This window comes from Rhizobium sp. RM (assembly GCF_013390595.1).
GTDB lineage: Bacteria > Pseudomonadota > Alphaproteobacteria > Rhizobiales > Rhizobiaceae > Agrobacterium.
In genome coordinates, this window is the sequence record NZ_JACAWV010000008.1 from 847,062 (window position 1) to 888,757 (window position 41,696).

General features: G+C 57.7%; 36 protein-coding genes (1 of these 36 only partly in view). 23 read left to right on the top strand and 13 right to left on the bottom strand.

The features are described 5' to 3' along the window. Together HWX89_RS13105 and HWX89_RS13110 are read left to right on the top strand one after the other, a co-directional pair. Window positions 1–756, top strand: the final stretch of a protein-coding gene (locus tag HWX89_RS13105; protein ID WP_138794887.1) for a GGDEF and EAL domain-containing protein. It extends 2,427 nt beyond the left edge of the window; only the last 756 of its 3,183 coding nucleotides appear in the window; the start codon falls outside the window, past its left edge; the stop codon is at window positions 754–756. A 226-nt stretch (window positions 757–982) separates the two neighbouring features. Further along, on the top strand, window positions 983–2,443 hold the full coding sequence (locus HWX89_RS13110) for a protein adenylyltransferase SelO (protein WP_138794981.1): 1,461 nt from the start codon (window positions 983–985) through the stop codon (window positions 2,441–2,443). A gap of 117 nt (window positions 2,444–2,560) precedes the next feature. Here the strand turns inward: HWX89_RS13110 and HWX89_RS13115 are convergent, their stop codons facing one another. Then, window positions 2,561–3,661: a saccharopine dehydrogenase family protein gene (locus HWX89_RS13115; RefSeq protein WP_138794888.1), complete on the bottom strand. Its 1,101-nt coding sequence runs from the start codon at window positions 3,659–3,661 to the stop codon at window positions 2,561–2,563. A 127-nt stretch (window positions 3,662–3,788) separates the two neighbouring features. On the opposite strand from HWX89_RS13115, the gene HWX89_RS13120 reads away from it, so the two are divergent. Continuing rightward, window positions 3,789–4,220: an Lrp/AsnC family transcriptional regulator gene (locus tag HWX89_RS13120; RefSeq protein ID WP_138794889.1), complete on the top strand. Its 432-nt coding sequence runs from the start codon at window positions 3,789–3,791 to the stop codon at window positions 4,218–4,220. Here HWX89_RS13120 and HWX89_RS13125 read toward each other — a convergent pair. Then, window positions 4,212–4,589 carry a winged helix-turn-helix transcriptional regulator gene (locus tag HWX89_RS13125; RefSeq protein WP_138794890.1) on the bottom strand — a complete coding sequence of 126 codons (378 nt, stop codon included), beginning with the start codon at window positions 4,587–4,589 and terminating at the stop codon, window positions 4,212–4,214. The genes HWX89_RS13120 and HWX89_RS13125 overlap by 9 nt on opposite strands. Window positions 4,590–4,735: 146 nt before the next feature. Between HWX89_RS13125 and HWX89_RS13130 the strand changes: the two genes are divergently transcribed. After that, window positions 4,736–5,575, top strand: a complete 840-nt coding sequence (locus HWX89_RS13130) for an SDR family oxidoreductase (protein ID WP_138794891.1) — start codon at window positions 4,736–4,738, stop codon at window positions 5,573–5,575. Between the two features lie 34 nt (window positions 5,576–5,609). On the opposite strand, the gene HWX89_RS13135 is transcribed toward HWX89_RS13130, so the two are convergent. After that, window positions 5,610–7,271, bottom strand: coding sequence for an alpha/beta hydrolase (locus tag HWX89_RS13135; protein ID WP_138794892.1), 1,662 nt, complete (start codon window positions 7,269–7,271; stop codon window positions 5,610–5,612). A gap of 810 nt (window positions 7,272–8,081) precedes the next feature. On the opposite strand from HWX89_RS13135, the gene HWX89_RS13140 reads away from it, so the two are divergent. Further along, window positions 8,082–8,405 carry a Dabb family protein gene (locus HWX89_RS13140; RefSeq protein ID WP_210271353.1) on the top strand — a complete coding sequence of 108 codons (324 nt, stop codon included), beginning with the start codon at window positions 8,082–8,084 and terminating at the stop codon, window positions 8,403–8,405. 201 nt (window positions 8,406–8,606) lie between these two features. Here the strand turns inward: HWX89_RS13140 and HWX89_RS13145 are convergent, their stop codons facing one another. Further along, window positions 8,607–9,809, bottom strand: coding sequence for an MFS transporter (locus HWX89_RS13145; RefSeq protein WP_138794893.1), 1,203 nt, complete (start codon window positions 9,807–9,809; stop codon window positions 8,607–8,609). 598 nt (window positions 9,810–10,407) lie between these two features. Here HWX89_RS13145 and HWX89_RS13150 point away from each other — a divergent pair. From HWX89_RS13150 to HWX89_RS13215, 14 genes are all read left to right on the top strand, one after another. Beyond that, complete coding sequence (locus HWX89_RS13150; RefSeq protein WP_138794894.1) at window positions 10,408–10,662, top strand: hypothetical protein; 255 nt, start codon at window positions 10,408–10,410, stop codon at window positions 10,660–10,662. Between the two features lie 97 nt (window positions 10,663–10,759). Then, window positions 10,760–11,431, top strand: coding sequence for a response regulator transcription factor (locus tag HWX89_RS13155; protein ID WP_003497063.1), 672 nt, complete (start codon window positions 10,760–10,762; stop codon window positions 11,429–11,431). Next, window positions 11,421–12,821, top strand: a complete 1,401-nt coding sequence (locus HWX89_RS13160; RefSeq protein ID WP_138794895.1) for an ATP-binding protein — start codon at window positions 11,421–11,423, stop codon at window positions 12,819–12,821. The genes HWX89_RS13155 and HWX89_RS13160 overlap by 11 nt, the downstream gene beginning before the upstream one ends. A gap of 105 nt (window positions 12,822–12,926) precedes the next feature. After that, window positions 12,927–13,361 (top strand): RT0821/Lpp0805 family surface protein, encoded by a 435-nt coding sequence (locus tag HWX89_RS13165; RefSeq protein ID WP_138794983.1) that lies wholly within the window; start codon window positions 12,927–12,929, stop codon window positions 13,359–13,361. Window positions 13,362–13,497: 136 nt separating this feature from the next. Further along, complete coding sequence (gene ccmI, locus HWX89_RS13170) at window positions 13,498–14,643, top strand: c-type cytochrome biogenesis protein CcmI (RefSeq protein ID WP_138794896.1); 1,146 nt, start codon at window positions 13,498–13,500, stop codon at window positions 14,641–14,643. Further along, a complete protein-coding gene (gene ccmE / locus HWX89_RS13175; protein WP_138794897.1) occupies window positions 14,640–15,119 on the top strand; it encodes a cytochrome c maturation protein CcmE in 480 nt (159 codons plus the stop codon). Before ccmI ends, ccmE begins: the two co-directional genes overlap by 4 nt. Next, window positions 15,116–17,107 (top strand): heme lyase CcmF/NrfE family subunit, encoded by a 1,992-nt coding sequence (locus HWX89_RS13180; RefSeq protein ID WP_138794898.1) that lies wholly within the window; start codon window positions 15,116–15,118, stop codon window positions 17,105–17,107. The genes ccmE and HWX89_RS13180 overlap by 4 nt, the downstream gene beginning before the upstream one ends. Continuing rightward, complete coding sequence (locus HWX89_RS13185) at window positions 17,107–17,559, top strand: cytochrome c-type biogenesis protein (protein ID WP_138794984.1); 453 nt, start codon at window positions 17,107–17,109, stop codon at window positions 17,557–17,559. Before HWX89_RS13180 ends, HWX89_RS13185 begins: the two co-directional genes overlap by 1 nt. A gap of 154 nt (window positions 17,560–17,713) precedes the next feature. Further along, on the top strand, window positions 17,714–19,276 hold the full coding sequence (locus HWX89_RS13190) for a Do family serine endopeptidase (protein WP_138794899.1): 1,563 nt from the start codon (window positions 17,714–17,716) through the stop codon (window positions 19,274–19,276). 111 nt (window positions 19,277–19,387) lie between these two features. Next, window positions 19,388–20,146: a response regulator transcription factor gene (locus tag HWX89_RS13195; protein ID WP_138794900.1), complete on the top strand. Its 759-nt coding sequence runs from the start codon at window positions 19,388–19,390 to the stop codon at window positions 20,144–20,146. A gap of 9 nt (window positions 20,147–20,155) precedes the next feature. Next, window positions 20,156–21,565, top strand: a complete 1,410-nt coding sequence (locus HWX89_RS13200; RefSeq protein WP_138794985.1) for a sensor histidine kinase — start codon at window positions 20,156–20,158, stop codon at window positions 21,563–21,565. Window positions 21,566–21,723: 158 nt separating this feature from the next. Then, a complete protein-coding gene (locus HWX89_RS13205; protein WP_138794901.1) occupies window positions 21,724–22,149 on the top strand; it encodes a thiol-disulfide oxidoreductase DCC family protein in 426 nt (141 codons plus the stop codon). A gap of 59 nt (window positions 22,150–22,208) precedes the next feature. Further along, window positions 22,209–23,903, top strand: coding sequence for a saccharopine dehydrogenase family protein (locus tag HWX89_RS13210; RefSeq protein ID WP_138794902.1), 1,695 nt, complete (start codon window positions 22,209–22,211; stop codon window positions 23,901–23,903). Window positions 23,904–24,016: 113 nt separating this feature from the next. After that, on the top strand, window positions 24,017–26,986 hold the full coding sequence (locus HWX89_RS13215; RefSeq protein WP_138794903.1) for a bifunctional [glutamine synthetase] adenylyltransferase/[glutamine synthetase]-adenylyl-L-tyrosine phosphorylase: 2,970 nt from the start codon (window positions 24,017–24,019) through the stop codon (window positions 26,984–26,986). A 44-nt stretch (window positions 26,987–27,030) separates the two neighbouring features. Here HWX89_RS13215 and HWX89_RS13220 read toward each other — a convergent pair whose 3' ends face one another. Then, on the bottom strand, window positions 27,031–29,367 hold the full coding sequence (locus tag HWX89_RS13220) for a PAS domain-containing sensor histidine kinase (RefSeq protein WP_138794904.1): 2,337 nt from the start codon (window positions 29,365–29,367) through the stop codon (window positions 27,031–27,033). Between the two features lie 687 nt (window positions 29,368–30,054). Then, complete coding sequence (pepN, locus tag HWX89_RS13225) at window positions 30,055–32,703, bottom strand: aminopeptidase N (RefSeq protein ID WP_138794905.1); 2,649 nt, start codon at window positions 32,701–32,703, stop codon at window positions 30,055–30,057. 434 nt (window positions 32,704–33,137) lie between these two features. Between pepN and HWX89_RS13230 the strand changes: the two genes are divergently transcribed. Next, window positions 33,138–34,076 carry a DMT family transporter gene (locus HWX89_RS13230; protein WP_138794906.1) on the top strand — a complete coding sequence of 313 codons (939 nt, stop codon included), beginning with the start codon at window positions 33,138–33,140 and terminating at the stop codon, window positions 34,074–34,076. A 122-nt stretch (window positions 34,077–34,198) separates the two neighbouring features. On the opposite strand, the gene HWX89_RS13235 is transcribed toward HWX89_RS13230, so the two are convergent. The 4 genes from HWX89_RS13235 to HWX89_RS13250 all read right to left on the bottom strand — a co-directional run bounded on the left by HWX89_RS13235 (window position 34,199) and on the right by HWX89_RS13250 (window position 37,805). Further along, window positions 34,199–34,390: a hypothetical protein gene (locus tag HWX89_RS13235; protein WP_138794907.1), complete on the bottom strand. Its 192-nt coding sequence runs from the start codon at window positions 34,388–34,390 to the stop codon at window positions 34,199–34,201. Window positions 34,391–34,542: 152 nt separating this feature from the next. Next, entirely contained in the window at window positions 34,543–35,433 is an 891-nt protein-coding gene (locus tag HWX89_RS13240; protein WP_138794908.1) for a uracil-DNA glycosylase, read from the bottom strand. 43 nt (window positions 35,434–35,476) lie between these two features. Beyond that, on the bottom strand, window positions 35,477–36,769 hold the full coding sequence (locus HWX89_RS13245) for an Hsp70 family protein (RefSeq protein WP_138794909.1): 1,293 nt from the start codon (window positions 36,767–36,769) through the stop codon (window positions 35,477–35,479). Window positions 36,770–36,911: 142 nt separating this feature from the next. Further along, window positions 36,912–37,805 (bottom strand): LysR family transcriptional regulator, encoded by an 894-nt coding sequence (locus tag HWX89_RS13250; RefSeq protein ID WP_138794910.1) that lies wholly within the window; start codon window positions 37,803–37,805, stop codon window positions 36,912–36,914. A gap of 153 nt (window positions 37,806–37,958) precedes the next feature. Between HWX89_RS13250 and blaOXA the strand changes: the two genes are divergently transcribed. Beyond that, window positions 37,959–38,768, top strand: a complete 810-nt coding sequence (gene blaOXA / locus HWX89_RS13255) for a class D beta-lactamase (RefSeq protein ID WP_138794986.1) — start codon at window positions 37,959–37,961, stop codon at window positions 38,766–38,768. A gap of 1 nt (window position 38,769) precedes the next feature. Here blaOXA and HWX89_RS13260 read toward each other — a convergent pair whose 3' ends face one another. Together HWX89_RS13260 and HWX89_RS13265 are read right to left on the bottom strand one after the other, a co-directional pair. Beyond that, window positions 38,770–38,985, bottom strand: a complete 216-nt coding sequence (locus tag HWX89_RS13260) for a hypothetical protein (protein ID WP_502707596.1) — start codon at window positions 38,983–38,985, stop codon at window positions 38,770–38,772. A 71-nt stretch (window positions 38,986–39,056) separates the two neighbouring features. Then, entirely contained in the window at window positions 39,057–39,521 is a 465-nt protein-coding gene (locus HWX89_RS13265; protein WP_138794911.1) for a hypothetical protein, read from the bottom strand. Window positions 39,522–39,635: 114 nt separating this feature from the next. On the opposite strand from HWX89_RS13265, the gene HWX89_RS26455 reads away from it, so the two are divergent. Then, window positions 39,636–39,764 carry a hypothetical protein gene (locus HWX89_RS26455; protein WP_286086207.1) on the top strand — a complete coding sequence of 43 codons (129 nt, stop codon included), beginning with the start codon at window positions 39,636–39,638 and terminating at the stop codon, window positions 39,762–39,764. 219 nt (window positions 39,765–39,983) lie between these two features. Here the strand turns inward: HWX89_RS26455 and HWX89_RS13270 are convergent, their stop codons facing one another. Further along, a complete protein-coding gene (locus HWX89_RS13270) occupies window positions 39,984–40,772 on the bottom strand; it encodes an SDR family oxidoreductase (RefSeq protein WP_138794912.1) in 789 nt (262 codons plus the stop codon). Window positions 40,773–41,248: 476 nt separating this feature from the next. Between HWX89_RS13270 and HWX89_RS13275 the strand changes: the two genes are divergently transcribed. Further along, the coding region (locus HWX89_RS13275; RefSeq protein WP_178340734.1) for an NAD(P)/FAD-dependent oxidoreductase at window positions 41,249–41,696 on the top strand (448 nt) is incomplete at its 3' end.

Genomic DNA, 41,696 nt, shown 5'->3' on the forward strand with positions numbered 1-41,696 from the left:
GCCGGCGATTTTTATCTCGAGTTCCAGCCGCGTTTCGATACGCGCGAGCGTTGCGTGCGCAGTGCCGAGGCATTGGTGCGCTGGGCACATCCTGAACGTGGACGCATTCCTCCGGCCGATTTTATTCCGCTTGCGGAGCGCAACGGCATGATCGTGCCGCTGGGAGACTGGATCTTGCGCGCTGCCTGCACCACGGCGATGAGTTGGGACGGTATTGGCGTCTCGGTCAATGTCTCCCCGGCACAGTTCCGCGATCCGCAATTCGTGCAGAAGGTGAGGGATTGCCTCGCCGAAACCGCCTTGCCTGCGGATCTCCTCGAACTGGAAATTACCGAGGGCGTGTTGCTTGAAGATGCAGATCGTGCGGTAGCCGTCTTGAAGAGCCTCAAGGCTCTGGGCGTCAAACTCGCCATGGACGATTTTGGCACGGGGTATTCGTCGCTCTCCTATCTGCGCAACTTCCCGTTTGACGTCATCAAGATCGACCGCAGTTTCATCACCGATCTTGAAGCCGATGGTAGTGCTCGCTCCATTGTCCAGGCGATCCTCGGGCTCGGGCAGGCGCTTGGTCTGTCGGTCACGGCAGAGGGCGTTGAAACCAATGAACAGCTTGCGGTGCTGACGGCAGACCATTGCAGTGAGGTTCAGGGCTTCCTGATGGCAAAGCCGCTGCGCGCTGAAAAACTGCAGGCGCTGTTTTCGGAGATGCCCGAACTGAACAAGACGATCGGCGAAGGCATTCTGAAATCGGCCTGAAACAAACCGGGTGCGATTTTGATCTCGCAACCAAGAGTGCGACACGCCATATAAGGCATATCGCGCAAAAGTGTTTTGCGGTTTTGTGGTACGGACATGCGAAGGAGAAAAGCATGTCGCGCAAAATCGTCTCATGGTTTTGCAGTGATAATATGCCGGAAAAGCTGTCGCGCTAACGCGTTGAACGGTTTGGCGGTTTGAGCCGCAAAGCAGGAGCGCATCCGTGATGAAATTCGACAATTCCTACGCCCGTCTTCCAAAGCGTTTTAGCGCTGCCGTGCTGCCGACCCCGGTCAAGGCGCCGCAACTTATCGCCTTCAATCATCCCCTTGCCGATGAATTGGGGTTGGATATTTCCGGCCTTGCTGATGACAGACTCGCTGCAATCTTTTCCGGCAATACGGTACCGCAAGGCGCTGAGCCTCTGGCTATGGCCTATGCGGGGCATCAGTTTGGCGGGTTTGTTCCGCAGCTTGGCGACGGACGGGCGATCCTGCTCGGCGAGGTCATCGACAGGAACGGCAAACGGCGCGACATCCAGCTGAAAGGGTCTGGCCCCACGCCCTTCTCGCGACGCGGAGATGGGCGTGCAGCACTTGGTCCGGTCCTGCGTGAATATATCGTCTCTGAGGCCATGTATGCGCTTGGCATTCCTGCCACGCGGGCACTCGCTGCCGTGTTGAGCGGAGAGCGCGTGCAGCGTGAGATCGGGCTGCCGGGTGGCGTTTTCACTCGTGTTGCGGCCAGCCACATCCGTGTCGGTACGTTCCAGTTCTTTGCGGCGCGTGAAGACGATGATGGCATCAAGGCGCTGGCCGATTACGTCATCGATCGCCATTATCCAGACGCGACGCAGGCTGATAATCCCTATCTCGCGCTTCTGCAGGCGATCGCGGCACGACAACTCGATCTTGTGGCACGTTGGTTGATGGTGGGCTTCATCCATGGCGTGATGAATACAGACAACATGGCCGTTTCGGGCGAAACCATCGATTTCGGCCCCTGCGCCTTCCTTGATGAATACCATCCCAACAAGGTGTTTTCCTCAATCGATGCCCAAGGCCGCTATGCCTATAACAACCAGCCGGGCATCGCCCAGTGGAACATCGCCCGCTTGGCAGAATGCCTGTTGCCGCTGCTTGATCCCGAGGCGGAAAAGGCAGCGGAACTGGCCAACGCCGTTCTTGCGAAATTTGCCGGGAATTTTCCAGGACGCTGGCTTTCCGGCATGCGTCAGAAACTTGGACTGGTGACGGAAGAGGACGACGACACGTCGCTCGTTCAGGCTCTTCTGGCGATGATGCAAGCTTCGGAGGCTGACTTCACATTGACGTTCCGGCGACTGTCTCATGCAGCAGATGGCGATGCGGAAGCATTTCGCGGCATGTTCATCGATCTTGCTGCGGCGGACGCATGGTTGGCGCGTTGGCGTACCAGAGCCGAACGGGACGGCGTGTCTGCAGCCCAACGAAAGACAGCGATGCTGTCGGTCAATCCGGCAATCATTCCCCGCAACCACCGCATCGAGGAACTGATCGCAGCAGCAGTCGAAGACGGCGACTTTGAACCATTCCACGACATGCTGGCTGCAATCGCCAGACCGTTCGAGGAACGCGATGAGTTCGCAGTCTACATGCAGGCGCCGATGAACCACGAGCGTGTGTCCCGGACGTTCTGCGGGACGTGAAGCGAAACCTCCAGTCGCCGCGCGTCTGCGCGGCGAAGAGAGTTTTCGGGCTTATCGACCTAACCGTATCGCGTTCAGTGCGACGCTGAAATTGGGTCGACGACGCTGAGTATTCCCTTAGCCAGCCTTGGCAAGCGGCTCATGCGATCCGTAATAATGGCCAAAGCGGTTCGCCAGGAATTTGGGCAGAGCGATTTCCTCCTGCCGGACGAAGCCCTTCTGGGGGAGCGCGCCTTCGGCGAGAAGATCGAGAACCGTGCAGATGCCGGCGGCCGTGGTGATCTGGATTGCGCTCATCATGCGGCCGGACACTGGGCCGGCATAGACCTTGTTGGCGTAGGTCTCCTGCAGGAAGCGGCCTTTCTGCGTGCCGCAGATGGTAACGAACACGATCACAACGTCCTGCATCGTGGCGGGCAACGCGTTTTCAAACAGGTCCTTCAACACGTCGCGGCGATTGCGCAGGTTGAGATCATTGAGCAGCGCTTTCATGATTGCAACATGGCCGGGGTAACGGATGGTGCGGTAATTCATGGTGCGCACCTTGCCTTCCAGCGTGGCGCATAGCGTGCCCAGCCCACCGGAGGTGTTGAACGCCTCGTACGTCACGCCATCGAGCGAGAACTCTTCGCGCTCCTCAAGTGCCGGGACAGCGGTGAGGCGACCTTCGACAATCGCTTCGCATGGCTCGATATATTCGTTGATAAGGCCGTCCGTGCTCCAGGTCAGGTTGTAGTTCAAGGCATTGGACGGATATTGCGGAAGTGCGCCGACGCGCATGCGCACGCTGTCCAGCTTGTCGAAGCGCGACGCGATATCTGCTGCGGCGATGGAGATGAAACCGGGTGCAAGACCACACTGCGGAATGAGGGCCGTTTCGGCTGTTTCGGCCAGAGCCTTGACCTTGCGGGTGGATTCAACGTCTTCGGTCAGATCCAGATAATGTGTTCCGACTGCAACCGCGGCCTCGGCGATGCCTGCGGTTAGATGGAACGGTGCGGCAGAAAGAACGGCAAAACGGCCTTTGAGCAGCGCCTCGAGTGGAGCACGGTAGGTAATGTCGACGATTTCGGTTTCGACGTTGTCATGCGTCGGAACATTGGCGAGCTGTTCGGCAGAGCGGTCCGCCACTGTGATCTTGTAGTCGCCGGTTACGGCAAGCATCCAGGCGATGGCCGATCCGATATTGCCAGCACCGACAATGACGATATTTTTCATAGGTTTGTTCCCCGCAGTTTGAATGCATATGAGATCCAAAAATGTCGGATTTTACCGTCGATTCGTAGCTTCACTCTGCCATAATTGCAGGGTAATATTGGTCGGATTGACGATAGGATTGGTCATAATGACAATCACAGACAAGGACCGCGCGCTTCTGGCGCTTTTGTCCGAGAATGCCCGCATGCCAGTTGCCGAATTGGCGCGCAAACTTGGCCTTTCACGCACGACTGTGCAGGCCCGGATAGAGCGGTTGGAGACGGACGGCGTGATCGCCGGATATGGTCTGAGGTTTTCGGAAAGCTATCTGTCCGGACTGGTTCGCGCCCACGTGCTGATTACCATTGCACCCAAGGCCTTGCCGGCCGTCACCGCCTCGCTTTCGGCAATCCGGGAGGTCACGACACTGCATTCGGTCGGCGGAAGTTTTGACCTCATCGCCATCCTGGCCGCGCCATCCATCGCCGATCTCGATCAACTGATCGATCGGATCGGTGCCCTTGAGGGCGTGGAACGTACATTGTCGTCGATTATCCTCTCGACGCGGATTTCACGCTAACGCTCGCTCATTGGCCGCATCATAGGCTTTTTGGGCCGCCATCACAGCTTCGATATTGCCCTCTGCCCAATGCGCAAGGGCGGCGACCGTATCGGTCAGCGTGCGTCCAAGGGGCGTCAGCGAATATTCGACGGTTACCGGAACTGTTGGAAAAGCCTGCCGCACGATCAGACCGTCGCGCTCAAGCTTCTTCAAGGTTTGAGACAGGACCTTCTGGGAAATGCCTTTGATTTCACGCCGCAGCAGATTGAAGCGCACGGCCTCCACCCGCAGACGGTCGAGGATGAGAAGTGCCCATTTGTCTGCAAGCCTGTCCAGCACCATGCGTGTCGGGCAGCGGTCTTCATATACGTCATAGGGGTAGTTCATCGTGTCCCTTTCGCCCTGACAATTGTGACTGCCGGGTTTCCTGCAGGTTACCAGATAACCGAAAAGTGCTCTCTTTTAGCGATTTCCAATCCGCAGTATGTATTTTCTGGAAACATGGTTTCCATAAGATACTAAGGAGATTTGGAATGACAGGCAAGATACTCGTGCTCGGTGCGACCGGGACGGTCGGGACTCCTCTGGTGAAAGCGCTGGTGAACAAGGGCGAAAGCGTCAAGGCTGCGTCACGCAGCGGCAAGGCTGTGGAAGGGGCAGAGGGCGTTCGCTTCGATTACGCTGACACCTCAACCTTCGCGGATGCCTTTGATGGCGTTGACAGGCTTTATCTCTTGCTATCAACCGGCCATGTCGATGTTCTTGGCGCATTGTCGCCTGTCGTCGACGAGGCGATCCGCCGCAAGATCAAGATCGTTTTCATGAGTGTCTTCGGTGTCGATGCCGACGATTCCATTCCGTATCGCCAGGTAGAGCTGAAAATCATCGCCTCCGGGATTCCCCACGTCATTCTTCGTCCCAACTGGTTTGCTGACAATTTTCATACCTTCTGGAAGGCAGGCATCGATCACGGGCAGGTTGCTGTTCCTGCCGGCAATGGAAAGTCGAGCTTTATCGATGTCCGCGATATCGCCGACAGTGCCGCCGCAGCGCTGACCTCGACAGCCTTCGATGGCAAGGCATTCAATCTGACTGGCCCGGAGGCGCTGGGTTACGCCGATGCTGCAGCAATCATCGAAAAGGCAATCGGCAGGCCGGTTGCCTACAATGCCGTTTCGGATGAAGCCTTTATCGGCATCCTGACAGGTGCAGGCGTGCCGCAGGATTACGCGGCTTTCCTTGCGTCGATCTTTTACCCGGTGCGTGAAGGCTGGACGTCAGCGGTGACCGGCGACGTGCAAACGCTGACGGGCAAGGCACCGCGTTCTCTCGAAATCTATGTGGCCGATCACTTGGACGCGTTGAAAGGCTGAAGGGCGTAAAACCCGTCGCGGCCTCCACCGCCGTCTAGGTTGGATCAGTCGAGCCGCGACGGGCCTTGAAGAACATTTTCAGTCGCTGGATATCGTCCGCGTTCCACCCCGCTGGTTGCGTCACTTCCATCCAGGCGTCGATATAATGCTCCGGCGCATAGACATGTCCGTAACCCATGGGTGCCGTGGTGGCGGAGGCGACATCGAGCCCGAGTTGCAGCAGCGTCACGACAGGGAACCAACGGAAGGAAGAGGAAACATCCGGACCGTGGTGGACCATCCATTCCGGACGGCGATAGAGAGACGAAGCCTCGAAAAAGGTGATGGGGTCGCTTGCATATTGCAGGTAAACGATCCGCATCGGCCCCCACGCTGCGTCAGGCATGTGCGCATTGGTATACTGATTGGCGAAGCGGATGACGGACGAATCTCGGAACCGTGGCAGCCATTCCGGTGAGCCTGCGACCCTGCCATTGGTTGCCATGCGCCAGGTGGGACTGGAGAAGGGTGGACCACTCCAAAGCGCACCCTGGAAGGGATCTGAGAGCACATCGTAAAGATCAGAGGATTTCTGCGAATTAAGCGAACCGAGGCTCAGACCATGCAGGTAAAGCTTCGGACGCGTCTCTTTCGGTAACGTTGTCCAGTACCCATAAACGGCATGAAACAGGGCGCGGGCGGTTTCAACGCCGTAGTTGGGTTCTGTCAGAAGCGCGATCCAGCTCGACAGATAAGAGTATTGTACGGCAACGCTGGCGATGTCGCCATCGTGCAGATATTCGACAGTGTCGAGCCCTTCAGGATCGATCCACCCCGTGCCGGTCGGAATGACGATGAGCAAGACCTTTCGTTCGAAGCCGCCAACCCGTTTCAGCTCTTCCAGCGCCAATGCCGCTCTCGCCTCGGGTGTTTCTGCTGAGTTGAGGCCGGCATAAACACGTAACGGTTCCTTGGCGCCGCGCCCGGTAAAACCGGAAATATTGCCGGCATCAGGCCCACTAGCGACGAATTCACGTCCGCGTCGGCCAAGCGATTCCCATGTCATTCGCGAAGCGCTGCTGCCTGTCTTGTTCGGGTCCTCGGGGCGCGGCACGTCCGGTTCGATCAACGAATCCACTTGTTTGAGCGAGGAATCCGCGAAACGCAGGCCGATATCGAAAATCAGACCATTCAGAAGCATCCATGACAGAACCACCGCAACGGTAATGCCGATGACATTGGCGAGGCGTTGCGGCAGGAAGTGACGGCTGCGCGACGCAAAGAAGCGTCGCACCAGTTGAAAAAGCCGCCCCAGGAGGATGAGGACGGTTGCGACAGCAAGGGCAATCAGACCTGTTTTAGTGGGGTGCGCACTTGGTAGCGGATCGAGCTCCATCAGCACACGAATGGAGTTTTGCCAATTTGCCGCCTGCCACAGGAAGACGCAGGCCATGATAAGCCCCGCCAGAAACAGTAGAAAGTTTATGCAGCGTTTGTTGCCACGTGAAGGTTCCGGCAGTTCCAGATAGGCCCAGACAGCATGCAGGCATACGCCGATGAGGTAGCCGATCGCAAAGGAGAAACCGCACAACACGCCTTGCATCATCCAGCTTCGCGGCAGGAGGGAAGGGGTGAGTGATGCGCAGAACAGCACAGTGCCGATCACGATCCCGGTTGCCGACAGACCTGCAAACAACCGTGCAATCCATTGTTTCATGGACATTATTTCCCCTTGTCGCCGCACCATCGTCCGGGAGTGTAGTATGCCTCACACGCCTGTGCAAACGCCCTTGCGAGATAAAATTCACAAACAAGGAAAATAATCCTATATTGGATTTTCAGCTCTGCTTGCTTTGCTTCCACACGATTGGGCTAACACGTGGAAACAGGAAGCCACGTAACGACGGGGATCAAAAGCGTCGCTGTTTCTAACGGTGTCCTAGTCTTTTTTCGGGGGGATTGCGGTAAGCGAATAAGAAATCAGAGCCACGCGCAGCGGTATAATGAACGCGATCATTTTGATGATCTTTTCCCCGACAGGCCTGTCGGGGATGGTGTCAAAACAAGGCTTTTTCTGGAAGCCTGGACTGTCTTTATTTCTTCGGCGTCTGGGCAGGTTTTTGCTGAGAGCCGGTCTCGCGCATTTGGCGCCATTCGTTTTCAAGACGGTCGTAAACTGTCTGGGGGACTGTCGCTGTCATGGTGGCATTCCTCCTAATGGGTTAACGCTGCAGAATTGCGCGATAAATCGAGATAGCGCGCTAAGGTTCCGTTATTCAAGGAATTTTTTACCCCGAAACTTCGATCTGAGGATTAAAATCGATTAAGATTTTTTCAAATCGATTTAGTCCTGACAACGATCATGTGGAAAAACGGGGTGTTACGATACTGGCGATTTTCAGGGGTTGGAAATGGGATTCGGTTTGCCCGATTCTTCGTCAGGACCACATGCAGGCTATGCATTGAACCCGAGTGAACCAGATGATAACCCGTCTCCACGGCCCGAATGGCCGCGTTTGAATTTTGCATGACAGGTGACACCGTGATCCGCCATATCGTCTTTTTCACCGTTCCTGAGGAAAACCGCGACGCCGTGCGCAAGGGGCTGTCGGGCCTCACTGCCATACCGCATGCGCTGAAGTTGGAAATCGGTGAGAACGTCAAGAAGGACCAGTGGGGAAACTCGGTCGACTTCATCGTCTACGGGGAGTTCGAGAGCGAGGAGGCACTCGCCGCTTACAAGGCAGATCCCGCTTATGATCTTTCGACGCGGACGGTAAAGCCTTTGCGCGACACTCGCGTCGCAGCCGATTTCAACAGCGACACCGCAGTCAAGCAGCCAATCCGCTGAACGACCGGACCTGAATCGGTTTCTGAAGATGCGGAATCGTTTTGTGAGGCGTTGCCTCCAAGTGATTCCAGCGATTCAGAATTTTTTGCACTCAGTCGCTCTGGCTGGCGCGGGCTGTCCGCGCCATTGCCCAGATCATAGATCAAAACGGTTATTCAAGTCTGAACGTGCTGACCAGCTCGTGGCCGCGCGTGATTTTGCTCAACGCGACGATTTACGGACTGTCTTCCACAGAGCTGCGAGAAGCATGATCGAGACAAACAACAACGCGCTTGCCACGGTGAGTGCCAGGGTTGGTCCACCTCGCTCCAGCACAGCCGTGAAGAAAAGTGGTGCGGCGGCAATTGCCAGGTTTTGCGGTAGTGAAATCCTTGCGGCTTGAAGGCCGTATTCCTGCGGCGAAAACACCGCAAGCGGCAGCACCGCCCGGCTCACTGCGACCACTCCGCCACCAAAGCCGAAGAGAACTGTAAAGACAGTGAAAGCCGCCGTCGATGGACCGAGGGCAAGCAGTAGCAGCAGCGAGGCCAGGAACAGGATGCTGCCGGCCATCCCGGTGAAGAAGGGATTGCCGCGCTTTCCCAACAGAAAATCGAGACCGCGTGCGGAAATGGCGAAGACCCCGCGTGCCGAGGCAAGCTGCAACGCAAGCGCAGAGGATGCTCCCATTGCCAAAAGCAGCGATGGCACGAGAGGCGACAGTCCGAAGCTGGTGAAGGCGCTGATTGTCGTCATTGCGGCCAGAAGCAAAAAGGCATGCTGCCGTGCGTCGGTTGTTGCAGCGGCAGGCGTCGTCGTCTGGGATGGCGGAGAGGCCGCAGGCAGGCGTTCCCCCGGCAAGGCGAAAATGTAAAGCGGAACCATGACGAAGAGCTGCAGGCCGGCGAAGATCACCAGCGTGCCGCGCCAGCCGAAGTGGTGCTCGCCATAGGCGGTGATCGGCAGAAAGATGGTTGCGGAAAGCCCGGTGAAGATCATTAACAGCGAGATCATCCGACCGCCGTCTGCGCCGATGCGTTCGACCATCGCCGTGTTGGCCGACGTCGAAAGACCGCATGCTCCGGCAAATCCCATCACGGTCCATGCAAGGCAATAGCTAAGAAAGCCATTCGAACAGGCGAGGATGCCGAGGCCCACGGGAAACAGCAGCGATCCAGTAACAAGCACGGGGCGGGCGCCGTACCGGGTGAGCGCGCGTCCAAGTGCGGGGCCACAAAAGGCGCTGACCGCCATCATAACCGTCAAGCCGGCAAAGACGAGTTCCTTAGCAAGACCGAGATCGCGACCGATGGGTGTGCCCAGCAACGCAAGAGATTCAAAGCACGCACCCCAGCCAATGATCTGGCCGATGGCAAGCACAGCGATAAGTCGCACGCGACGCACGGGAATTGCGGGTTCTGACATGGCAGGATGCAGATGCTGATTCTGAAACGGAAATGAAGCTTTTGGTAGCAGCGCGCCCTGACATCAACAACCACAATCAGACGAGCCTGCAAGTTAAGGGTGTGCGAATGTCTCAATCGTTTGATGAGACCCAGCCAACGCACAGATTTCCGCGCTTCATGGGATCACATTTTTGTGGGCCTTCTTTCCTTTGGTCACATGAGGTGGAATCAGCTGTGACAGCGAGCGGTGGCTTGGCCGTCAAAAGCCCTGAAAACCAATGGGAAAAGGCCGGGAATCGACAATCTTGGGTCAGTTCGGTCGCGACGATGTCCATTGAGGTGGAAGATTGCGTCATTGGCCGGACACGGTTGGGCGACCTCTAAAGGCAAGCGGTGCAGAAATATGATCGAAAGCGGGATGGATCGGCGCTCTTGCAGCCTTTTTCGGCTGTCTTCCAGCCGTTGCGGCCAGATTTGCGGAGGTGTGTAACCCCTCGCTTTTTCCCCGCCTTGCCGATGGAAAAGCTGGCATTCATTTGCCATTCAGACGCTTTACGCTACATATTCAGTCACAATACGATTTGACACGCACCCTGTCTTGTTTGGAAGTTTGTGCAATGGCATCACCTCTCATCATCGCGACGCTTGCAGCCGGGCTCTCCGGTTTCACGGCGCCCGAGGCTGATCTGCAGGGCCGTTACACACTTGCTGCGAGCGATTGCAGTGCGGCCGTATCCCGCGTGGTCCGCGAAACTGGCGGACAGCTCCTTTCGGTTTACCCCTCCAATGACGGTCAGTCCTGTGTCGTGACGGTACTCGTTCAGGGCAATGGCGAACGTCCGCGCAAGGTTACGATGCGCGTTCCGATGTAGCCTTGCTCGCGGCATCAAAATATCGGAAAACAACCCTTATCAATACAAGAAGACCGAAGCACGAAAACAGGCTGCGGCGGACAGGAAAGGGCGGATCATGCGCATTCTCGTTGTCGAGGACGATGCAAACCTCAATCGCCAGTTGACCGATGCTTTGAAAGAAGCCGGTTATGTTGTCGATCAGGCATTCGATGGCGAAGAAGGCCATTATCTCGGCGACACGGAGCCTTATGATGCCATCGTGCTCGATATCGGTCTACCGCAGATGGATGGTATCACCGTTGTGGAGAAATGGCGCGCTGCCGGCAAGGCCATGCCGGTCCTGATCCTCACGGCGCGCGATCGCTGGAGCGACAAGGTGGCCGGCATTGATGCGGGTGCCGACGACTACGTGACGAAGCCGTTCCATGTGGAAGAGGTTCTGGCGCGTGTTCGTGCCCTCATTCGCCGTGCTGCCGGTCATGCGTCATCCGAACTGGTCTGTGGCCCCGTGCGGCTTGATACGAAGTCGTCAAAGGCAACAGTCAACGGAACGACGCTGAAACTGACGTCGCACGAATTCCGACTGCTCTCCTATCTCATGCATCACATGGGTGAGGTCGTGTCTCGGACGGAACTGGTCGAACACATGTACGATCAGGATTTCGATCGCGATTCCAACACGATCGAGGTCTTCGTTGGACGCCTGCGTAAAAAGCTCGGCGTCGACCTGATCGAGACGATCCGTGGTCTTGGTTATCGGATGCAAGCGCCCGCAGATGCGAAGTAACTCACTCACCGCCCGCGTCCTTCTGCTCGCCTCACTTTGGTCGGTGCTGGCGCTGGTGGTGATTGCGGTGGTGATTTCCACGCTCTATCGTCAGGGCGTGGAGCGTAGCTTCACGGATCTTTTGCGCGCCCAGCTCTACAACGTGATCAACTCGATCACGATCTCAAACGAGAATACCCTTGCGGGCAGCCCGCAGCTCGGTGATCTTAGATTTTCACAGCCCGATACCGGCTGGTACTGGGTGGTGGAGCCGCTTGGCAATTTCCAGACCGCACCGCTGGTCTCGTCCTCGCTCGGCGTTGCCTCGCTGCCAGTGCCGGGGATTCTCGATGTACCCTTCGACAATCGCTACGAGCGTTTTTATGCCGTGACCGATGAAGCTGGCAATCGCGTGCAGGTCGCCGAAACGGAAGTGGTACTGGACGGTGAAGGGCGAGCTGCGCGTTTCCGCGTTTCCGGCAACCTCAACGTCGTCGAAGACGATGTTCGGGACTTCTCCAACAGCCTCTATCTGGCGCTCGCGGTTTTCGGTGTCGGCAGTCTTGTCGTCAATGGTCTGGCCATTCTCTATTCGCTACGCCCGCTTGATCAGGCCCGTGTTGCACTTGGCAAGATTCGAGGCGGCGAAGCCGAAAGCCTCGAGGGCGAATTCCCACGGGAAATCCAGCCGCTGGCAAATGAGGTCAATGCGCTGATCGACAGCAACCGCCGTATCGTGGAGCGCGCCCGAATGCAGGTGGGTAATCTGGCGCACTCGCTGAAAACGCCGATTGCCGTGTTGTTGAACGAAGCACGGACGCTGGAGCCGCAGCATGGTGATCTCGTACGGGCACAGGCAGATGCCATGCAGGCGCAGGTGCAGTCCTATCTGTCGCGTGCCCGTATCGCGGCCCAGCGCGGTTCGATCCTGGCCCGTGCCGAGGCTGAACCGGCACTCGAGCGGCTGGTGCGCGTCATGCGCCGCCTGAACCCCGACAAGCAGTTCTCACTGGTATTCGATGTGCCGGGCAGTGTTCTGGCGATGGAGCAGCAGGACCTCGAGGAAGTCGTCGGCAACCTCCTGGAAAATGCGGCCCGTTTCGCGAAGCATCAGGTGATCGTACGGGTCGCCGCAGGTACCCATCCCTCGTCAGACCCGGAGATTGCCCGCCGAGCCTGGATCGAGCTCACGGTTGAGGATGACGGGCCGGGACTGGAGCCGGAACAGATCAGTGAAGCGATGAAGCGTGGCAGGCGCCTTGATGAAAGCCGACCGGGAACGGGTCTCGGCCTTTCCATCGTCAGCGAAGTGGTGTCGGAGTATCATGGCCGCTTCTCTTTGTCGCGCAGCACGATTGGCGGTCTGAAGGCCGATCTGATTTTGCCTGGACTGTCGAAAGAACTTGCGTGATCCAAGAAAAAAAGCAAGAAATTCAATGGCGATACAATGCGTGCAATGCGATGGTAGTGAGGACTGAGTTTGGTTGACGTTTACGATAACGGCCGTTCCGTAACGATGCGTTCTCTGGTGTCGCGCCCTGTGCTTCTGTCGGTCCTCTGCGTATCGATGTTGAGCGCCTGCACGACGACAAACACGCGAACAGCAAGCAGTGGCGGTGGGCTGTTTGGCCGCTCGTCGCAGCCTTCCACGCCGTTCCTTGCCAATCTCCAGGGCGGTATCGTTGGACGCAGCGGTGTGCAGCTTGACCGTGGTGACCAGACAAAGGCGCTTGAGGCCGAATATCGTGCACTCGAGACTGCGCCGGTTGGAACACCGGTAAGCTGGACCGGCAACGATGCCAGCGGACAGGTTATCGCCAACGCGCCATACCAGGTCGGAAACCAGAATTGCCGGCAATATTCCCATACGCTGACGGTAGACGGCAAGGAAACGCGCGTGCGCGGTGCAGCCTGTCGCAACCCTGATGGAAGCTGGTCACCATTGACGTAAATCAAGGCGCAGTGTGCTTGACTGATCCAGAAAGCGCCTGTCGCTGGAAGAGTGGCATGCGACGTGATGTCTCAAATTTACGTCATTCCCAATACGCGTGTTTTCATGCGGCGCGCATTCGAGTAATTGAGCCTCTATGTTCTGGATTGTCGTTGCAATATTGACGGCGGCTGTCGCCATCGCCCTGATGTATCCGTTGATGCGGAAGACCGAGGTAGCTGAAAGCCGCCGCGACGGAGAGGTTGCCGTTTACCGCGATCAGCTGGCAGAGCTTGAGCGCGAGCGTCAGGCGGGCTTGATCGGTGACACGCAGGCTGAATATGCGCGCGCCGAAATCGGTCGCCGCCTGCTGGCCGCAGCCGATGCCGAGGAGACCGCGAGCTCCGTTCGCCCAAGCCGTCACAATCTGGCCGTCTCCTTCATCACAGTCCTGCTTCCAGCACTCGGCCTCTGTCTTTACATTTGGCAGGGAAGTCCGGATGCCCCGGACTTGCCGCTCGAGGCACGTCTTGAAAACCCCGGCAACGACATGAACCTGTTGATTGCCAAGGTTGAGAGACATCTGGCGCAGAATCCGGCGGACGGCGGTGGATGGGATGTGCTTGCACCGATCTACTTCAAGACCCAGCGTCTGGGTGACGCCGAAATGGCTTACCGCAATGCCATCCGTCTGCTGGGAGAAAATCCCGAACGCCTGATCGGTCTCGGCGAGACGCTGGTCGCAATGAATGACGGCATTGTCATCGAGGCTGCCCGGTCGTCCTTCGAGGATGCCGAGCGTCAGAGACCCGGTAATCCGCGAGCACGTTTCTATCTGGCGCTGTCTTTGGAGCAGGCTGGCAAGATGCCGGAAGCGCAGGCGGCTTTCACCGCACTTGCCAAGGATGCACCGGCCGGTGCGCCGTGGTTGCCGCTTGTGCGTGAGCATATTGCCCGCACGGGCGGAGCCGGTACTGGTGGCGGAGCGCAGCCTGGCCCAACGGCTGAAGATGTTGCCGCGGCAAAAGACATGGCGCCCGCCGACCGGCAGGCGATGATCGAGGGGATGGTCGAAAGCCTCGAGGCCAAGATGCGGGACAATCCTGCCGACTTTGAGGGATGGATGCGCCTGGTTCGGGCCTATGCCGTTCTGAAAAACGGCAACAGGGCGAATGAGGCGCTGAAGTCAGGTCTTGCCGCGTTCCCGCCGCAGGGTGAACAGGGCAAACAGCTTCTGGCGCTCGCCAGGGAACTCGGAATTTCCACTGACGGACTTGTGCCGCAGGAGGGTGCAACACAATGACCCGCAAACAGAAACGGCTTGCAATCATCGGGGGCGGCGTGAGCTTCATCATGATGGCGGTGCTGCTCGTCATGTTCGCCTTCGGCCAGTCGATCGCCTATTTCTATATGCCGGCCGATCTGGAGAAAACACCGGTCAATCCGGGCACACGCATTCGTCTGGGTGGACTGGTTGCGGAAGGCTCGGTCAAGCGGGGTGAGGGCAGGACTGTAAGCTTTACGGTCACTGACGGATCGGCCACCGTGCCGGTGACCTATACCGGCATTCTGCCGGACCTGTTCCGCGAAGGGCAGGGTGTGGTGACGGAAGGCACATTTGACGCAGCAACACACGGTTTCGTTGCCGATAGCGTTCTGGCCAAGCACGACGAGAACTACATGCCGAAGGAAGTCGCGGACCGCCTGAAAGACAAGGGCCTGTGGCAGCACACTGAAGGCGACGGGGCTTCGACGGACAAGACCGGAGCGACGCAATGATCAACGAGATCGGCCACTATGCACTCGTTCTGGCGCTCGGCGTCGGTTTGATCGTCTCGATCCTGCCGGTCATCGGTGCCCGCCGCAACGACCGGGCGCTGATGGACATCGCATCGCTCGGCTCGGTGGTGATGTTTCTTCTGGTATCGTTGTCCTTCGCTGCCCTGACGCGCGCTTATGCTGTTTCGGATTTCTCCGTCCGAAACGTCTGGGAAAATTCCCATTCGCTGATGCCGATGCTCTACAAGCTGACAGGCGTGTGGGGAAATCACGAGGGGTCCATGCTGCTGTGGCTGCTGATCCTCGTATTCTTCAGTGCGCTCGTTTCCGTATTCGGGCGCAACCTGCCGGAGACGCTGAAAGCCAATGTCCTTTCCGTCCAGGCATGGATCGCCGTCGCGTTCCTGCTCTTTATTCTGCTGACGTCCAATCCCTTCCTGCGCCTTGATCCGGCGCCCGCCGAGGGACAGGATCTCAACCCGATCCTCCAGGATTTCGGTCTCGCCATTCATCCGCCACTGCTCTATCTCGGCTATGTCGGGTTTTCGGTCTGTTTCTCCTTTGCTGTTGCAGCGCTTATCGAAGGCCGGATTGATGCCGCATGGGCACGCTGGGTCAGGCCCTGGACGCTGGCTGCCTGGACTTTCCTGACGGCCGGTATCGCCATGGGGTCTTATTGGGCCTATTACGAGCTCGGTTGGGGTGGTTGGTGGTTCTGGGACCCGGTTGAAAACGCATCCTTCATGCCGTGGCTTGCCGGAACGGCTTTGTTGCATTCGGCTCTGGTCATGGAAAAGCGCGAGGCGCTGAAAATCTGGACAGTGCTGTTGGCGATCATGACGTTTTCGCTGTCGCTGCTCGGGACGTTCCTCGTTCGCTCCGGTGTTCTGACCTCGGTACACGCCTTCGCGACCGATCCAAGCCGTGGCATCTTCATCCTCTGTATCCTGATGATCTTCATCGGAGGTGCCTTTGCCCTGTTTGCCTGGCGGGCACCGGAGTTGAAGGCAGGCGGGTTGTTTGCGCCAATCTCGCGTGAAGCCGCGCTCGTTCTCAATAACCTGATCCTGACGGTTGCAACGGCGACCGTGCTGATCGGTACGCTCTATCCGTTGATCCTCGAAACATTGACGGGAGAGAAAATCTCTGTCGGCGCGCCGTTCTTCAATCTGACTTTCGGCCTGTTGATGGTGCCGATCCTGATCGTGACCCCGTTCGGTCCCTTGCTCGCCTGGAAACGCGGCGACCTGCTTGGAGCATTTCAGCGCCTTTATGTAGTTGCAGGGCTTGCCGCACTTGCCGGTCTGACGCTGTGGTACGTCGAAAACGGTGGCCCGGTCCTGGCAGCGCTTGGCATCGCTGCCGGTTTCTGGCTGGTATTGGGCGCATTCGCTGATCTCTGGTATCGAGCAAATTTCGGCAAACTCGCCTTCTCCATTGCTTTCCGACGTCTGAAGGGTCTACCGCGTTCGGCCTTTGGAACAGCACTTGCCCATATGGGGCTCGGCATCACGGTGCTTGGCATCGTGATCGTCACCACCTTCGAAACCGAAACTGTGCTCGAGATGAAGCAGGGCATGACTGCTGAAGCTGGTGGCTACAGCCTGACCTTCGACGGCATACGCCATGCGGTCGGTCCAAACTTCACCGAGGATCGCGGTCATTTCACCGTTCGCAAGGCGGGCGTTGAAGTCGGCGATGTCTGGTCATCGAAGCGTCTCTATACCGCAAGACGCATGCCGACCACCGAAGCGGGTATCCTAACCTTCGGTTTGAGCCAGCTTTACGTATCGCTTGGCGATCCCATGGAAGATGGCGGTATCGTCGTGCGTATCTGGTGGAAGCCCTTCATTCTCTGCATCTGGGGTGGAACGCTGTTCATGATGTTGGGCGGTTTCGTTTCGTTGTCCGACAGACGGTTGCGCGTCGGTGCGCCAAACCGCAAGGCAAAGCCGGTTAAAGCGCCGACGCTGGAGGCTGCGGAATGATGCGCAAACTGCTTGTGGCGCTGCTGCTTTCACTCCTTGCCTTGCCGGCCTTTGCTTTCAATCCCGACGAGGTCTTGAAAGACCCGGTGCTGGAAGGGCGGGCGAGAAATCTGACATCGCAGTTGCGCTGCATGGTCTGCCAGAACCAGTCCATCGATGATTCCAACGCTGAACTGGCTCGCGATCTTAGAGTTTTGGTGCGCGAACGATTGACGGAAGGTGACAGCGATCAGGCTGTGATCGATTACGTGGTGTCGCGTTACGGCGAGTTCGTGCTGCTGAAACCGCGTCTCAGCCTGCGCACCGTTCTCCTTTGGGGCGCCCCCATTCTCCTCATTCTTGCCGGATCTTTTGCCGTTTTCGTGTTCTCCCGTCGTCGGGCTGCCTTGCCGCAAGGCTCAATGTTGACGCCGGAAGAAGAAGCGAGAATACGCGACCTTATTGAAAAATAAGCGGTTTATTTCCTGCGTCTGAAGTCTTTTCCAACATTACGATTTTTTCATTCGTCAGACACTTCGCTGTAAGGTGTCGCCTCTTATATCTTCATCATCCACCGCTTCCCCGGTCAAACGGGTTCCTGTCTGAATGAAGAAAGAAGGTACGAAAATGTCTAACTCGCAAAACGGACGTCCCTCGCTGAAGAATTTTCTGAAGGCAACGACCGTTGGCGGTCTTGCCGCGCTGATGCTCTCGACCGGTGTTGCTGCGCCAATCGCACAGTCCTTCGCTGCTCCGGTTGAAGTCAACGCTCCGCAAGTTCCGAGCTTCGCCAACGTCGTCGATGCTGTTTCGCCTGCCGTTGTTTCTGTTCGCGTCCAGTCGAATGTCCAGCCTGCCTCCGATGACAGCAACAGCTTTTCCTTTAACTTCGGTGGACGCGGTCTTGACCAGCTTCCCGATGACCATCCGCTTAAGCGCTTCTTCAAGGAGTTTGGTGGCCCTAACATGGACCGTGGTGACCGCGGCGATCGTGGCCCGAACCGCCACCGTGATGGCAAGGGTCCGCTACGTCCTGTTGCACAGGGCTCCGGCTTCTTCATCTCTGAAGACGGTTACGTCGTTACCAACAACCACGTCGTCGATGACGGTTCCGCATATACGGTTGTCATGAACGACGGCACCGAACTCGATGCCAAGCTGGTTGGTCGCGATCCGCGCACCGATCTGGCTCTGCTCAAGGTCGATGTGAACCGCAAGTTCACCTATGTCCGCTTTGCCGATGACAGCAAGGTTCGCGTCGGTGACTGGGTCGTTGCAGTCGGTAACCCGTTCGGCCTCGGTGGTACTGTTACCTCGGGTATCATTTCTGCCCGTGGCCGCGACATCGGCTCCGGTCCTTACGACGATTACCTCCAGATTGATGCTGCTGTGAACCGTGGTAACTCTGGTGGTCCGGCCTTCAACCTCAACGGCGAAGTGGTTGGTATCAACACCGCGATCTTCTCTCCGTCGGGCGGTAACGTCGGTATCGCGTTTGCTATCCCGGCTTCCGTCGCCAAGGACGTGATTGCCGATCTTCAGAAGGACGGCAAGGTTGAGCGTGGTTGGCTCGGCGTGCAGATCCAGCCGGTAAGCAAGGATATTGCTGAATCGCTGGGCCTTTCTGAAGCAAGCGGTGCTCTGGTCGTTTCTCCGCAGGCAGGTTCTCCGGGCGACAAGGCCGGTATCAAGCAGGGTGACATCATCACCGCTGTCAACGGCGATCCGGTGAAGGATGCACGTGATCTCTCGCGTCGTATCGGTGGCATGGCGCCGAACAGCAAGATTGAAGTCTCGCTGTGGCGTGACGGCAAGTCTCAGTCGGTAACCGTGACGCTCGGCGATCTGGCAAGCGACGATGCTTCCAAGGCAACGCCGACCCAGAATGACGACAACGGCAGCCAGCCTTCCAGCGAAAAGGCTCTCTCCAGCCTCGGTCTGACGGTTGCGCCTTCCGATGACGGCAATGGCCTTGCCATCACCGATGTCGATCCTGATAGCGATGCCGCCGCTCGTGGTCTGAAGACGGGTGAAAAGATCACCTCGGTCAACAACCAGCAGGTTGCGTCCGCAGCCGATGTCGAGAAGATCCTCGAACAGGCCAAGAAGGACGGTCGTTCCAAGGCGCTGTTCCAGATCCAGACGGAAAATGGCAGCCGCTTCATCGCTCTCGATATCGATCAGGGCTGATGATCTGAACGGGACGGGGAGCGGCTGGTGCCGTCTCCCCGCCACCCCGATATGAAGCAGGACGCAGGCCGGCTCCCGTCGGCCTCCCGCCGTATATCCGGAGGACTTCTCGTGGAAAACAAGGTTCAGGAACTGTCTCCCGCATCTGTTTCCGGTTGTACGGAAAAGGGCGAGGGCGCTATTGTCCCGCACATGAAGATTCTAGTCATTGAAGACGACCTTGAGGCTGCTGCCTACATGACAAAGGCGTTCCGGGAAGCCGGAATTGTCGCCGATCACGCCAGCGACGGTGAGAGCGGTTTGTTCATGGGCTGCGAAAACGCCTATGATGTCATGGTCATCGACCGCATGCTGCCGCGTCGCGACGGACTGTCCGTCATCAGCGAACTGCGCCGTCGCGGTATCGAAACCCCGGTTCTGATCCTGTCCGCACTCGGACAGGTGGATGACCGTGTCACCGGGCTGCGTGCCGGTGGCGACGACTATCTGCCCAAACCCTACGCCTTTTCAGAGCTGCTCGCCCGTATCGAGGTGCTGGGCCGCCGCAAGGGCAAACCCGAACAGGACATGGTTTATCGTGTTGGCGATCTGGAACTGGATCGGCTCTCCCACGACGTGCGCCGCAACGGCAAGGAAATCCTGCTGCAGCCGCGCGAATTCCGCCTGCTGGAATATCTGATGAAAAATGCCGGACAGGTCGTGACCCGTACCATGCTCCTGGAAAATGTCTGGGACTATCATTTCGACCCCCAGACCAATGTTATCGACGTGCATGTTTCCCGTCTCCGCTCGAAAATCGAGAAGGACTTCGAGAAGCCGCTTTTGAAGACCATTCGCGGCGCGGGTTACATGATGAAGGACGAGGGCTGATTGGCGAAAATGGCCCGCCTTAGAATATTGTTCCGGTCCACAGCGGTCCGCCTGTCGGCGCTTTATATCCTGCTGTTTGCACTGTGTGCCGCTTTCCTGGTGTTTTACGTCACGGCCTTGTCGGAGCGCCTGCTGAACCAGCAGACGCGCGACGCCGTGTTGCAGGAAGTGGCCGATGTGCAGCGCATCTATGGCCGCGGCGGCATCAATCCGCTGTTGCGGATGATGGAGCGGCGGGCACGCCAGCCGGGAGCAAGCCTCTACATCATCGCTGGACCGAACGGTGAAATTCTTGCCGGTAATGTCGCCTCCGTGGAACCGGGCGTGTTCGACAAGGAGGGCTGGACCGGCTTCCCCTTTAGCTACGAGCGTTACTCGGAGAGCGGAGACAGTGTGCAGCATCTGGCAACTGCCAATGTTTTCACGCTGGACAATGGCCTGCGCATCCTGATCGGACGCGACCTTGGTGAACCAACCAAATTCCGGGCACTTGTCCGCAACGCGCTGATGGTTGCGCTGGCGATCATGAGTGCCGGTGCGCTGCTCATCTGGTTCGGCATTGGTCGCAACGCCCTGAAACGCATCGACCGCATGTCTGCCGCCACGAAAAAGATCATGGCGGGCGATCTCTCACAGCGTCTGCCGCAGGGCCGCTCCGGGGATGAGTTCGATCGTCTGTCGGGCTCGCTCAATGCCATGCTTGGTCGCATCGAGAAGCTGAATGAGGGGTTGCGGCAGGTTTCCGACAATATCGCCCATGACCTCAAGACACCGCTGACGCGATTGAGAAACAAGGCCGCCGACGCATTGAGCGATACCGATGAAACGAAACGGCGCGCTGCGCTTGAAGGGATTATCGCGGAATCCGACCAGCTCATCCGCACCTTCAATGCGCTTCTGATGATTTCTCGTGTTGAGGCAGGTTCCATTGCTGCCGAAATGACCGATGTAGATGTGTCTGCGATCGCTGCCGACAGTGCGGAACTTTACGAACCTGTTGCAGAAGACGCCGGGCTGGTTCTGACGACCGAGATCGAGGAGGGGTTGTCCGTCAAGGGTAATCGCGAACTGATCGGTCAGGCACTTTCCAACCTTATCGACAACGCGATGAAGTATGCGAGCGAAGCCGAGGGCGAGAAGAAGCTCGTTGTCCGACTGACAAAACAGCAGGATTCCATCGTGCTCTCCGTCGCCGACGACGGGCCGGGAGTTCCCGCTGACAAGCGTGAGGAAGTGCTGAAACGGTTCGTGCGACTGGATGAAAGTCGCTCCAAGCCAGGAACAGGCCTCGGTCTTTCTCTCGTGGAGGCCGTTATGGAGTTGCACGGTGGTTCATTGGTGCTATCAGACACCAATCCAGTCAATGCCGCATCTCCGGGCCTAACCGTTTCCATGGTTTTTCCAGTCGCAAAATCGTAGCCGGCAGGAAATTATCGTCGACTTCCGGGTGACTGCTGGTGCGTCAAATGGCGCCTGTTCTTTTGTGTTGAACTGAAGAATATTGATCGAAATATTGCTCTTTGGTTCATTCTGATCTCTGTGTTTTTCATAGCGATCGGCACAAGGAAGACTGACAGATGGCAAGCCCGGCCCCGGCGGATATGGAACGGCAAGGTCCGATCATTCTCTTCGATGCCGAATGCGTTCTGTGCGCCGCAAATGCGCAATTCGTCCTGAAACACGACAGGGCAGGACATTTTCGGCTGGCCTCCATGCAGGGCGTCATCGGCGCGGAAATCTACCGACATCACGGTATGGACCCGAAAAACCCGGTCAGCCTTCTGCTTGTCGATGGCGGCAGGATTCGCCAGGACAGTGACGCCGTTCTCGGCATCTACGAAGCGCTAGGCTTTCCTTGGCGGTCGCTCGGCATAGTGCGTGTCATCCCCGCCTTTCTGCGCGATCCTGTTTATCGCTATGTCGCGCGCAACCGATATCGCTGGTTCGGCAAACGGCAGGAGTGCTGGGTGGCGCCGCCCGAATACAGGAGCCGAATTCTTTGAGCGGGAAGTGCAGGCGTTTTTAAAGATAGTCATTTGAAAATCGATTGGGGTGTGCGTCGGTGAAGATATTGATCCTCGGCGGTTATGGTGTGTTTGGCGGTCGGCTTGCAGAACTGCTTGCCGATATGTCCGGTCTGGAAATTCTGGTCTGCGGTCGAACCCTGACCCGTGCCGAGGCTTTTTGTGCGGACTATAAGGGGCGGCCGAAACTTACGCCCGTCGCACTCGATCGTCGGGATATTAAAACTGCCTTGCACGTCCATGCTCCCGGTCTCGTTGTCGATGCCTCGGGCCCTTTTCAGGATTACGGGACCGAACGCTACGCAGTCATAGAAGCGTGTCTCGAGGCACATATCGATTATCTGGACTTTGCCGATGCCGCCGACTTTGTTTTCGGTGTCAGCCAGTTCGATGTCCGCGCGAAGTCCGCGGGTGTGTTCGTTCTCTCAGGCGTCAGCAGTTTTCCCGTTTTGACGGCGGCTGTTTTGCGCGAGATCGCCAAGGAGATGGATGTCGTCAGGGTCCAAGGTGGCATTGCGCCTTCTCCTTATGCCGGAATTGGTCTGAACGTGATGCGCGCCGTGGCGGGTTATGCCGGGGCGCCGGTCAAGCTCTGGCGAGACGGCAAGCACGCTCACGGCATTGGGCTGGCGGAAAGCATGCGCTACACGGTGGCTGTTCCCGGAAAGCTCCCGCTCAGGAACGTGCACTTCTCACTTGTCGATGTGCCGGACCTGCAGGTGATCCCGCCGGAACATGCGACAATGAAAGATATCTGGATGGGTGCTGGTCCCACACCTGAAATTCTGCACCGTATGCTGAACCTGCTGGCAAAAGCGCGAGTGCGTTTTGGTTTGCGGTCCTTCGAACCGCTCTCTGTCTTTTTCTATACCGTCTTGAACCTGTTGCGCTTTGGCGAACACCGGGGCGGCATGTTTGTGCACGCCCACGGTCTGGCAGGCGGCAAGCCCACTGAGATGAGCTGGCATATGTTGGCGGAGGGGGACGATGGTCCTTACATCCCCTCGATGGCAATAGAAGCGATCATTCGCAAATTGCAGGCTGGTGAGCGACCGCAAACAGGTGCCCGCTCGGGCGCCCACGCGCTTGATCTTGCCGATTACGAAAGGCTATTTCGCCGCAAGACCATTTTCACCGGTTTCCGTCGTGACGAACCAACTTTGCCCTTGTTTCGCAAGGTGCTGGGCTCGGCCTTTGACGATCTGCCGCCGCGACTGCGCGAACTGCACGAAAGTGTTGCAACCCGGAACTGGCACGGCTTTGCTGAGGTCCGGCGCGGACAAGGTATGATGGCGCGAATGATCTCCGCGATATTCGGCTTTCCCAAAGAGGCAAATCAGGTGCCCGTCAGTGTAACGCTCACTCCTGAGAAAGACGGGGAGCGCTGGACACGAGACTTCGGCGGAAGACGCTTCTCGTCTGTTCAGTCACCTGGCTCCGGCAAGGATACGTATCTGCTGCTGGAACGTTTCGGCATCGTCACGGTGGCCCTTGCACTTGTGCTGCACGATGGCCGGTTGGCGTTCGTTCCGCGTCGCTGGCGCGTGTTGGGCGTCCCGTTGCCCGGCTTCCTGCTGCCATCAGGTGCGAGCTTCGAAACACAGGAAGGCAACGATTTTTGTTTCGACATCGATATTTCGCTGCCGTTGATCGGCCCGATCGTTGCGTACAAGGGAAGGCTGCAACCAGCGCAGGCGCGGCAGGATTTGCCGGTCATTGAAGAGGTCGCCTAGCTCTAGAGGAGGTGGCTCATCTCACCCGGTGAGCGGAAATCGATTTGGATTTCCGCTCCAATGCGGTAGGGACGATATGCAGGTATGGGACCCTGCAGGCAGGGAGAGAGACAGTGCAGAAGACAAATGCCGAAGGCAAATGGCTTGGTGACGTTCAGCCGGATGTGATCCGCCCTTATACGCAGGCCGAACTGAAGTCGGTGTTGTCGACGCTGAAGGACATCGGTCGTAGCGAACCCGCTGTGGCGGATCTGCTTGCGGGAGAAAGCACGCTCAAGACCTTCATTGCCAACGCCTTTACTCTTTCGCCTTATCTGCGTGACATGGCCACGGCGGACGAAGGTTTGCTGACGCTTGCCATATCTGGCCCGGTTGAGCCACTGCTCGCAACGCTGGTGGAGGAAGCTCGCAATAGCTGGAAGCCTTTGGAAGATGCGGGAACCCCTGTCGAAAACGAAGTCATGTCGAGGCTTCGTATCGCCAAGCGTCGGCTTTCCTTCATCGCCGCACTTGCCGATCTCGCACGGATCTTCACCGCCCGCGACACAACGCGCTGGTTGAGCGATATGGCGGATGCGTCGCTCTCAGCAGCCATCGACCATCTTCTGCTTGCAGCGCATGAGGGCGGAAAACTGGTCCTCAGGGATGTGGCTGCACCGAGCGAAGGTTCGGGCCTGATCGTTCTCGGCATGGGCAAACTCGGCGCGCACGAACTGAACTATTCATCCGATATCGACGCAGTTGTCTTTTTCGAGCCGTCCGCAGGCATCATGAAAGATCCGCTCGATGCCACCGAGAATTTTGGTCGCATGATGCGCCGTCTCGTCCGCATCATGCAGGAGCGCACCGCAGACGGTTATGTGTTCCGCACCGATTTGCGACTGCGCCCGGACCCCGGCTCGACGCCGCTTGCCATTCCGGTTGAAGCAGCGCTGACCTATTACGAGGGCCGGGGTCAGAACTGGGAGCGCGCCGCCTACATCAAGGCGCGTCCGGTTGCAGGCGATCTGAAGGCAGGCGCCAACTTCCTGCGCGAACTGACGCCCTTCATCTTCCGCAAATATCTTGATTACGCGGCGATTGCCGACATCCATTCGATCAAGCGGCAAATCCATGCCCACAAGGGACATGGCGCGATTGCCGTGAAGGGGCACAACGTCAAGCTCGGACGTGGCGGTATTCGCGAAATAGAGTTCTTCGCCCAGACGCAGCAATTGATTGCCGGCGGTCGTATGCCGGCATTGCGTGTCCACTCCACCGGGCAGGCGCTGGCTGCCTTGACCGAAGCGAAATGGATCGATCCTGAAACTCGCGATAGTCTGACGGACGCTTACTGGTTTCTGCGTGAGGTGGAACACCGCATCCAGATGGTGCGGGACGAGCAGACCCACACCTTGCCGGACAGCGAGTCCGAACTGAAACGCATCGCCTTCATGCTTGGTTTTGCCGACACCAAGGCCTTTGCCGAAAAGCTCGAGGGTGTGTTGCGTCTGGTGGAGCGCAAATACTCTGCCCTGTTTGAACAGGAAGTGAAGCTGTCAGGCGATGGTGGCAATCTGGTTTTCACCGGCCAGAAAGACGACCCGGATACGCTGAAGACCTTGGCTTCGCTTGGTTTCCAACGGCCGGAAGATATTTCTCGCGTCATCCGCACCTGGCACAATGGCCGCTATCGGGCAACGCAATCGGTGGAAGCACGCGAGCGACTGACGGAATTGACGCCGGACCTGCTGAAAGCCTTTGGCGAAAGCACGCGTGCGGATGAGGCGCTACTGCGGTTCGACAATTTCCTCTCCGGCCTGCCTGCTGGTATCCAACTCTTTTCGTTGCTCGGCAACAATCCGGCACTTCTGTCGCTGCTGGTAACGATCATGTCTTCTGCGCCAAGGCTTGCCGAAATCATCGCGGCCCGTCCACATGTGTTCGATGGCATGCTTGATCCCGCTCTGATGAGCGATATTCCGACGCGCGATTATCTTGCTGCCCGCATGGACAATTTCCTGTCTTCTGCGGTTCACTACGAGGACGTTCTGGATCGGCTGCGCATCTTCGCCGCCGAACAACGCTTCCTGATCGGTGTGCGACTGCTGACTGACGCCATCCATGGCGATATTGCCGCCCGCGCTTTTACTCATCTTGCCGATCTGGTGATCGAGGCGGCACTGAAAGCGGTGCTGGCGGAAATGGAAACAGCGCATGGTCAATATCCCGGTGGCCGCGTTGCTGTCATGGGCATGGGCAAGCTTGGTTCGTTCGAACTCACAGCAGGTTCGGATGTCGATCTGATCCTGCTTTATGACTACGACGACAGCGCACATGAATCGACCGGTGCCAAACCGCTCGATGCCGTGCGCTACTTCACCCGTGTCACACAAAGGCTGATCTCGGCACTTTCCGCCCCGACGGCGGAGGGGGTGCTCTATGAAGTCGACATGCGCCTTCGCCCTTCGGGCAACAAAGGTCCGGTCGCGACACGCATCGCAGCCTTTGAGAAGTATCAGCGCACGGAGGCCTGGACTTGGGAGCATATGGCCCTGTCGCGCGCAAGGCTCATTTGCGGCGACGCCTCGTTGATCGAGGATGCCGGAAAGATCGTTGCGTCAATCCTATCCGAGAAACGGGATGTGTCGAAAGTCTCCGCAGATGTTCTTGAAATGCGCTCGCTGATTGAGCAGGAAAAACCGCCGGAAAACATCTGGGACTTCAAGCTTATCCCCGGTGGTCTGATCGATCTGGAGTTCATCGCGCAGTTTTTGGCGTTGGTCGGACCCGCCAAGGGACTGCCTGCGCACAAGCCCGGCCTGAGTACACGTGAAGCGCTTCAGGCCATGGCAGCGGGAACAATGGACCCGATGGCCTTCGACGACTGCATGAAGGCGATGGCGCTTTACACGGAAATTTCGCAGATCGTCCGTCTGTGTATCGATGGCGGCTTCAATCCGAAGGAAGCCCCGGCAGGTCTGGTCGACCTTGTCTGCCGTGCGGGAGATTGCCCCAATATTCAGACCCTGGAAGGTGAGGTGAAGCGACTGTCGAAGGCGGTACGCAAAGCCTATCAGTCAACGGTCAAGAATGGCGGCTGACGGGCCAACGTCTTGAACGGAAGCCCATTTCTGCCGTTGCGATATCAATGCTTCGTGCCGCAACGCGCCTCGGCATGGGGAATGACAATCGTGACCACCGTGCCCTTGCCCTCGCAGGAGCGGATTTTCATCGTGCCACCATGCAGCTTGACGAGTGAGCGCGAAATGGCGAGGCCGAGACCTGAACCGCCCTGGCTCTTGGCATATTGGCTTTGTACCTGCTCGAAAGGTTGGCCAATCTTGTCGAGCGCCTTGGCGGGAATGCCGATGCCTGTATCGGCAATCGTCAGCATAAGGGCGGCTTCATGAACATGGGTGCGAAGCGCGATGTGACCGCCGTCTCCCGTGAACTTCACGGCATTGGACAAAAGGTTCAGCATGATCTGCTTCATGGCTCGGCGGTCGCCGTGCATGGTCAGGCCTGAGCAGACGCGCTGGTGAACGGTAATGGCCTTCTGTTCCGCCTGAATGGCGGTAAGCCGCAACGTTTCCTCGATCAGCGGAGCAAGATCGACCGTCTCGCGGTTGATGCGCATATGTCCTGCTTCGATCTTCGACATGTCGAGAATGTCGTTGATGACGTTCAGCAGGTGTTTGCCGCTGTCGTGGATGTCACGCGCATATTCGGAATATTTTGGTGAGCCCACCGGACCGAACATTTCCGCCAGGAGGATTTCTGAAAAGCCCAGGATGGCGTTGAGCGGCGTGCGCAGTTCATGGCTCATATTGGCAAGGAACTCTGACTTCGCCTTGTTGGCAGCCTCTGCGCGTTCTTTTTCTGACAGGTAATTGGCGTTGACCGCAGATAGCTCTGTCTTCTGGCGTTCCAGCTTGTGTTGCGAGGCCGAGAGATCGCCAATCGTTGCCATCAGGCGACGCTCGGATTCGCGCAGGCGCTCCTGATGGCGCTTGAGAAGCGAGATGTCGGTACCGACAGAGACAAGTCCGCCGTCGCGGGTACGGCGTTCGTTGATCTGCAGCCAGCGATCATCGGCAAGCTGCACTTCCATGGTGCGGGAGAGGCCGGATTGATCGGGATCGGCAACGCGGCGTTCCGTAACCGGACGCGAGGCGGCAGCCAGCAGGACAGCCTTTTCGGTGCCAGCGACGAGAACGCTGTCCGGCAGGCCGTAAGCCTGCTGATAATGGGTGTTGCACATCACCAGACGGTCGTTCTTGTCCCAGAGAACAAAGGCTTCCGAGGTGGATTCGATCGCGTCGGCGAGGCGCTGATCGGCCTCTGCATAACGTTGTGCCAGACGGTGCTGCTCGGTGACATCCATGGCGATGCCGATCACACGCGGACCATTGTTCGTGCGGATGACCTGGGCACGGGCGCGCAGCCAGACGTAATGTCCCTTGGAGTGGCGCATGCGGAAGATCTGGTCGATCTGGCGAAGGTTGCCACAACCCACAGCGCGGGCGAGTTCATAGAGGTTGCCGTCCTCGGAATGCATCATGCGGGCGGCGTCGGAGAAGGACAGGGGTGCTGCCTTCGGCGGCATGCCCAGAATTTCATAGAGCGATCCCGACCAGAACATGCGCCGGGTGGACAGGTCGAAATCCCAGAGACCGCACCGGCCGCGCGACAGCGCGGTCTCAACCCGCAGGTTGGATTCCGCAAAAATATCGTCCGCATCGCGTGCGCGTCTGACCTGCATGTAGTAGGCGTAGAGGATAACGAGCAGGATGGCGGAAATGCCTGCGAACAGCGTCACGTTCATGGCAATTTCGCTGCGCCAGAAAGAGCGGATCGGCTCAAGCGACCTGGCGGCAATCACCATGCTGCCGTCGCTGCCGAACGGGATCATCGTGGCGTAGTGCTGGATGCCGTCGATCGTGGTCTCGACGGTGCCGGGTGCGCCGGGAAAGCGCTGGACGATAGCAATTTCCGGCAGCAGCGCGGGAAGGGCGGTGCCAATGTAAAGCGGTGCTTGCTTGCCTGCACCGGCAAAGATCCGGCCATTGCTGCCTGAGAGCAGAACCAGGGTTCCATCGGCAAGACTGCCAGGCGGCAGCGCGGCCAGCAGGCTTGTCTCCGCAGGCGTGCGATCCTGCATGGCGAAAACCTTGCCATTGTTGAGTAGGGCGGCCTTTGCCGTAAGCGCGGTCAAGGCCGTGCTGTGGCGGGCCGCTTCTTCCATGCGGCTGTATTCGGAAACGATACCAAGCACGCGCGATGCAGCAACGACAACGAGGAACGCCAGAATAAGAATAGGAATCAAGCGCTTGAGCAGGCTTTCAACCTGCGGAATTCGCCGCTCGTCGCCATCCATCAGACCCATCAGGTCACTGGAGAGGCGCTCTCCCCAGGCCGCAAAGTCTGAAAATTTGGCATACGGCCGCTCATCGCCCGCAGTCGCCCGCCGCACGTTCGTCATTGTCCCGCCTTGTGATTGTCCCTCATGGAATTCGAAGCGCCGCCGCCCGAATCTGCCTTAATGAATCATTTGCGATTCGCCGTGTCCAGAGGGAGAAGTTAAAAGAATTTTAACCCTTTGAACCGACTCCGCATTTTTTCACGTCGATCGGAGAGGTGATTTCACCGTCGCTGTCGTTTCCGAAAAACAGGACGCCGACGCATCGCTTTTCTGCGAACAGGACGCGTAGCCGGAAACGATTTTTCACGCTTGCGAATAGGCATAGAGAGCAGGCTCCAGCGTCTGGACAACACCATTGCCTGCGGCCGGAAGCCTCGCCACTAAGGCGCTGACGACGTCCTCGCGGTTCGCCGCGAGCACTTTGGCCTCGAGACTGTGCAAGGCAGGGGCCTCATCCAACTGAACGCTGCAAGAAGACCGATATAGATCACGCACTGCGTTTTCGGATCGAGCATCAAGGCCGCTCCAAAGATTTTGGATAGCTTCAACTCAGGCGACCTGCCGTGGGGTTCCGGCGATGAGGCGCTGGAGCAATGTGCCGATTTGGGACATGTCACATATGAATTTCGCCACCCGATCGTGCTGTCAGCGTGATCGGGCTGAAGAAACAAATCCGCCGCCTTGATTGGGATCAAGGCGGCGGAATACGTTCTCTGTCATGTCTGGGCGATGCGCTTTTGCTCGCTATCAGCCCTTCAGGATACGCTCGACGATATCGCCGACATCAGCTGACAACCCTTTGGTTTCAGCGATCTGCGAGAGAGCCGCTTTTGCCTTTTCTCCGCGATTGGCTTCGAGGGAACGCCAGGAGCGCATCGATGTCAGAAGACGTGCGGCAAGCTGCGGGTTGCGTGTGTCGATGGCGATGATCTGCTCTGCCAGGAAACGATAGGCAGCGCCATCCGGTCGGTGGAAACCGGTGGGATTGCCGAAGGCCAGTGTTCCGACCAGCGAGCGAACGCGGTTGGGGTTGGACGGGATGAAATGCTTCGACGCCATCAGTCCCTTGATCCGTTCCAGTGCGCCTTCACCCGGAATTGCGGCCTGCAGCGAGAACCACTTGTCCAGCACCAGTGCGTTATCCGCAAAGCGACCTTCGAAGTCTGCAAGAGCCTCGACGGTCTGTGGTTGCTCGGGGAAGCGTTGCGTCAAAACGCTCAGGGCATGAGCGAGGTCGGTCATGTTGCCAGCCGTTGCATAGGCCCGGGCTGCACGATCCGGCGTTTCCTCGGCAAAAGCCAGGTAGTTCAAGGCGCTGTTACGCAGCGACCGGCGACCGGCATTCTCGGCGTCGGGGCTGTAGGCGCCTTCGTTGCCATAGGTTTCAAACAGCCGGGTGAACGTGGCAATACCAGCCTTGGCTATGGCAGCGATTGTTGCGTTACGCGCCTTGTGAATGGCGTCAGGGTCCGTGTTACGACCGAGTTCACGGGCAATGTCCGTTTCACTGGGCAGCGCAAGCGCCTGCGCCCGGAAGGCGGGTTCGAGGCTCTCGTCACCGGCGACTTCGATCAGCGTGGCGATGAGGTCGGCATCCACAACAACATCACCACCGGCATGGATGGCTTTCGTGGCGGCAATCAGCGCCGGCAAGGCCAGCTCTGTCAGAGCCTGGAAGCGGGCAAACATATCCGTTTCGTGCCGGGCAATCTGCACGAGATCAGCAGGCCGCTGCACGAAGTCGATGTTCACGGGTGCAGAGAAGCTGCGATTGATTGAAACGACCGGCCGCGATGAGATGCCGGAGAAGGTGAAAGTCTGGCTACGCTCAGTCAGGTGCAGCACACCGTCACGGTAGTCACCGCCCTCAACGGACTTCGGTTCGGCGATCTGACCATTGTCGAGGATCAGCGCCAGCGACAGAGGAATATGCCGTGGCTGCTTGACCGGCTGGCCGGGTGTCGGAGAAATAGTCTGCTCCAGCGACAGTTTGAACGTGGAGGTGGCAGAATCGTAGTCCGTCGATGCGGCAACAAGCGGCGTTCCGGCCTCGGTGTACCACAGTGCAAACTGTGTCAGGTCACGGCCACTGGCATCGGCAAAGCTCTTGACGAAATCCTCGACCGTCGCTGCTTCACCATCATGGCGCTCAAAGTAGAGGTCCATGCCTTTCTTGAAATCACCTTCATCGAGGATCGTCGCGATCATGCGGGTGACTTCAGCACCCTTTTCGTAGACGGTCGTGGTGTAGAAGTTGTTGATTTCACGATAGCTGTCCGGGCGCGGCGGATGAGCCAGCGGACCGGAGTCTTCAGGGAACTGTTCGGACTTCAGGTGACGCACATCGGCAATGCGCTTGACCGGTCGCGACCGCATGTCGGATGAAAATTCCTGATCGCGATAAACGGTCAGGCCTTCCTTGAGGCAAAGCTGAAACCAGTCGCGGCAGGTAATGCGGTTGCCGGTCCAGTTATGGAAATATTCGTGCGCGATGATGCGCTCGATATTGGCGTAGTCCGCGTCGGTTGCGGTTTCGGGGTCTGCCAGCACGAACTTGTCGTTGAAGACATTGAGCCCCTTGTTTTCCATCGCGCCCATGTTGAAATCGGAAACGGCGACGATCATGAAGATATCGAGGTCGTATTCGCGACCGAAGCGCTCTTCATCCCACTTCATCGAACGCTTCAACGCGTCCATGGCATAGGTTGCGCGCGGCTCCTCGCCGTGCTCGACATAGATCTTCAGCGCGACATCGCGGCCGGTCATGGTGGTGAAGGTGTCCTCCACAACCCCGAGGTCGCCTGCAACAAGCGCGAAGAGATAGCTGGGTTTCGGGTGCGGATCGAACCAGGCAGCGAAGTGCCGGCCTTCGTCGTAGTTGCCGCCGCCGAGGAAGTTGCCGTTCGACAGCAGCAGCGGATTGCCTTCCTTCGCCGCGATGATTGTCACGGTGTATGGTGCCAGAACGTCAGGACGATCGGGGAAATAGGTAATCCGGCGGAAGCCTTCGGCTTCGCACTGGGTGCAATAAACGCCATTGGTGCGGTAAAGCCCCATGAGCTGCGTATTCACCTGCGGATTGATGTAGTTCGTCACGCAGATCTCGAACGGCGTTTCTTCCGGCAGATCGCGGATCGTCAGGTTTTCCGGCGTTGCGTCATATTGCGAAGCGGGAAGCTCGATCTGGTCCAGGAGGACACTCGACAGCTTCAGTTCGTCGCCATCCAGGATCAGAGGGGCGGTCTTTTCCGCGCCTTCTCGTCTATGGAAAATCAGACGGGCCTCGACCTTGGTATTCTTGGGGTCGAGTTCGAAAGTGAGATCCACGCGCTCAAGAACGAAATCGGTAGGGCGGTAATCTGCCAGGTGAACGACCTGGCCCGTATCTGTTCGCATGACTATTCCTGAATAATTCTGTCGATCGTCGGCCAGGCATCATGTCGTCACAAAGCCTGAATGTAAAATACGGAAGTACTCGTCACGTTCATGTGAGCGTCGTGGGACATTCTGTCCCCGGAAAGAGGATCAAACCTGCAGTGTAGTTTGTCCTCCGGCCGCTGGTTTCTGCGGACCATGGCAGCAAATGTTGAACGATTGCTGAAGTTGTTTTGATTTTTATGAAAATTTTCGAGGTTGGCGTTGGTTGCATTTCAAGGAGTGCCGTCACGCATAAGCAATCAATCGAATTCATGGATGGATAACGATTTTTGATGTGAAGCGGTCGCACATTTGTTCTAGCCTTGCGGAAATTTAATTCCCCCCTTGCGTCGTCCTTTTCGTGCGAAAAAATCTTTGATGGCGTTTTGTGCAGACGATATGAGTAACTGCCGATGAGCGCCGATGCCTATAGTCCCGTTCGCGGGATTTCCATGAAGCTGATTTCGGTCGGCTTCTTTCTGATGATGCAGACCTGCATCAAGGCGTCAGGGCCGGATGTGCCTCCGGGGCAGATAACCTTCTTCCGCTCGGCTTTCGCCATTGTCCCGATCGTCGTCTATCTCGCCTGGCTGCACGCATTGGCAAGTGCGTTACACACCAACAATCTTGCGGGCCATTTCAAGCGCGGTTTTCTCGGCATCCTGTCCATGGCCTGCGGTTTTTATGGTCTTACATTGCTGCCCTTGCCGGAGTTCATCGCCATCGGTTACGCATCGCCATTGCTCGCCGTGGTGTTTGCTTCGCTTATCCTGCGGGAAAAGGTCAGAGTCTATCGCTGGAGCGCCGTCGCTATCGGTATGGTCGGCGTCCTGGTCATTCTGTGGCCGAAAATGACGTTGCTGCGTGAAGGCGGGTTCGCTGCGGGCGAGGGGACGGCGGCGATTGCCGTTCTCGTCGGTGCTGCGCTGGGTGGCCTGGCGATGATCCAGGTACGGCAACTGGTCGAAACGGAAAAGACGCCAACCATTGTCCTGTACTTCTCGCTGACGGCAGCCTTGCTGTCCTTGGTCAGCGTGCCATTTGGCTGGCTGTGGCTCAATCCCCAGCAGGCGGCCCTGTTGATTGGCAGCGGTATCTGTGGTGGCGTGGCGCAGATCTTTTTGACGGAAAGCTACCGGCACGCCGAAGTCTCGATCATCGCGCCTTTCGAATACAGCTCCATCGTCTTTGGAATTGCCGTGTCCTACGTTCTGTTTGGCGATATTCCGACAACAACGATGCTTATCGGTACGGCGATTGTCATCATGGCCGGTATTTTCATCATCCTGCGCGAGCACCAGCTTGGTCTCGCCAGAAAAGCGGCGCGCAAAGCCTCGACGCCACAGGGATGAATTTCCTTTTGAGGTTGCCGTCACCCTGTAGGGTGTCTTGAAATGCAAAAGGCGCCTTTCCGGAGAAAGACGCCACAGCGCAGTTCTTCATGTCGCATCGGCAGATCGCCGATCAAACAATCTTAGCGTTCGCGAAAATCCGCAAAAACAGCAGAAGGACGCGTAACGCGAACCTGCTGCGCAGCAGCGCGAGCCGTCATCTGTTCATTGGCGGCAGCGCCAAAACGATGATAGCCATTGCTCGAACGGGGGCTGAGGCCCGCCAGACGAAGCGTTTCAAAGCCGGAATGCACCGGACGGAAGCGAGTGGTCATTGCCTTGGTTCCTTAAACCTTTTCCTCCCAAGACATGGCGGGATATATCGCAGCGCAGCATGGATTCGGCAAGCAAGGCAAATGCGCCGCTGTTATGCGCAAAATGCATGGCTTTTTTCACAAATCATTTACATTGAGCAGAAAGGAGGCATTTACGATTGCGTGATACGCGCCCTGAATGCCAATAAATCCTGCCAGGACAATGACTTGGAGGCGGGGGCGTTCAAAAGTTCCTGCGGATGCAAGCTGGCAAGGGCGGGCAAAACAAGGTGCCCGGCGGCGATATCCCGCCACTGTCCGCGCATGGTATGAATGGTTCCGCTGCCGCCAAAGAAGAAACGTGCGGTAAAGTTGCCAAGAAGCAACAGGTGTTTTGGCTCATAAAGCGCGATTTGACGCTCGATGAACGGGCGGCAAATGTCCATTTCCGCCTGAGTCGGCTGGCGATTGCCCGGGGGGCGCCAGGGGACGACATTGCCGAGCACGATACCGCCGCGCTCAAGCCCGATTGCCGCCAGCATGCGCTCAAGCAGCAACCCGGTTTTGCCCGCAAATGGAATGCCTTCACGATCATCATCGGCGTCGGGCATGGAGCCGATCACCATGATGCCGGAGGCAGGGTTACCTTCTGCGAAGACGGTGCTGCGCGCGCTGTTCTTCAGGTTGCAGCCGTTGAACGCTTCCACAGCAGTCTTGAGTTCTTCGATGGAGCGGGCGCTTTCGGCCGCAAAGCGAGCAGCCGCCACGACCTGCTCGTCCGGAACGGCGACATTCTGTTGAATGGCGGGAGTGGGCGGCGCAGCTCTGCCCGAAGCGGCTGCCGGCCGTCGCGATGGTTCGGCCGAGCCTGCCGGTCGATCATTGCCCTGACGGTCGCCCTGGGGAGCTTCCTGCCTCGCCGTTGATCGTGCCGGGCGGCTTGCCGCAAATTCCGCGAAACGGTCAATCGACTGGTCTTCGAGAAGCCAATCCACGCCCGCATCCGCATGGAAATGCAGAAGCGCGGCAAGTTCTGCCGGGGAGAGGTCGTGGGCCGAAATCATGAGGGAAAACTATCCCAAGTCCCGGCCCGGCGAAACCCGTAAATCACGCTGTCCAGCGTTCAATGTCTCCGCTTTCGCCGATCATGGCGAGACCGTGGGCGATGGACAGCATTTCGCCGCCGCTTTCGATCTTGTCCGTACCGAAACGACGGGTGAAAAGCTCGCGGACGGCCGGCACGAACGACGTGCCGCCAGTCAGGAACACCTTGTCGATGGCGTCAGGCGCGGTGTTGGTCTTGACCAAAACCTCGTCCAGCGCTTCCTCGATCTTGCCCAGGTCTTCGGAAATCCAGCTGTTGAAATCGCTCCGCTTGACGGTCTTGCGTCCCGCTTTGCCGAGCGGGGCAAAGTTGAACTCTGCCTCTTCCTGAGACGACAGCGCCATCTTGGTTGCGGAGATGGCCTGATAAAGGGGATAGCCCTCATCGTGCTCGACCAGATCGATGAACATCTCCAGCTTTTCCGGCTCTATCGCTGAACGGACCAGCGATTTCAGATCGGAAAACTCCTTCGAGGTCTTGAAGATCGACAACTGGTTCCAGCGGCCGAAATTGACGTAGTAACCCGAGGGGACGTCGAGAACCTTGTCGAAGCTTTTGAACTTGCTGCCTTTGCCGATTTCCGGCGAGACGAGGTTGTCGATCATGCGGAAATCGAAATGGTCACCGGCAATGCCGACACCCGAGTGGCCGATTGGCGTTGCCGAAAGCTTTCCGCCATGGCTTTCGAAGCGGATCAGCGAATAGTCGGTGGTGCCGCCGCCGAAGTCGGCCACCAGAACATTGGCGTCCTTCTTCAGGCTCTGCGCAAAGTAATAGGCGGCTGCGACAGGCTCATAGACATAATGAATTTCCGGGAAGCCGGCGCGTGTCAGCGCTTCATTGTAGCGGGTCAGCGCCAGTTCTTCATTCGGGTTCATGCCTGCGAAGCGTACCGGACGTCCGGCGATGACTGTTGAAACGTCGTTGTGCCATTCGTCTCCGGCATAGGTCTTCAGCTTGCGCAGGAACACCTCCATCAAGTCTTCGAAGCTCTGGCGCTTTGCGAAGATCAATGTGCCCTGAAACAACGAGGATGCGGCGAAGGTCTTGATCGACTGCAGGAAACGACAATCGCCGGGATTGTCGATGAATTGGCGGATAGCGGCATGGCCCGCTTCCACATGCAAGGCAGCGGCGCCAAGGGCGTTATCCTTCATGAAGGAGAGAGCGGTGCGCATGCTGTCTGCCGTTCCCGCACTGCTGGTGAAGCGCATGGAGTGGCTGGTAGTGCCAGAATCGGAAATTGCCATGACCGTGTTGGTCGTGCCGAAATCGAGGCCGAGTGCCCTTGCCATAGCGGATATCCTTATGTGTCAACAAGAGATGCGCCGGAAGCCAGTGAGCATCCGGACAGATAAAGGGACGCAAAAAAGCGCCCGCCTGTTTTGAAGAGGGCGCGTGATCGCACAGGCAATTGTGAATAGCAAGCGCGTGGCGTCAGTTTTTTGACGGGGGCATCCGCATCGCCTCTGCTCTCGCCGCAATCCAGGCCGCAAAGGTCGCCATTGCCTTCGTGACGCTGCGCGACTTCAGACGGGTCAGCCAGTAACACCCCTTGGAAACATAGACCGGGAAGGGTTGCACCAGATCGCCGGATGAAAGCTGGCGCTGGAACATCAGTGGCGGGGCAAGTGCGATGCCGATACCTTGCATGGCTGCCTCGACCATCGGCACGGAGGAGTCGAAGACGATACCTTTGATCCGTGGCGCCGCCACACCTGCCGCTTCGAACCAGCCTGGCCACTCGTCCGTGCGGTAGGAGCGCAGGAGCGTATGCTGGGCAATATCCTGTGGGCCTTCAAGCTGTTCGGCAATGGTGGGAATGCACAGCGCCGAGAGTGGCGCCGAAAAAAGCTCGTCCGCCTCCGTGTCGTGCCAGGCGCCATTGCCGAAACGAATGGCAAAATCCAGCCCCTCCGCAGCGATGTCGACACGGTTGTTATTGGTCGACAGGCGAACATCGATGAAGGGATAAAGCTCGTGAAACTCCTGCAGGCGCGGCAAAAGCCAGCCGACGGCGAAAGTTCCAACGGCGCCGACGGTCAGGACCTCCTGAAGGTGACCATCCTCGAAGCGCTGCAGCATCTCGGCCATGCGGTCAAATGAATCACGCAGGGTTGGCAGCAGCGCCAAGCCTTCGTCGGTAATCATCAAGCCACGGGGAAGACGACGGAAAAGCGTTACACCGAGGCGTTCCTCCAGCAATTTCACCTGATGGCTGATCGCAGTCTGGGTCACGCACAGTTCTATCGCCGCGCGGGTAAAGCTCAGGTGGCGCGCAGCAGCCTCAAAGGCGCGAAGAGCGTTCAGCGGCAGGTGGGGGCGGACCATGCGGCCATCTCCATTTAACGGACTATGGCATTTAAGCCCAAGTTTAATTCATGTCTTACGGCAGATATCATCATTTGTCGCTTGCCTGCAAACGCGCCTAAATCGGTACGACCAGACATAGAACGGTCGCCAATCCAAGGAGAATGAAACATGATGACAAGACGATTTACCGCTGCATTTTTTGTGGCGATATCAATCTGTTGCCTGCCATCTCGTAACGTGCTTGCCGCAGAGCCGGTGCATTGCACGGTTGTTCTTGATGCCGAAAGTGGCGCTGTGCTCCATAGCAATGGCGAATGTGAAAAAGCATTTGCACCGCAATCCACATTCAAGTTTCCTTTGGCTATCATGGGATATGACGCGGGTATCCTGAAAGATGCGACGACCCCGCGATGGAACTACAAGAGCACGTGGAACCGGCCGAAGCGCGAGCAGAAATCGGTCGACCCGACGATCTGGGAAAAAGACTCGATTGTCTGGTATTCGCAGGAAATCACCAGAAAGCTGGGGCAGAAAAAGTTCGCCGATTATGTGCGCGATTTCGGATACGGCAATGCTGATGTGAAGGGTATTCCGGGCCAGACGGATGGTTTGACGGAATCCTGGCTGATGTCTTCCCTGAAAATTTCCGGTGACCAGCAGGCTGATTTCGTACGCCGTTTCATCAATGGAAAATTGCCGGTCTCGAAAGCCGCGTTTGACAAGACGCGGGCGGTCATTCCGCAATTTGCCGCAGACGATGGTTGGCAGGTGCATGGCAAGACCGGTTCCGGCCGCATGCGCAACAAGGCTGGCAAGCCGGATGGTGATGCCTGGCTTGGATGGTTCGTCGGCTGGGCAGATAAAGGAGAGCGGCGTGTTGTGTTCGCACGGCTTAACATCGCCGATTGGAGCCGCGAAGAACCAATCAGCTTCGTGACGCGCGATTCGTTGATTGCCGATCTGCCGGCGCTGGTGAAATAAATCAGCGTACGAGGCGACGTACCAAAAAGATCAGCACCAGGCCGACGATGGCAACCATTGCTCCGCGCCAGATCCACGGGCTCTGGTCGATCATGAAGCTGGAGGCCGGGTAGGGGAAATATCCGCTGCCCTGTCCCATCCAGACGAGGCCGATAAGCGTAAGCAATACGCCAAGGACACCGAGGGAAATTCGAAACACGCGCATCATAGACCCCATAAGCATAACCTCCCCGCACCATAATGCAGGGAGGTCGCCGATGTCATGCGAAACTGACACATATGGATTTGTCAGGTCTCCGCATAGTAACGGGTCACGACGTTGGCGTGGCTGTCTTCTTTGTCACCCGGCCTCATAAGGTTGTTGCCATCTTTGGAAGTGGTGCCGTTGACGGCTGCATCCAGGAGACCGCGAATGATGCGATCCTGTTGCGCTTCGACTGCCCGGTTGCGTGCAACTTCGAGCGCCGCTTCCTTTTCGGCCAGACTGCGGCGCAACGCAGCTTTTTCGCTCATCGCATCGGAAGCACTGTTCACAGTATTTCGGACAGGCGCCGTTGTCGGCTGTGTCGACGGAGAGCTTGCGACCGGTGCCGGATTGGAGGCGCCAGACTGTGTCGATGGCATGGGCTGCTGTGCCTGTGCTCCGCCATTCTTGCCAGCTTCGGACGTATTCGTTTCTGAGCCGGGAGACTGACCTTCCGTCGGTGTCGGAGATGGTTCGTTGGGTTGCGGCTCCGCTGCTGGCGTGCCCACAGTACCATCTTGTCCAGAGGACGAATCGCTTTCGGTGTTGTTTGCCGGGGCCTCGTTTGCAGGAGCTTGTTCGTCGGGTGATTCTACCGGCGCAGCGCCGTTGTCGCTTGCAGAGTGTTCCTGCTCGGCTGTTCTGCGGATGTGGGCGGCGTGCTGCCCGCCTGGTTGTCGCTGGTCGACGGGCTCGATGGCTGGTTGGCTGTGGTGTTCGACGTATTGCTGTTCTGCGTCGAACTGGACTGATTGCCCGACGTTGCGCCGGGGGTGGTCGGTCGGAGGATATTTTCTAACATGTCGGAATGCCAATTGATAATGGGCAGTCCGTATTCGCAAGCGCCTCAATATTGCGTGCAGTCGCACACTCGCATTTAGTTAAAATGTGCCGGTATCTGTGGTTTTTATAATGATTATTCAGAAATAATTATTCTGGAGCCGAAGTTTCGACTCCAGAATGTTGTTTTATCAGTTCGACTTCGATGCACCGCCATCGACGCGCAGCATCGTGCCGGTGATGTAGCTGGCAGGCTGGGAGCACAGGAAGGCTCCGGCGGCACCAAATTCCTCGACGGAGCCAAGCCGTCCGGCGGGAATGGTCTTGACCGATGCTTCACGGATTTCTTCGACGCTCTTGCCGAGACGCTTGGCGTTTGCGCCATCGAGTTCATCGATACGGTCGGTGTGGATGCGGCCCGGAAGCAGCATGTTTGCCGTGATGCCGAAGCCCGCGACCTCACTCGAAACCGTCTTGTTCCAGCCAACGAGGGCGCCGCGCAGCGTGTTGGACAAGGCAAGGTTTGGGATCGGCTCGAAAACGCCAGAGGACGCGACGGTCAGGATGCGGCCCCAGCCTTGTTCCTTCATCTGCGGCAAAAGGGTGTTGGTCAGGGTAATGACGCGCAAGACCATGGACTGAAAGAAGGTATCAAGCTTGTCGGCGGTCATTTCCTGTGCCAGGCCGGGGGTAGGGCCACCGGTGTTGTTGACGAGAATGTCGATGCCACCGAGCTTTTCCTTGACCGCCTGCGTCATGGCATCAACGAAACCTTCGTCAGCAAGGTCGCCCCAGACCCAGTCGGCCTTGCCCTTGCCGAGGGCATTGATTGCCTTGCAGTTTGCCTCCAGCTTTTCACCGCTTCTGCCAACCAGAAGAACGTTTGCGCCTTCCTTGGCGAGAGCAGTTGCTATGCCGAGGCCCAGCCCACGCGAAGAGGCGAGAACAAGGGCGCGTTTGCCGGAAATGCCGAGATCCATGACGAATATCCTTATGCCGAAATGCAGATGACAGTGTTTATAGGTGGCGGTGGCTCGCATTTGAAGGCTGGTTCAAGCCCGAATGGTTTTTGAGTGCCGATTATTTTTGATGCTAGCATCACGCTTTGCTGATCGGCGGTTAATCGGTTCGCTTTCCAAGCACCCATTTTCATCGCCTCTTCATTTGCAGATCGTATGGTCGCTTGACGCACATTCAGCGTGAATTTACTATTACGTGAACGTAAAGGTAATATGTGCAAACTTAGTCATCAGGTTGTCTGACAAATATCTGGCATACGACATGTTTTGCCGCTATAGAAGCTCGACAAGTGTGTCATGCTTTGCGAAGACAAAAGGCATCGATAAAGCTGCCTTGAAAGGTGCAGCTATCTGATTTCGCGATGAACCGCAGGATCAATAGTTGCTGCGATGGGTGGAAACAACAGCCGGAAGGGACCGGCGAGTGAGAGGGTAGAATGACCGAACCGATGGAACTCCCTGAACGGGAATCGATGGAATTCGATGTCGTGATTGTTGGTGCAGGTCCCGCTGGCCTTTCTGCGGCGATCCGTCTGAAGCAGATCGATCCGGATTTGTCTGTGGTTGTTCTGGAAAAGGGCGGCGAGGTCGGCGCGCACATCCTCTCCGGTGCGGTTGTCGATCCGATCGGCATCGACAGGCTGCTGCCGGGCTGGCGCGAGGAGGATGGGCATCCCTTCAAGACCGAGGTCAAGGACGACCAGTTCCTGTTGCTCGGCCCGGCCGGCTCGATCCGCCTGCCGAACTTCGCCATGCCGCCATTGATGAACAATCACGGCAACTACATCGTCTCGCTTGGGCTGGTCTGTCGCTGGCTGGCGGAAAAGGCGGAAGCGCTCGGCGTCGAGATCTATCCGGGCTTTGCCGCCACCGAAGTGCTTTACA

Coding starts and splice junctions, on each gene's coding strand:
- HWX89_RS13240 (WP_138794908.1), bottom strand. CDS start 35,433: ATGATTTCGGCCCACGACCTCTCCCCGGCAGAACTTGCCGCGCTTCTG.
- HWX89_RS13165 (WP_138794983.1), top strand. CDS start 12,927: ATGCGTTCTCTGGTGTCGCGCCCTGTGCTTCTGTCGGTCCTCTGCGTA.
- pepN (WP_138794905.1), bottom strand. CDS start 32,703: ATGCGAACAGATACGGGCCAGGTCGTTCACCTGGCAGATTACCGCCCT.
- HWX89_RS13150 (WP_138794894.1), top strand. CDS start 10,408: ATGGCATCACCTCTCATCATCGCGACGCTTGCAGCCGGGCTCTCCGGT.
- HWX89_RS13120 (WP_138794889.1), top strand. CDS start 3,789: ATGACAATCACAGACAAGGACCGCGCGCTTCTGGCGCTTTTGTCCGAG.
- HWX89_RS13180 (WP_138794898.1), top strand. CDS start 15,116: ATGATCAACGAGATCGGCCACTATGCACTCGTTCTGGCGCTCGGCGTC.
- HWX89_RS13250 (WP_138794910.1), bottom strand. CDS start 37,805: ATGGTCCGCCCCCACCTGCCGCTGAACGCTCTTCGCGCCTTTGAGGCT.
- ccmE (WP_138794897.1), top strand. CDS start 14,640: ATGACCCGCAAACAGAAACGGCTTGCAATCATCGGGGGCGGCGTGAGC.
- HWX89_RS13155 (WP_003497063.1), top strand. CDS start 10,760: ATGCGCATTCTCGTTGTCGAGGACGATGCAAACCTCAATCGCCAGTTG.
- HWX89_RS13135 (WP_138794892.1), bottom strand. CDS start 7,271: ATGAAACAATGGATTGCACGGTTGTTTGCAGGTCTGTCGGCAACCGGG.
- HWX89_RS13190 (WP_138794899.1), top strand. CDS start 17,714: ATGTCTAACTCGCAAAACGGACGTCCCTCGCTGAAGAATTTTCTGAAG.
- HWX89_RS13145 (WP_138794893.1), bottom strand. CDS start 9,809: ATGTCAGAACCCGCAATTCCCGTGCGTCGCGTGCGACTTATCGCTGTG.
- ccmI (WP_138794896.1), top strand. CDS start 13,498: ATGTTCTGGATTGTCGTTGCAATATTGACGGCGGCTGTCGCCATCGCC.
- HWX89_RS13160 (WP_138794895.1), top strand. CDS start 11,421: ATGCGAAGTAACTCACTCACCGCCCGCGTCCTTCTGCTCGCCTCACTT.
- HWX89_RS13115 (WP_138794888.1), bottom strand. CDS start 3,661: ATGAAAAATATCGTCATTGTCGGTGCTGGCAATATCGGATCGGCCATC.
- HWX89_RS13205 (WP_138794901.1), top strand. CDS start 21,724: ATGGCAAGCCCGGCCCCGGCGGATATGGAACGGCAAGGTCCGATCATT.
- HWX89_RS13185 (WP_138794984.1), top strand. CDS start 17,107: ATGCGCAAACTGCTTGTGGCGCTGCTGCTTTCACTCCTTGCCTTGCCG.
- blaOXA (WP_138794986.1), top strand. CDS start 37,959: ATGACAAGACGATTTACCGCTGCATTTTTTGTGGCGATATCAATCTGT.
- HWX89_RS13200 (WP_138794985.1), top strand. CDS start 20,156: ATGGCCCGCCTTAGAATATTGTTCCGGTCCACAGCGGTCCGCCTGTCG.
- HWX89_RS13230 (WP_138794906.1), top strand. CDS start 33,138: ATGAGCGCCGATGCCTATAGTCCCGTTCGCGGGATTTCCATGAAGCTG.
- HWX89_RS13110 (WP_138794981.1), top strand. CDS start 983: ATGAAATTCGACAATTCCTACGCCCGTCTTCCAAAGCGTTTTAGCGCT.
- HWX89_RS13270 (WP_138794912.1), bottom strand. CDS start 40,772: ATGGATCTCGGCATTTCCGGCAAACGCGCCCTTGTTCTCGCCTCTTCG.
- HWX89_RS13220 (WP_138794904.1), bottom strand. CDS start 29,367: ATGACGAACGTGCGGCGGGCGACTGCGGGCGATGAGCGGCCGTATGCC.
- HWX89_RS13125 (WP_138794890.1), bottom strand. CDS start 4,589: ATGAACTACCCCTATGACGTATATGAAGACCGCTGCCCGACACGCATG.
- HWX89_RS13235 (WP_138794907.1), bottom strand. CDS start 34,390: ATGACCACTCGCTTCCGTCCGGTGCATTCCGGCTTTGAAACGCTTCGT.
- HWX89_RS13245 (WP_138794909.1), bottom strand. CDS start 36,769: ATGGCAAGGGCACTCGGCCTCGATTTCGGCACGACCAACACGGTCATG.
- HWX89_RS13140 (WP_210271353.1), top strand. CDS start 8,082: ATGACAGGTGACACCGTGATCCGCCATATCGTCTTTTTCACCGTTCCT.
- HWX89_RS13130 (WP_138794891.1), top strand. CDS start 4,736: ATGACAGGCAAGATACTCGTGCTCGGTGCGACCGGGACGGTCGGGACT.
- HWX89_RS13260 (WP_502707596.1), bottom strand. CDS start 38,985: ATGGGGTCTATGATGCGCGTGTTTCGAATTTCCCTCGGTGTCCTTGGC.